52 protein-coding genes and 3 pseudogenes (1 of these 55 cut by a window edge) are annotated in these 56,205 nt (G+C 71.0%); 29 read left to right on the top strand and 26 right to left on the bottom strand.

Features of this window, described 5'->3' with window-relative positions; genetic code table 11:
• The first annotated feature begins 741 nt into the window (after positions 1–741).
• Positions 742–906, top strand: a complete 165-nt coding sequence (locus tag ACZ67T_RS04400) for a hypothetical protein (protein WP_469981498.1) — start codon at positions 742–744, stop codon at positions 904–906.
• Positions 907–937: 31 nt separating this feature from the next.
• Here ACZ67T_RS04400 and ACZ67T_RS04405 read toward each other — a convergent pair whose 3' ends face one another.
• Positions 938–1,276 carry a hypothetical protein gene (locus ACZ67T_RS04405; protein WP_469981499.1) on the bottom strand — a complete coding sequence of 113 codons (339 nt, stop codon included), beginning with the start codon at positions 1,274–1,276 and terminating at the stop codon, positions 938–940.
• A gap of 130 nt (positions 1,277–1,406) precedes the next feature.
• Here ACZ67T_RS04405 and ACZ67T_RS04410 point away from each other — a divergent pair, with 130 nt between their 5' ends.
• Positions 1,407–1,649, top strand: a complete 243-nt coding sequence (locus ACZ67T_RS04410; RefSeq protein WP_469981500.1) for a DUF2277 domain-containing protein — start codon at positions 1,407–1,409, stop codon at positions 1,647–1,649.
• 38 nt (positions 1,650–1,687) lie between these two features.
• On the opposite strand, the gene ACZ67T_RS04415 is transcribed toward ACZ67T_RS04410, so the two are convergent.
• From ACZ67T_RS04415 to ACZ67T_RS04435, 5 genes are all read right to left on the bottom strand, one after another.
• Positions 1,688–2,314 carry a DedA family protein gene (locus ACZ67T_RS04415; protein WP_469981501.1) on the bottom strand — a complete coding sequence of 209 codons (627 nt, stop codon included), beginning with the start codon at positions 2,312–2,314 and terminating at the stop codon, positions 1,688–1,690.
• A 583-nt stretch (positions 2,315–2,897) separates the two neighbouring features.
• On the bottom strand, positions 2,898–3,359 hold the full coding sequence (locus ACZ67T_RS04420) for a DoxX family protein (protein ID WP_469981502.1): 462 nt from the start codon (positions 3,357–3,359) through the stop codon (positions 2,898–2,900).
• Positions 3,360–3,417: 58 nt separating this feature from the next.
• Positions 3,418–5,379, bottom strand: coding sequence for an FAD/NAD(P)-binding protein (locus ACZ67T_RS04425; RefSeq protein ID WP_469982245.1), 1,962 nt, complete (start codon positions 5,377–5,379; stop codon positions 3,418–3,420).
• Between the two features lie 177 nt (positions 5,380–5,556).
• Complete coding sequence (locus ACZ67T_RS04430) at positions 5,557–7,209, bottom strand: alkaline phosphatase D family protein (protein WP_469981503.1); 1,653 nt, start codon at positions 7,207–7,209, stop codon at positions 5,557–5,559.
• Positions 7,210–7,305: 96 nt separating this feature from the next.
• Complete coding sequence (locus tag ACZ67T_RS04435) at positions 7,306–7,953, bottom strand: HNH endonuclease family protein (protein WP_469981504.1); 648 nt, start codon at positions 7,951–7,953, stop codon at positions 7,306–7,308.
• Positions 7,954–8,424: 471 nt separating this feature from the next.
• Between ACZ67T_RS04435 and ACZ67T_RS04440 the strand changes: the two genes are divergently transcribed.
• The 3 genes from ACZ67T_RS04440 (at position 8,425) to ACZ67T_RS04450 (ending at position 12,192) form a co-directional block, all read left to right on the top strand.
• A complete protein-coding gene (locus tag ACZ67T_RS04440; RefSeq protein ID WP_469981505.1) occupies positions 8,425–9,003 on the top strand; it encodes a TMEM165/GDT1 family protein in 579 nt (192 codons plus the stop codon).
• A gap of 140 nt (positions 9,004–9,143) precedes the next feature.
• Positions 9,144–9,809, top strand: coding sequence for an HAD-IA family hydrolase (locus ACZ67T_RS04445; protein WP_469981506.1), 666 nt, complete (start codon positions 9,144–9,146; stop codon positions 9,807–9,809).
• Between the two features lie 253 nt (positions 9,810–10,062).
• Positions 10,063–12,192, top strand: coding sequence for an MDR family MFS transporter (locus tag ACZ67T_RS04450; RefSeq protein WP_469981507.1), 2,130 nt, complete (start codon positions 10,063–10,065; stop codon positions 12,190–12,192).
• 44 nt (positions 12,193–12,236) lie between these two features.
• Here the strand turns inward: ACZ67T_RS04450 and ACZ67T_RS04455 are convergent, their stop codons facing one another.
• From ACZ67T_RS04455 to ACZ67T_RS04465, 3 genes are all read right to left on the bottom strand, one after another.
• Positions 12,237–12,734 carry a GNAT family N-acetyltransferase gene (locus ACZ67T_RS04455; RefSeq protein WP_469981508.1) on the bottom strand — a complete coding sequence of 166 codons (498 nt, stop codon included), beginning with the start codon at positions 12,732–12,734 and terminating at the stop codon, positions 12,237–12,239.
• Positions 12,735–13,043: 309 nt separating this feature from the next.
• Positions 13,044–13,361, bottom strand: coding sequence for an antibiotic biosynthesis monooxygenase family protein (locus ACZ67T_RS04460; RefSeq protein ID WP_469981509.1), 318 nt, complete (start codon positions 13,359–13,361; stop codon positions 13,044–13,046).
• A 37-nt stretch (positions 13,362–13,398) separates the two neighbouring features.
• Positions 13,399–13,812, bottom strand: a complete 414-nt coding sequence (locus tag ACZ67T_RS04465; protein ID WP_469981510.1) for a DnaJ family domain-containing protein — start codon at positions 13,810–13,812, stop codon at positions 13,399–13,401.
• A 107-nt stretch (positions 13,813–13,919) separates the two neighbouring features.
• On the opposite strand from ACZ67T_RS04465, the gene ACZ67T_RS04470 reads away from it, so the two are divergent.
• Entirely contained in the window at positions 13,920–14,315 is a 396-nt protein-coding gene (locus ACZ67T_RS04470; RefSeq protein ID WP_469981511.1) for an FHA domain-containing protein, read from the top strand.
• A 37-nt stretch (positions 14,316–14,352) separates the two neighbouring features.
• Here ACZ67T_RS04470 and ACZ67T_RS04475 read toward each other — a convergent pair whose 3' ends face one another.
• The 3 genes from ACZ67T_RS04475 to proP all read right to left on the bottom strand — a co-directional run bounded on the left by ACZ67T_RS04475 (position 14,353) and on the right by proP (position 17,710).
• Positions 14,353–15,033, bottom strand: a complete 681-nt coding sequence (locus ACZ67T_RS04475; RefSeq protein WP_469981512.1) for an O-methyltransferase — start codon at positions 15,031–15,033, stop codon at positions 14,353–14,355.
• A 41-nt stretch (positions 15,034–15,074) separates the two neighbouring features.
• Entirely contained in the window at positions 15,075–16,208 is a 1,134-nt protein-coding gene (locus ACZ67T_RS04480) for a DUF2330 domain-containing protein (RefSeq protein WP_469981513.1), read from the bottom strand.
• 86 nt (positions 16,209–16,294) lie between these two features.
• Positions 16,295–17,710, bottom strand: coding sequence for a glycine betaine/L-proline transporter ProP (gene proP, locus ACZ67T_RS04485; protein ID WP_469981514.1), 1,416 nt, complete (start codon positions 17,708–17,710; stop codon positions 16,295–16,297).
• Between the two features lie 377 nt (positions 17,711–18,087).
• Here proP and ACZ67T_RS04490 point away from each other — a divergent pair, with 377 nt between their 5' ends.
• Positions 18,088–20,136 carry a bifunctional glycosyltransferase 87/phosphatase PAP2 family protein gene (locus ACZ67T_RS04490; protein ID WP_469981515.1) on the top strand — a complete coding sequence of 683 codons (2,049 nt, stop codon included), beginning with the start codon at positions 18,088–18,090 and terminating at the stop codon, positions 20,134–20,136.
• A gap of 29 nt (positions 20,137–20,165) precedes the next feature.
• On the opposite strand, the pseudogene ACZ67T_RS04495 reads toward ACZ67T_RS04490, so the two are convergent.
• A pseudogene (locus tag ACZ67T_RS04495) lies at positions 20,166–20,492 on the bottom strand (ATP-binding protein); the annotation flags it as partial.
• Positions 20,493–20,578: 86 nt separating this feature from the next.
• Between ACZ67T_RS04495 and ACZ67T_RS04500 the strand changes: the two are divergent.
• The 3 genes and pseudogenes from ACZ67T_RS04500 to ACZ67T_RS04510 all read left to right on the top strand — a co-directional run bounded on the left by ACZ67T_RS04500 (position 20,579) and on the right by ACZ67T_RS04510 (position 21,980).
• Positions 20,579–21,410, top strand: a pseudogene (locus ACZ67T_RS04500) (helix-turn-helix domain-containing protein).
• A 34-nt stretch (positions 21,411–21,444) separates the two neighbouring features.
• Positions 21,445–21,651: a DUF397 domain-containing protein gene (locus ACZ67T_RS04505; protein WP_469981516.1), complete on the top strand. Its 207-nt coding sequence runs from the start codon at positions 21,445–21,447 to the stop codon at positions 21,649–21,651.
• Positions 21,652–21,731: 80 nt separating this feature from the next.
• Positions 21,732–21,980, top strand: a complete 249-nt coding sequence (locus tag ACZ67T_RS04510; RefSeq protein ID WP_469981517.1) for a hypothetical protein — start codon at positions 21,732–21,734, stop codon at positions 21,978–21,980.
• On the opposite strand, the gene ACZ67T_RS04515 is transcribed toward ACZ67T_RS04510, so the two are convergent.
• From ACZ67T_RS04515 to ACZ67T_RS04525, 3 genes are all read right to left on the bottom strand, one after another.
• The gene (locus tag ACZ67T_RS04515) at positions 21,944–23,185 is read right to left on the bottom strand and encodes a PucR-like N-terminal domain-containing protein (RefSeq protein ID WP_469981518.1); all 1,242 of its coding nucleotides are present in this window, start codon (positions 23,183–23,185) and stop codon (positions 21,944–21,946) included. The two genes, ACZ67T_RS04510 and ACZ67T_RS04515, sit on opposite strands and share 37 nt — an antisense overlap.
• A gap of 179 nt (positions 23,186–23,364) precedes the next feature.
• On the bottom strand, positions 23,365–24,909 hold the full coding sequence (locus tag ACZ67T_RS04520; protein ID WP_469981519.1) for a DUF6801 domain-containing protein: 1,545 nt from the start codon (positions 24,907–24,909) through the stop codon (positions 23,365–23,367).
• Positions 24,910–25,000: 91 nt separating this feature from the next.
• The gene (locus ACZ67T_RS04525) at positions 25,001–25,597 is read right to left on the bottom strand and encodes a hypothetical protein (RefSeq protein ID WP_469981520.1); all 597 of its coding nucleotides are present in this window, start codon (positions 25,595–25,597) and stop codon (positions 25,001–25,003) included.
• 455 nt (positions 25,598–26,052) lie between these two features.
• Here ACZ67T_RS04525 and ACZ67T_RS04530 point away from each other — a divergent pair.
• The 15 genes and pseudogenes from ACZ67T_RS04530 (at position 26,053) to ACZ67T_RS04600 (ending at position 40,660) form a co-directional block, all read left to right on the top strand.
• Positions 26,053–26,977 (top strand): annotated as a pseudogene (locus ACZ67T_RS04530) (hypothetical protein).
• 332 nt (positions 26,978–27,309) lie between these two features.
• The gene (locus ACZ67T_RS04535; protein WP_469981521.1) at positions 27,310–28,323 is read left to right on the top strand and encodes an ABC transporter ATP-binding protein; all 1,014 of its coding nucleotides are present in this window, start codon (positions 27,310–27,312) and stop codon (positions 28,321–28,323) included.
• The gene (locus ACZ67T_RS04540) at positions 28,320–29,186 is read left to right on the top strand and encodes an MlaE family ABC transporter permease (protein ID WP_469981522.1); all 867 of its coding nucleotides are present in this window, start codon (positions 28,320–28,322) and stop codon (positions 29,184–29,186) included. The genes ACZ67T_RS04535 and ACZ67T_RS04540 overlap by 4 nt, the downstream gene beginning before the upstream one ends.
• An 8-nt stretch (positions 29,187–29,194) precedes the next feature.
• A complete protein-coding gene (locus ACZ67T_RS04545) occupies positions 29,195–30,001 on the top strand; it encodes an MlaE family ABC transporter permease (RefSeq protein ID WP_326775967.1) in 807 nt (268 codons plus the stop codon).
• A 1-nt stretch (position 30,002) separates the two neighbouring features.
• Entirely contained in the window at positions 30,003–31,244 is a 1,242-nt protein-coding gene (locus tag ACZ67T_RS04550; RefSeq protein WP_469981523.1) for an MCE family protein, read from the top strand.
• 26 nt (positions 31,245–31,270) lie between these two features.
• Positions 31,271–32,302 (top strand): MCE family protein, encoded by a 1,032-nt coding sequence (locus tag ACZ67T_RS04555; RefSeq protein ID WP_469982247.1) that lies wholly within the window; start codon positions 31,271–31,273, stop codon positions 32,300–32,302.
• Between the two features lie 5 nt (positions 32,303–32,307).
• Positions 32,308–33,372, top strand: coding sequence for an MCE family protein (locus ACZ67T_RS04560; RefSeq protein ID WP_469982249.1), 1,065 nt, complete (start codon positions 32,308–32,310; stop codon positions 33,370–33,372).
• The gene (locus ACZ67T_RS04565) at positions 33,372–34,373 is read left to right on the top strand and encodes an MCE family protein (protein ID WP_469981524.1); all 1,002 of its coding nucleotides are present in this window, start codon (positions 33,372–33,374) and stop codon (positions 34,371–34,373) included. Before ACZ67T_RS04560 ends, ACZ67T_RS04565 begins: the two co-directional genes overlap by 1 nt.
• Positions 34,370–35,527 (top strand): MCE family protein, encoded by a 1,158-nt coding sequence (locus ACZ67T_RS04570; protein ID WP_469981525.1) that lies wholly within the window; start codon positions 34,370–34,372, stop codon positions 35,525–35,527. The genes ACZ67T_RS04565 and ACZ67T_RS04570 overlap by 4 nt, the downstream gene beginning before the upstream one ends.
• Complete coding sequence (locus tag ACZ67T_RS04575) at positions 35,524–36,753, top strand: MlaD family protein (protein WP_469981526.1); 1,230 nt, start codon at positions 35,524–35,526, stop codon at positions 36,751–36,753. The genes ACZ67T_RS04570 and ACZ67T_RS04575 overlap by 4 nt, the downstream gene beginning before the upstream one ends.
• Positions 36,750–37,268 carry a hypothetical protein gene (locus ACZ67T_RS04580; protein WP_469981527.1) on the top strand — a complete coding sequence of 173 codons (519 nt, stop codon included), beginning with the start codon at positions 36,750–36,752 and terminating at the stop codon, positions 37,266–37,268. The genes ACZ67T_RS04575 and ACZ67T_RS04580 overlap by 4 nt, the downstream gene beginning before the upstream one ends.
• Entirely contained in the window at positions 37,265–38,014 is a 750-nt protein-coding gene (locus ACZ67T_RS04585) for a hypothetical protein (RefSeq protein ID WP_469981528.1), read from the top strand. The genes ACZ67T_RS04580 and ACZ67T_RS04585 overlap by 4 nt, the downstream gene beginning before the upstream one ends.
• A 33-nt stretch (positions 38,015–38,047) precedes the next feature.
• Positions 38,048–38,575 carry a nuclear transport factor 2 family protein gene (locus ACZ67T_RS04590; protein WP_469981529.1) on the top strand — a complete coding sequence of 176 codons (528 nt, stop codon included), beginning with the start codon at positions 38,048–38,050 and terminating at the stop codon, positions 38,573–38,575.
• Positions 38,576–38,595: 20 nt separating this feature from the next.
• Positions 38,596–39,381, top strand: coding sequence for a hypothetical protein (locus ACZ67T_RS04595; RefSeq protein WP_469981530.1), 786 nt, complete (start codon positions 38,596–38,598; stop codon positions 39,379–39,381).
• A 49-nt stretch (positions 39,382–39,430) separates the two neighbouring features.
• Positions 39,431–40,660 carry a lytic transglycosylase domain-containing protein gene (locus ACZ67T_RS04600; protein WP_469982251.1) on the top strand — a complete coding sequence of 410 codons (1,230 nt, stop codon included), beginning with the start codon at positions 39,431–39,433 and terminating at the stop codon, positions 40,658–40,660.
• A 106-nt stretch (positions 40,661–40,766) separates the two neighbouring features.
• Here ACZ67T_RS04600 and ACZ67T_RS04605 read toward each other — a convergent pair whose 3' ends face one another.
• Positions 40,767–42,011, bottom strand: a complete 1,245-nt coding sequence (locus ACZ67T_RS04605; RefSeq protein WP_469981531.1) for a cytochrome P450 — start codon at positions 42,009–42,011, stop codon at positions 40,767–40,769.
• A gap of 224 nt (positions 42,012–42,235) precedes the next feature.
• Between ACZ67T_RS04605 and ACZ67T_RS04610 the strand changes: the two genes are divergently transcribed.
• Positions 42,236–43,405 (top strand): steroid 3-ketoacyl-CoA thiolase, encoded by a 1,170-nt coding sequence (locus ACZ67T_RS04610; RefSeq protein WP_100591989.1) that lies wholly within the window; start codon positions 42,236–42,238, stop codon positions 43,403–43,405.
• Between the two features lie 129 nt (positions 43,406–43,534).
• Here ACZ67T_RS04610 and ACZ67T_RS04615 read toward each other — a convergent pair whose 3' ends face one another.
• The 8 genes from ACZ67T_RS04615 to ACZ67T_RS04650 form a co-directional block, all read right to left on the bottom strand.
• Positions 43,535–44,419 (bottom strand): ECF transporter S component, encoded by an 885-nt coding sequence (locus ACZ67T_RS04615; RefSeq protein WP_469981532.1) that lies wholly within the window; start codon positions 44,417–44,419, stop codon positions 43,535–43,537.
• Positions 44,416–46,107 (bottom strand): ABC transporter ATP-binding protein, encoded by a 1,692-nt coding sequence (locus ACZ67T_RS04620; protein WP_469981533.1) that lies wholly within the window; start codon positions 46,105–46,107, stop codon positions 44,416–44,418. Before ACZ67T_RS04620 ends, ACZ67T_RS04615 begins: the two co-directional genes overlap by 4 nt.
• Positions 46,104–47,306, bottom strand: coding sequence for an energy-coupling factor transporter transmembrane component T (locus ACZ67T_RS04625; RefSeq protein WP_469981534.1), 1,203 nt, complete (start codon positions 47,304–47,306; stop codon positions 46,104–46,106). Before ACZ67T_RS04625 ends, ACZ67T_RS04620 begins: the two co-directional genes overlap by 4 nt.
• 24 nt (positions 47,307–47,330) lie before the next feature.
• A complete protein-coding gene (locus tag ACZ67T_RS04630) occupies positions 47,331–47,996 on the bottom strand; it encodes an SCO2322 family protein (protein WP_469981535.1) in 666 nt (221 codons plus the stop codon).
• Positions 47,993–49,201, bottom strand: a complete 1,209-nt coding sequence (locus tag ACZ67T_RS04635; RefSeq protein ID WP_469981536.1) for a prenyltransferase/squalene oxidase repeat-containing protein — start codon at positions 49,199–49,201, stop codon at positions 47,993–47,995. The genes ACZ67T_RS04630 and ACZ67T_RS04635 overlap by 4 nt, the downstream gene beginning before the upstream one ends.
• A 342-nt stretch (positions 49,202–49,543) precedes the next feature.
• Positions 49,544–50,749: an SPFH domain-containing protein gene (locus tag ACZ67T_RS04640; protein WP_469981537.1), complete on the bottom strand. Its 1,206-nt coding sequence runs from the start codon at positions 50,747–50,749 to the stop codon at positions 49,544–49,546.
• 12 nt (positions 50,750–50,761) lie between these two features.
• A complete protein-coding gene (locus tag ACZ67T_RS04645) occupies positions 50,762–51,028 on the bottom strand; it encodes a hypothetical protein (RefSeq protein ID WP_469981538.1) in 267 nt (88 codons plus the stop codon).
• Positions 51,029–51,183: 155 nt separating this feature from the next.
• Positions 51,184–52,221 carry an MBL fold metallo-hydrolase gene (locus ACZ67T_RS04650; protein WP_469981539.1) on the bottom strand — a complete coding sequence of 346 codons (1,038 nt, stop codon included), beginning with the start codon at positions 52,219–52,221 and terminating at the stop codon, positions 51,184–51,186.
• Positions 52,222–52,420: 199 nt separating this feature from the next.
• Here ACZ67T_RS04650 and ACZ67T_RS04655 point away from each other — a divergent pair, with 199 nt between their 5' ends.
• Entirely contained in the window at positions 52,421–53,902 is a 1,482-nt protein-coding gene (locus ACZ67T_RS04655; protein ID WP_469981540.1) for an aldehyde dehydrogenase, read from the top strand.
• Complete coding sequence (locus ACZ67T_RS04660; RefSeq protein ID WP_469981541.1) at positions 53,902–54,135, top strand: ferredoxin; 234 nt, start codon at positions 53,902–53,904, stop codon at positions 54,133–54,135. Before ACZ67T_RS04655 ends, ACZ67T_RS04660 begins: the two co-directional genes overlap by 1 nt.
• Positions 54,136–54,430: 295 nt before the next feature.
• Here ACZ67T_RS04660 and ACZ67T_RS04665 read toward each other — a convergent pair whose 3' ends face one another.
• Positions 54,431–55,051, bottom strand: coding sequence for a TetR family transcriptional regulator (locus ACZ67T_RS04665; RefSeq protein ID WP_469981542.1), 621 nt, complete (start codon positions 55,049–55,051; stop codon positions 54,431–54,433).
• A 236-nt stretch (positions 55,052–55,287) separates the two neighbouring features.
• Between ACZ67T_RS04665 and ACZ67T_RS04670 the strand changes: the two genes are divergently transcribed.
• Positions 55,288–56,205, top strand: partial view of a glycosyltransferase family 4 protein gene (locus ACZ67T_RS04670; RefSeq protein WP_469981543.1) — the 5' portion only. It continues 477 nt past the right edge of the window; only the first 918 of its 1,395 coding nucleotides appear in the window; the start codon lies at positions 55,288–55,290; the stop codon falls past the right edge of the window.

Here is a 56,205-nt window from a genome sequence, read left to right on the forward strand (position 1 = left end):
AGGGTTCCGCCGATGGTGCCGGGTAGTGGCTGTCAGGCGGGTGTGAGTTCCGCGGGGTGTTCGGGTGGTGTCTCTGGGTCTGGGCAGAATCCGCGGACTATGTGTGATCCCGGTCCTTGCACGTCGAATGTTCCGCCGATGGTGCCGGGTAGTGGCTGTCAGGCGGGTGTGAGTTCCGCGGGGTGTTCGGGTGGTGTCTCTGGGTCTGGGCAGAATCCGCGGACCATGTGTGATCCCGGCCCTTGCACGTCGAATGTTCCGCCCAACGCACCCAACGGCGAACAGCGCGGGAGGCAAGGCGTGATGGAGCCGCTGACACCGCTGTCCTGACCCGACGACGACTCCCTAGTGGCCGCGGCCGTTGTCAGCAGGGCTCGTTGAGCTTCGCGACGCAGAACTTCATCGGCCGGCCCTCGAGTTCGGTGCCTGAGGTCGGGAGTTGGGCATCGGTCCTGGCCCCCGGCCGCGGCTCGCTAGCGTCCATCGACGGGCACGCGCGTGCGTGTGCGCACGGCCGCGCACAGTCATGTCCCCCCCTTGGAATGGTTTGTGTGCAGATGGGGCATTGTGCGTCACGTGAAGGAGAAGTGAAGGGAGCTTCCGTTATGCGGGCTCGGGGGGGGCGGAATGTCTGTGTGGGGTGGGTGTGTTGTCGTCGCGAGGCGCGCGCGACGTCGTAACTTCCGTCACTCCGCGGGCGTTTCACGCGACCTTCACGTGCATGGACGTAGGCTTCACGTTATGGCCACGACTTCCGAACCCGCGACCGTGCGGTCTGCCGCCGAGGTGAACGAGCAGATACGTGCCCTTTGGCTGCGCGCCGGGGGGCGGTTGAGCGCGGAGGAACGGGTGGAGTACGAGGCTCTCGTGGTCGAGTGGGCCGCCGCCATGCGTGAGGCGGCTTGACCGTCGCCGGGGGCGATCCGCTGGGGTTCGGTCACTCCGGGGCGTCGGCCTCGCGGGCGCGCTTGAGGTTCATGCGGGCGTCCACCTTGTCAGGTCCCGATATGTCCTTCCAGTAGCGATGGCACGTCACGAAGACCGCCAGCTCGCGCTCCCGCTGCCGTAGTTTTTCGACCTCGGCCTGTTCGTCCGGGGTCCAGCCGGGGGATGCGGGGCGCTCGCGCTTGCGCCAGCCGTGGTCGTCGTTGAACCCGTCCAGGGGGTCCACCGACCAGGGAAGCCGCTTCAGGAGGGTCAGGAGCTCCGCCCTGACCTGGTGCAGCTCCTCCTGGCCCGCCAGGAGGTCACTCGGGAAGTCATAGGTCGCTGCCACGCGGCAATGCTACGCCTGTTCGATTTCTTGGGGCGAGCGATGGAGGGCGTGTTCATTCGTACGTGTGTTTCGAACGTGGGTTCTTTGCGAAGGTGTGCGCGAGGGCGGGGGAGCGCGCGAGACTGGACGCATGTGCCGCAGCATCAAGACCCTTCGCCCGCCCGTCCTCCCCGAAGAGGCCACCGAGGAGGAGATCCGGGCCGCAGCCCTGCAGTACGTGCGCAAGGTGTCCGGCTTCCGGGCGCCCGCCGCGCACAACAAGGAGGTGTTCGACCGGGCCGTCGATGTCATCGCCCAGGCGACCGCCGAGCTGCTCGACGGGCTCGAAATCCGAGGCCAGGGACGCCAGTTGGCCCAGGAGCCGGCCGCCTAGGGGAGGCCGGCCAGGTCCCGGTGTGCGCCTCGCGTGGGTCAGCTCGCCCGTTCCACCGCCGGTCGCCGCATCAGGAAAGCAGCCCCCGCCCCCGCCGCGAACAACGCGAGCAGTGACACTCCCGTGGCCAGCCAGCTCGCGCCCAGCCACTGGCCGCCGAAGTAGCCGAGGGCCACGCTGTAGCCCGCCCAGGCCACGCCCGCGAGGGCGGACCACGGCAGGAACTCGCGGACCCGGCGATGAGCCGTGCCCGCCGCGAACGAGACGATCGAGCGGCCCGCCGGGGCGAAGCGGGCGATGACCACGAGGATGCCGCCGCTGGAGCGCGCCAGCGCCCCGCCGAGACGTTCCTGCGCGCTGGTCAGGCGGCGGGAGCGGGCGATCGTGCGGTCGAGACGTTCGCCGCCGCGCCAGGCGATGCGGTACGCGACCAGGTCGCCCAGTACCGACGCCGTGGCCGCCGAGAGGATCAGTGCCAGGATCGACGGCACCTCGGGCGCCACCTGCCCGGCCGTCGTCCCGGTTCCGGCCGCCGCGGCGGTGGCCGCGGTGATGACCAGGACGCCGCTCGGCAGGACGGGCAGGAACACGTCGAGCAGTACCGAGAGGGCCACCACCGCGTAGATCCACGGACCGCCGGTCAGCGACCCCACACTCTCCAGCACCGCGACTCCCCGTGATCCGTGTTGGTCGATTCCCCGGTCAGCGACTGACGCCGCGATGTCGCGGGGGCGGCAGGGGCGGCTGATGACAGCTGTACAGCGTACGCCTCGGTTGTGGCTGGAGGGTCACCAGGGGCTCAGGTGTTCTCCACACCGCGTTCACCCGGGTGCCGCGTCGCACGCGCGGCACGCTCCGGTGCCCCCGTGCGACTACGGAGCGGGAAAACCCGCCGTGAGCGGGAGGGCGCAAGCTGCGCGGACGACGGCGGCAGGAATCGCGGCGGGAGCGGGGGTGACGGCTGCGCTCGCGGCCGGCTGCGGGGGAGGCCGGTGGCGGGGGCGGGAGGCGGTGGGGCGGCCGGCGGTGGGGGATGGGCGCCACGGAATTGCGGGCGCGTGCACGGCGCTCATGCGCACCAGGGGGAAGTGTGGGCGGCGATCCGGCAGCGCCGGGCGGGCGCTGCCGGCGCCGTGGGGATGCGGTGCGGCTGTCGAAGGGCCCGCCGTCCGACCCCGGAGAGCGAGGTCTGGCCCGACGATCCGCCACGCACCGCATCCGCCACGTCGCTGAGAGGACCTCAGTGCGTCAAGCCGCCGCAGGCTCCGGCTCGGACGCCGAAGCGGCCGGCGTCTGGGCCTCGCTTCCGCCGCGTGCCGTGAAGAGCCGGTCGAGGCCGAGCGCCCCGGAGCCGGTGAAGACCAGGAGCAGCATGGCCCAGCAGAACATCGCGGACGGTTCGCCGCCGTTCTGCAGCGGCCACAGGGCCTCGGGCTGGTGGACCTTGAAGTACGCGTAGGCCATCGAGCCGGAGGCTATGAAGGCCGCGGCGCGGGTGCCGAGGCCGAGGGCGACGAGGGCGCCGCCGACGAGCTGGATGACGGCCGCGTACCAGCCGGGCCAGGTGCCGGTGGGAACGGTGCCGCCGCCCATCGCTCCGCCGAGGACGCCGAAGAGCGAGGCGGCGCCGTGGCAGGCGAAGAGCAGGCCCACGATCATGCGGAACAGGCCGAGGGCGTAGGGCTGGGCGCTGTTGAGACGTCCAGTCATAGGGGGACTCCTTGTGTCGGTCGGGGACGAACCGATGGAGGCCACAGGTTAGGGGACCCTAATCAACGCTTGCAAGTTCAACATTTGGCCATGGCCGGCACTCCGTGTCGGGTTCTGTACGGTCCTCGGCGGCCGTCCGCAGCGCCGCTCGCGCGACCGCGTCCGCGTCCGACAGGGTCACCGAATCCACCCCCGGCCGGGCCCCCGCCGCGGTCACCCAGTGCACCCCCTCCGTGGGCACGCCGACCGCGAACCGCCGTGCGTGTGGCCTGTCTTGACGGTCGATCAGGCGATACGGGCGCGGTGTCACGTCCACCCCGCCCGTCACGTAACCGTCGAGTGTGTGCGGCCGGGCGTGGCCCGTCTTCAGGAGCCCGGCGAGCAGTTGGTCGCCGGTGCGCGCCACGTCCGTCTCCGGCAGCCGCGCCTCGACGAGTGTGGTGGCCCTCACGGATGATCCGGGCACATCGGGCGAGTGCGCGACGAAGGCGCCGTCCTCGGTCCGCACGTCGAGGCGCGGCCCTATCACCGTCAGGACGCCGGACTCGATGAGCGCGGTCATCTCCTCGATGCGCCGCCGGGGCGGGCCGATCGAGAGGAAGGCGTTGAGCGGGGTGTACCAGCGGTCGAGGTGATCGCGGCGCGAGCCGCCGCCGATTCCGCCGTGGTCGACGGCCTGGCGCAGTTCGTTGCGCAGGTCGCGCAGCACGTCCAGGGCGGCCTTCACGGGGCCGTCCACATTGCCGAGCGCGGCGTGCGCCGCGTCCTCGCGCAGATGGGCCAGGAGCCAGGTCCGCCACGCGTCGGGCGAGCCGAAGTGCAACTCCGCGTGCGGCCGGGAGATGCGGTCCCAGGACCAGCGGACGCCCTCCGGGATCCCGAACTCGTACAGGACGTCGGCCTCTTCGGAGCTCTGGTGCGGCGCGGCGAGGAAGCCTTCGCGGAAACCGGCGTCCCCCGCGCCCGCGCGGCGCAGCAGTGTCTCGTAATAGACGGTCTCCACCTCCTTCGCGACGAGCGGCCAGATCTCGCCGAGGAAGTCCGGCGCGTCCCCCGAGTCCGCGCGCTTGCGGAAGCGCGCGATGACCTCGGCGGTGAGGACGGCCGGTTCGTGACGCCCGTACGCGCCCTTGGCGTTGTCGCCGCGCGCCTGGTACGGGATGCCGCGGCGCGAACCGGCGTACAGACGCGGCTCGCGGCCCGAGGGCTTGTACCGCAACTCCCCTGCGGACGTACGGCGGTAGCGTCCGCCGCGGCCCTCGGTGAGCAGCGCCATGTGGTCGAAGAAGTTGAGGCCGAGGCCCCTCAGCACGACGGCTTCACCCGGGGCGAGAGCGGAGAGGTCCAGGTCGGCCGGGTTGGCGGGCGGCACGTGGCGCAGGCCGTGGTGGAGGGCGTACTCGGTGAGGCGCGTCTGCGCGGGGCTCGCCGCCGCGGGCAGATGGCCCTGGGCGAGGACGACGGCGGACAGGCCGGTCAGTTCCTGCCCGTTGTCGAGTACGAGGGTCTGGCGGCCGTCGTCCGCGTCGTCGAGGCGCACGGCCCGCGCCCGGTGCACCTCAACGCGTATGGCGTCGGGCGCGCAATCCACGGTGTCGGCGAACACCCATTCCAGGTACTCGCCGTAGAGGGCGCGGGACGGGTAGTCGTCGGGGCCGAGCGGGAGTCCCTGGCGCTGGGCCCACTCATGCAGACTCGGGCCCCGGCGTATCGGACCCGAGCAGTCCACGCTGTCGTCGGTGAACAGCGTGACCTGTGAGGCGACGGTGTTCATCAGGAGTTCGGGCGCCTGTGAGGTCCGCCAGACGCTGCCCGCCCCCGGCGGCGCCGGATCGACGACGTGGACGGTGAGGCGGGCGCCGGGCGGCAGGAGCTCGACGGCGGAGGCGCAGAGTCGTTCGAGGACGCTGGTGCCGCGCGGACCTGCGCCGACTATCGCTGCGGCCGGCGCCGAGCACACTGCGGACAAAGAGGGACTCCCGGGGCATGTGGGGCTGCTGGAAGCGGAACGTCCGCTCATCATGCCGGGTCGCCCTGTCAAGGGAAGAGCGGAGTCCGGGTGTGCGCCGTATCTTCACCGTGCGGCCCCGTGGGCGACAGGCCTGGTCACGCACGGTCATTCACGACATTCACTCAGTACGGTCACCGACTCGGCACGGTCACTGACTCGGTACGGTCGCTCACCGACTCGGTACGGTCATTCACTCATCACGATGTCCGCCGCCTCCCGCAGCCTGGGCTTTCCGCCCGGCACCGGCTGTGCCTCCTGGAGCCGTAGTCGCGCCGCGCGACCCCGCAGCGTCAATGTCATCAGCTGGTTGCCGAACCAGGGCCCGCCCGTCTTGCGCCAGGAGACCGGGGGAGCGGTGAGCCGGCCGTGCCGGGCGAAGCGCCGTCCGAGGGCGCGGCCGAAGCCGCTCCAGCCGAGGCGGAATCCGAGCCGTATCGAGCCGGGGATGGAGTTGTGCAGCGGCGAGCAGGTCAGCTGGAGGACGCGCGCGGCCGGGGCCGGTGCGCCGGCGGGCCAGGCGGGTTCGGCCACGTACGCGTGGTGGACGTCGCCGGAGAGCACGCACACCGTCGCCGGCGCGCCCTCGCCGCCGCCCGCCTCGGCGATCAGCGCCGTCAGCGCGTCGAACGACGCGGGGAACGCGGCCCAGTGCTCCAAGTCGGCCCGCCTGCGCAGCTTTTCGCCGAACCGGGCCCACCGCGCGCCGCGCTCGCCCCGGCACAGCGCGGCGTTCCACCCCTCGGCGTCGTGCACGAGATGCGGCAGCAGCCAGGGCAGCGAGGTTCCGATCAGGAGATGGTCGTGCGCGCCGGGGGACTCCAGTGCCTGCTCCCGCAGCCACGCCGCCTCCGTCGGATCGAGCATCGACCGGTCCGTCTCGGCCAGGACGCGGGCGGCCCGCGTGTCGACCATCAGGAGCCGTACGCGGCCGAAGTCGCGCCGGTAGCTCCATCGCACGGAGGTCGCGTCGGCGTCGGCGCGGGCGGCGAACTCCCTGAGCGCGTCCGTCCCGTCGGGGTCCGCGCGCACCACCGCGTACACGGGGTCGGCGGCCAGTTCGGCGGGCGCCAGATTGCCCAGGTGCTGGTGGACCCAGTACGACATGAGGCCGCTGACGATCCGCTCGTTCCACCAGTCCGTGGCCCGTATCTCCGCCAGCCAGGAGGCGCTGGTGTTCCAGTCGTCCATGACGTCGTGGTCGTCGAAGATCATGCAGGAGGGGACGGTGGACAGCAGCCAGCGCACATCGGGTTCGAGCCAGGACTCGTAATAGAGCCGGGTGTACTCCTCGTAGTCCGCGACCTGGCTGCCCGGGGCGTCGCGCAGGTCGCGGCGGGCGGCGAGATAGCGGCGGGTCGCCGGTGAGGTCTCGTCCGCGTAGATCTGGTCGCCGAGCAGGAGCAGGACGTCGGGGCGCTCGGCGTCGGGCGCGGCGGCGAGTTCGGTGGCCAGCGTGTCCAGGGCGTCCGGGCCGACGGGGTCGTGGCCGTCGGCGGGCGGCGCGGCCCAGCGGCAGGAGCCGAACGCGATACGGACGGGGCGGGCCGCGTCGTCGTACGCGGGCGTGCGGATCGTGCTCGGCGGAAAGGGCGAGTCGGCGAGCGGCCAGACCCGGACGCCGTCGAGCACCACCTCGTAGGCCGTGGCACTTCCCGGCGTGAGGCCGGTCACCGGGATCAGCGCGTAGTGGTGGCCGCAGATCTGGAACGTGCGGGCACGGCCGGACGAGCCGTCCGCGCAGCGCACTTCAGCGGTGCACGGACGGCTCGCCTCGACCCAGACGGTCGCCGACGACTCGTCCACGTATCTCAGCAGCGGTCCAAGTCGCAGCCGTGCCACGTGATCAGCCTCCTCAGTCGCCCCGTACGGTACGGAACGACGGAGGCCGGCGGGGAGGTTCCGGCAGGCCGGGATTCAGATTCGCGGCCCGGGAGTTCAGCAGCCGCTGAGGTACGACGTCAGCGCGCTCTTCTCGGCGGAGTCCACCGAGAGGTTGTAGTAGTGCTTCACCTGCACCCACATGCGGACATAGGTGCACTTGTACGCGGCGCGCGACGGCATCCACGTGGCCGGGTCCTGGTCGCCCTTGGACTGGTTGACGTTGTCCGTGACGGCGATGAGCTGAGGCCGCGTCAGGTCGTTGGCGAAGCCCTGGCGCTGGGCGGTCGTCCAGGCGTTGGCGCCGGACTTCCAGGCCTCGGAGAGCGGGACGACGTGATCGATGTCGACGTCGGACGCCGCGCTCCAGGTCGCGCCGTCGTACTCGGAGTACCAACTGCCGGACGTGGCGGCGCAGCTGGAGTTCTGCGAGACGTTCGTGCCGTCGCGCTTGAGGACGACCTCGCGGGTGTCGCAGGCGCCGGACTGCGTGATCCAGTGCGGGAAGAGGTCGCGGCTGTAGCCGTCGGAGGAACCCTCGGCCTTGACCGTGAGCTCGCTGAGGTACGTGCGGGCGGTGGCTCCGCTGACCGGGGTGGGGGGAGCGGCCTGCGCGGCCGGGCCGTTCAGCAGAGTGAGGGCGGAGACGACGGCGGTGACGGCGCCGAGTGCGGCGGCGCGTCGACGCGCGTAGAACATGCGCATGTGAACTCCCTTGAAGTGGGGGGAAGTTGGCCGAGCGGGCCCGGCCATGCTGGCGCTCCGGGGTTTCCGGGAGATGTGCGCCGAGTGACAGGGTCGCGTCAACGGCGCGTACACATCAAGGGGGCGGACGTGACTTCCGGGGGAGCGGGCGTGACGTGGGGTGCGGGCCGGTGGTACCGGGGCGGTGTGTACGGGCGTGACGCGGGTCATGCCGATTCGCTCAGCAGTTCGCGTAGGATGGGCGGCGCAGAAGGGGAGTAGCTCTTCGCCGGACCGTCGACATACTGCTCAGCTCGTTCTGAGCCGGCGCCCGGAGGCAGGACCCGTACACCCGGTCCGGCCAGCGAGACCTTCGGCAAAGCAGTGATTCATCTGCGTGCACACCTGTGTACGTACCTGAGCGCTGCCGTGCCGAGGTGTCGTGAAGGACTGCGTGACTCTCGGCGGGGCAGCCCGACCGATTGAGGAATTTTGATCAGCATCAGCGTGATGGCGGTCGTCTTCGGCATCGTCTTCCTGGCCGAACTCCCCGACAAGACCGCGCTCGCCGGACTCGTCCTCGGCACCCGCTACCGCGCCTCGTACGTCTTCGCCGGTGTCGCCGCCGCCTTCGCCGTCCATGTCGCGCTCGCCGTCGCGGCGGGCAGCGTTCTGACCCTGCTGCCGCAGCAGCTCGTGCACGCCCTGACCGGTGTGCTGTTCCTCGGTGGCGCGGCCGTCCTCCTGATGAAGAAGGACGAGGAGGAGGAAGAGGTCCGCAAGCCCAAGGACCAGAGCTTCTGGAAGGTCTCCGGCGCGGGCTTCATGCTCATCCTGGTCGCGGAGTTCGGTGACCTGACGCAGATCATGACCGCGAACCTCGCCGCCCGCTACGACGACCCGCTCTCCGTCGGCCTCGGCGCCGTCCTCGCCCTGTGGGCCGTCGGGGGCCTCGGCATCGTCGGCGGCAAGGCGCTGATGAAGCGGGTGCCGCTCGCGCTCATCACGAAGGTCGCCGCGGTCCTGATGCTCGGCATGGGTGTGTGGAGCCTTTACGAAGCGATGGCGTAAGCCGTGGATCCGGCCCTGACCAGGGCCGCTGGCGTAGTCGCCACCCTGTTTTGTACAGTCGAGGAACAAAGTGGCTCCCGCCCACTCACCCTGACCGGTGGGCGGGGTCACCTTGTTCCTACGCCTGGAGGACCCTGCCGATGACGGCCACCACTGTTCTGTCCGCCCGCGCCCTTCTGCTCGACATGGACGGCACGCTGGTCAACTCCGACGCGGTGGTCGAGCGCTGCTGGCACCGCTGGGCGGCCCTCCACGGACTCGACGCCGTCGAGGTCATGAAGGTGGTCCACGGCCGCCAGGGCTACGCGTCCATGGCGCTCCTCCTGCCCGACCGTCCCATGGCCGAGAACCACACCGAGAACGCGCGCATGCTCGCCGAGGAGACCGCCGACGTCGACGGCGTCGTCGCCGTGCCGGGCGCCGCGCAGTTCATGGCCTCCCTGCGTGAGGGCGGTCTCGCGCACGCCCTGGTGACCTCGGCCGACGTGGCCCTGTCCACCCGCCGCATGGCCGCCGCCGGCCTCACCCAGCCCGACCTGCGCATCACCGCCGAGAGCGTCGGCGCCAGCAAGCCCGACCCCGAGGGGTTCCTCAAGGGCGCCGCCGAGCTGGGCATCGACCCGGCCGACTGCGTCGTCTTCGAGGACTCGGAGGCCGGGATCGCGGCCGGCCGCGCCGCCGGGATGCGCGTTGTCGGCGTCGGCCCCCGCGCGGGCGCGCACGGCCCCACGGTGGTCGTGGACGACCTGACGCAGGTACGGGTCGAGGCGGGCGCCGCCGGGGAGATCCTGCTCCACATCGGCTGACCGCCCCCTGGATCGGCGAGTACCGCACCCCTCTTATCTGTCGCGGTTACATCTGTAGCGCCGGGCTCGTGCCGCGCTGTCTGTCGGGCTCGTGCCGCGCTGTCCGCCGGGCTCGTGCCGCGCTGTCTGTCGGGTTCGCGCCGTGCCGTCTGTCCGGCCCGCGCCGCGCGTCCGTCGGGCCCGCGTCGCCGCACCCCTCCTGAGCGCCTCGGCCTCAACAGGCCAAACCGGGACACACATACCATCCTGGTACATGGCAGAGCCCCCGCCGGCCGTGTCCGGCGCGGTGTCTCAGGAGGTGTCCATGACCCAGGACGCTAGCGGGGGCCTTCCCCGCACGGACCTGACGGCAGGCCCCGGCGTCGACCGCACCAGCTCCACGATCGGCGGCGGCCACGCCCCCCGCAGCGTGACGGTCTCGATCGGTGCGCTGCTGCTCGGCATGCTGCTCGCGGCGCTCGACCAGACCATCGTCTCGACGGCGCTGCCGACCATCGTGAGCGACCTCGGCGGCCTTGAACACCTGTCCTGGGTCGTGACCGCGTACCTGCTGGCGTCGACGGCCGCGACGCCCCTGTGGGGCAAGCTCGGCGACCAGTACGGCCGCAAGAAGCTCTTCCAGATCGCCATCGTGATCTTCCTGATCAGCTCGGCGCTGTGCGGTATGGCGCAGAACATGCCGCAGCTGATCGGCTTCCGTGCCCTCCAGGGACTGGGCGGCGGCGGACTGATGGTCCTGTCCATGGCGATCGTCGGCGACATCGTCCCGCCCCGTGACCGGGGCAGGTACCAGGGCCTGTTCGGTGCCGTCTTCGGCGCGACGAGCGTGCTGGGCCCGCTGCTCGGCGGGCTCTTCACCGAACACCTCAGCTGGCGCTGGGTCTTCTACGTCAACCTGCCCATCGGCGTCGTCGCGCTCGTCGTCATCGCGACCACGCTCCACATACCCGTACGCTCCGCCAAGCACACGATCGACTACCTCGGCACCTTCCTGATCGCCGCCGTGGCGACCTGCCTGGTCCTGGTCGCCTCGCTCGGCGGAACGACCTGGGCCTGGGACTCGGCGCAGATCATCGGCCTCGCTGTACTCGGTGTGGTCCTCGCGGTGGTGTTCGTCCAGGTCGAGCGGCGGGCCGCCGAGCCGGTCCTGCCGCTGAAGCTGTTCCGCATCCGCACGTTCACGCTCTCCGCGGTGATCAGCTTCGTCGTCGGCTTCGCCATGTTCGGCGCGATGACGTATCTGCCGACGTTCCTCCAGGTCGTCCAGGGCATCTCGCCGACGCTGTCGGGCGTGCACATGCTGCCGATGGTCATCGGGCTGCTGCTCTCCTCGACGGTGTCCGGCCAGATCGTCAGCCGTACGGGCCGCTGGAAGGTCTTCCCCGTCGTCGGCACCGGCGTCACGACCATCGGTCTGCTCCTCCTGCACCAGCTCGACGAGAACAGCTCGACGGGCGAGATGAGCGCCTACTTCTTCGTCTTCGGTCTGGGCCTCGGCCTCGTCATGCAGGTCCTCGTCCTGATCGTGCAGAACGCCGTCTCGTACGAGGACCTGGGCGTCGCCACCTCCGGCGCGACGTTCTTCCGCTCCATCGGCGCCTCCTTCGGCGTCGCGATCTTCGGCACGATCTTCTCGAGCCGTCTGGGCGACAAACTCACCGACGCCCTCGCAGGCCGCAACCTGCCGCCCGGCGTCGACGTGAACGCGCTCCAGTCGGACCCACGGGGCATCGGCGCCCTGCCGCCCGCCGTACGCGGACCGGTCCTGCACGCCTTCGCGTCGTCCATCACCGACGTCTTCCTCTACGCCGCCCCGGTCGCTCTCGTCGCTTTCGTGCTGGCCTGGTTCCTGCGTGAGGACAAGCTGCGCGGCTCGGTCACCGCGCCGGACGCGACGGAGACCCTGGCCAGCAACCCCGTACAGCGCTCATCGCGCGACGAGGTGGCGCGGGCCCTGTCGGTGCTCGGCACCCGGGAGGGGCGCCGCGAGATCTACGAGAAGATCACCGAACGGGCGGGCTACGACCTGCTGCCCGCCGCGAGCTGGCTCCTGCTGCGCATCAAGCGGTACGGGTGGGCGGAGCCGGCGGCGCTCGCCGAACACAGCGCCGTACCACTGCCCGTGATCATCGCGGCGGCCCGGCAGGTGGAGGAACGGCGCCTCGCCACGCGCCTGGGCGTGGACCTCGTCCTCACCGACGAGGGCCGCGAGGTCGCCGGGCGGCTGTCCGCGTCCCGCGAGGAGTCGCTCGCCGAACTGCTGGGCGACTGGTGGGGCCCGGACCGCCCGACGGACCTGGTGCAATTGGTGGAGGAGCTCAACGCGGAGCTGTGCGGGTCGGACGCGGAGCGGCCGCACGACGGCCTGGCGGCCGGCCCCTGACGCCACCGCTCAGGCGCTTCGGGCCCGGCTCGCCGGCAGGCCCGTCACAGGAGCTTCTTGGTGAACCAGTGCTCGGCGAACTCCTGGTCGTTGTGCGGGGCCGTCTCCTGGTAGCCGTGGCGCGCGTACAGCATGCGGGCCTCCACCAGGTCGCCCCGCGTGTCGAGCACGACCCGCCCGGCGCCGAGACCCCGCGCGGAGCTCTCGACCTCCGTGAGCAGCACCGAGCCGCCGCCCTTCCCGCGCATCTCCGGCCGTACGAAGACGCGCTTCAGCTCGCCGGTCGAGGCGTCGATCATCCGCACGCCCGCGGTCCCGGCGGGCACGCCCCGGTACCGCGCGACCAGCAACACACCGCTCGGCGCCGCGAGATAGGCACCCGTGTCGGCGGCGACCTCGCGCTCCAGCTCGTCGGGGTCGGTCGTGTGCCCCTCGTGCAGCAGGTACCAGCGGTCGCTGACCTCCGTGTAGTACGCGCGCCACAGCTCCGCGGCGACGGCGGAGTCGAACGGCTCAGGGGTGACGGTCCACGGCGAGTTCATGCGCGCATTGTCGGCGAAGGGACGGCGCCGGACGCAAACGGTTTTCGACCTGTGCAGGTACCCGGGACTCGGACACGCTCTGCTGCCGTGACCGACGCACGTGTGACGGACGTATCTGGCACAGACGTATCTGGGACGGCGCGGCAGGCGGAGCAACTGCAGTGATCCGCAAGGACACTGGGCCCGCAGCGTGATCGTGTGCGGAGCGCACATCGATCCTCAGCACCTTCAGCGCCTCCGTCAACGGAACGTGCCCCACACCCGATCAGGGGTGCAGGGCACGTTCCGGCGAGCCGCCCGGTGCGCGGACTACGCGCTCTTGGGCGCCGCCTGCTGCACAACCTCGAAGGACCACACCGAGGACCCGCTGGCGGCGGGCTTCGGGCGGTCGCCGCCGCCCTGGTGGGCCGACTTCATCGGGCCCTCCATCCACGCCTGGAACGACGCCTCGTCGCGCCACCGCGTGTACACCAGATAGTCGTCCGTGCCCTCGACCGGGCGCAGCAGCTCGAACCACTCGAAGCCGTCCGAGTTCTCCACCGCGCCCGCGCGCGAGGCGAAGCGCTTCTCCAGGGTTTCCCGCTGTTCAGCCGGGACGGTCAGGACGTTGATCTTCACAATGCTCATGGCGCCCATCCTCGCGCACCGGCGCGTGAGATCGGCGTCAGGACCCGTGCGCCCCGCGTCGCTCGTGCCAGTCGCGGACGATCTCCTCGACGTCGTACGGCTTCAGGCCGAGCGGCGGGCCCGGCGGGGGCTTGAACATCATGTCGCGGATCTTGTCGTTGATGTCCGTGATGATTTTGCGGACGATCCGTTCGGAGGGAGCCCGCGCCGCCTCGGCGAGCGCGTCCTCGGCCTCCTTGCGCAGGGCGAGTGACGGGGGCAGCACGGAGAAGCCCTCGCGGGCCATCTTCTGCTTGATCCACCAGTTCTCGTCGTACGTCGTGTCGGCCGTGCTCGGCAGCGGCTTGCCGGCTCCGGCAAGGTGGGAGAAGTCTCCTGCGCGCTCCGCGTCGCGGATCTGCTTGTCGACCCATGACTCGAAGCTGACGTTGGGCGGCTTGCGTTCGGTCATGGGCCCATTGTCCCAGAGGGCATCCCGTAGGGGCAGGGGACAACTTAGGATGCGGCGTCGACGGATCCGGTACCGACGGGCCGCGAAAGACCGAAGGAGCTGTGCGGGTGCTGGAGCTGACCATGGCCTCCGTCGCGGGGGCGGACGCGGGTGCGACGGCCGGGATGCTGATGGCCGACGCGCCGAGCGAGCCGGGAGCCGTGCTGCGCGTGGGGCGTGACCGGAACGTGTGCCGGCTCGTGACGCCCGACGACTGGCTGTTCGTCTCGCGCGTACATCTGGAGTTCCGCTGCGGGCAGGACGGCGCCTGGTCCGTGTTCTGGCTGCGCGGCTCGCACCACGAGCCCTCGTCCGAGGTGCGCCTCACGCTGACGGGCGGGGAGCCGCGGCCCCTCGTGTACGGAGGGGCCGCGGCTCTCGCGCCGGGTGCGTCCGGTGAGGTCGTGGTCCTGGACCGCAATGAGCCCCGCAGCATCAACGTGAGCTTCTACCACGAGGTTTGACGACCGGTCAGGTCGACCTGGGCGTCGGGGACGGGCGCTACGGCAGTACGCGGGCCAGCGCGAAGCCGTCGTAGCCCTTGCTGCCCACCGTCTGGATCGCCGTGCCGTCCAGCCTCGGGTGGTCGGCGATCATCTGGAGCGCGGCACGGGTGCCGCGGATGTCGGGGGCCGCACCGGAGTCGTCCGTCACGCGGCCGCCGCGCACCACATTGTCGACGATGATCACGCTGCCGGGGCGGGTCAGGCGCAGCGCCCACTCGACGTAGTGCGGGTTGTTGGCCTTGTCGGCATCGATGAAGACGAGGTCGAAGGGGTCGGAGTGGTCGGCCGCGACGCCGGGCAGCGAGTCGAGGGCGGCGCCGACCCGCACCTCGGCGATCTTGTCGAGGCCGGCGCGGGCGAGGTTGCCGCGGGCCACCTCGGCGTGCCGGGGGTCGTACTCCAGGGTGACGAGGACGCCGTCGGCGGGGAGGGCGCGGGCCAGCCAGATCGTGCTGTACCCGCCGAGCGTGCCGATCTCCAGGACGCGGCGCGCGCCCTGGATCTGGGCGATCAGGTGGAGGAACTTGCCTTGGTTCGGGGCGACCGCGATGGGCGGGAGACCCGCCGCCTCGCTGTCCGCGAGGGCCGCCGTCAGGGCCTCGTCGTGAGGGGCGAGGACTCCGGTCAAGTAGTCGTCGACAGCGGTCCACTGCTCTTCGGATGCGTGCTCAGCCATGGCCCCATGATGGGCGTACCGGGCGGCGGGCCGCACGGGATTCAGCCCAACGGCGGCGGGGCGTGCACCGGCGGCGGGGGCGGCACCGGCCGCCGGGAGCGCCGGCGCAACCACAGGACGGCGGCCGCCGGCAGGAGCAGGGCCACGGGCAGCGCAACGGTGAGCAGCCACACCGGGACGCCTTTGGCGGTGAGGAGTTCGTCGTCCCACACGACGCTGCGGTGCGTGGCGTCGCTCGCGGCGCGCCGCAGTTCGTGGTCGCCGTAAATGCGCGACGGCTGCGGGAAATCCTGGGTGAGCGCGGTCAAGTACCTCTCGTCGCCCGCGAATTCGGGCAGTGCCCCGCCGGACTTCGCCGGGATCCGGCCCGCGTACGTGACCTCCGGGGCGTCGCCGCCGATCGTGGAGCGCGGCTCCATGCGGTGGGCGGCGAGCACGTACAGGCGCAGGTGCTGTTCGGTGCGGGCGAGCTTCGACAGCCGCATCGGGTAGACGAGGCGGTCGCTGGCGAAGGTGAGGTGGAGCGGGTCGAGGGCGCCGCCGAGCACGCTGTCGCCGTCGGCGGGCGCGAGGCGGATCGCCACGTACTCCCAGCCCTGCTCGACGTACGGGCGCAGCGCGTTGTCGAGGCGGTCGGGAAGCTGGAAACCGTTCTCGTCGAGCCAGCCGGCGAGTGCGCCGGGGTCGGTCGCGGTGAGGCGGGCGACGTCGAACGGTCCGAGGTGCTCGCGTCCGACCACCTCGACGGGGCCGCCGGGTGCGCCCTCGCCGGCCGTGGCGCCGTCGCCGCTCCCGCCGTCGAACGGCCAGTCGTCGGCACCGGGCCAGAAGTGGTGCCGGGTCCGCTCGACCGGTGCCGTCACATCGCTCAGCTGCGTGAAGAGCCCGGCGTCGCCGAGTTCGACCGACGCACGGTGCGGTACGGGCATGATCCAGGCGGCGTCGCGCACATGGCCGCTCACCGACAGGCTCATCACGATCTGCTCGCTGTGTCCGTCCCAGCGCACCGCGGACGTCTCGTCGTACACGGTGAGGTCCGTGCCCGCGGGCGGCACCATCGCGCCGCATCCGCACGCGTACGCCGGTGACACGAGCGCGGCGATCTGGAACGCCATGAGGGCCAGGGCTGTCAGCAGCGCCCTGGCCCTCATGGTCAGTGGTTGTGCGGTTCTCATCCCGGCCCCCGATGTCGCGCCCTGTGTCTGCGTGCCGTGTGCGGCGAAGGAGCAGACGGCGCGCGGGGGGAGCGCGGTTGCCGGTGTTACGCGGCTGTAGCGGTCGCGGACCGCGGCAGGTCGCAGGGCTCGACCGCGGGCAGCGAGCCCGGCAGCGGGCGGCGCGCCGACTCGGTCATGAACCACACGGCGACACCGCCGATGACGGCCGCGGCCATCATGTAGTACGCGGGCATCATCATGTTCCCGGTCGCCCCGATGAGGGCGGTGACGACCAGCGGGGTCGTGCCGCCGAAGAGCGAGACGGAGATGTTGAAGCCGATCGACAGCGAGCCGTAGCGCACCCGGGTCGGGAAGAGCGCGGGCAGCGCGGACGGCATCGCCGAGGTGAAGCAGACCAGGAGCAGGCCGAGCGCGCCCATGCCGAGGGCGATGGCCCACAGGGAGCCCTCGCGGATCAGGAGCAGGGCCGGGACGGACAGCGCGAGGAACCCGACGCAGCCCGCGGCGATCACCGGGCGGCGGCCGACACGGTCGGAGAGCGCGCCCGCGAACGGCTGGACGATCATCATCAGCGCCATCACGCCGAGGACCACGAGGAGGCCGTGCGTCTCGTCGTAGTGGAGCTCACTGGTGAGGTAGCTCGGCATGTACGACAGGAGCATGTAGTCGGTGACGTTGAAGACGAGGACCAGGCCGACGCACAGCAGCAGCGCCTTCCACTGGCCGGCGATCATGTCGCGCACCTTGACCTTGGACCGGGCCTTCTCCGACGCGTGCGCGTTCTCCAGCTCGGCCGCGAAAGCCGGGGTCTCTTCCAGTCGCATGCGCAGATAGAGGCCGATGATGCCCATCGGGCCCGCGATCAGGAACGGGATGCGCCAGCCCCAGGACAGCAGGTCGTCCGAGGAGAGCAGCGCCGTCATCAGGGTCACGAGGCCCGCGCCGCCGATGTATCCGGCGAGGGTGCCGAATTCCAGCCAGCTTCCGAAGAAGCCGCGCTTCTTGTCGGGCGCGTACTCGGCGATGAAGGTGGACGCGCCGCCGTACTCACCGCCGGTCGAGAAGCCCTGCACCAGACGGGCCAGGAGCAGCAGGATCGGCGCCCAGACGCCGATCGTCGCGTACGACGGGATCAGGCCGATCGCGAACGTGCCCGCCGCCATCATGATCATGGTGACGGCGAGGACCTTCTGCCGGCCGACGCGGTCGCCGAGCGGTCCGAAGACCATGCCGCCGATGGGGCGCACGAGGAACGCCGCGGCGAAGGCGCCGAAGGTCGCGAGGAGCTGGGCCGTGGGGTTGCCCGAGGGGAAGAAGACCTTGCCGAGGGTGACGGCGATGTAGCTGTAGACACCGAAGTCGAACCACTCCATCGCATTGCCGAGCGCCGCCGCCTTGACCGCGCGCTTGACCAGCGCTGGATCGGTGACGGTGACGTCGGGGGAGGCGCCCTTCGCGGGGGCGGTGGTCCTGGGTGCGACGGTTAGAGCACTCGACAAGGGTCTGCTCGCCTGCTTTCAACGGGGACAGGGACGTGTCCGTGCGGGACGGACGAGGCCGCCCACAGCGGGGCGGCCGGAAATCGACCATAGGGGCTTGCGCGATCATTACGGGTAGTGTTCGAACCATCGCGCAGCGTGGGAAAAGTGGGTCCGGCCAGGCATGACGCCCCGGTCCCGGCGCGGCGCAAACGGACAGATCTGTGAGCTTTGTCGCGGCCCTCGACCGCAACCATGCAGACCCCGCAGGTCCCGCGTCATCGTCTTCCGGTCAAAAACCGGTGGACGCTCAGGTGAAGCGGGGGTTGCCTGCGTCTCACCCCGGGGGAAGTGCGAGCCTCTTGGGACAGTACGCATGGCGGGAGGGCCGACGGCGCGTGGCAAACGTGGAGCATGGACCGGGCAAAGCCTTGGTGGCGGGGGCCGCGACAGCGCGGTTGGGCATGGTCCGGGCGGGCCTCTGGCTGATCGCCGCGGTGCTCGCGGTGCGGCAGGTCGTGGCCGTCCTGAGCACCCCGAGCGGGGAGCGGCTCACGGACCTGGAGACCTGGATCGGTCCTGAAGGCGTCCTCCATGTGAAGGGCTCCCTCTATGACGCCGACCGGTTCACCGGTACCCCGTTCGGGGGACTCGTACTGAAGCCGCTCGCGCGGGGCGCCGAGCAGGCACTCGGGTGGGCCTGGACCTTCGGGACGCTCGGCCTCGTCGTCGTCCTCGGTCTCGTCGCCGCGCGTGCCCTGCCCAGGCCCGTCACCCGGCGCACCTCGCTCCTCGCCGCCCCGGTCGCGGTCAGCCTCCTGATGCTGTCGCTGCCGGTGCGCAACACCCTGCATCTCGGCCAGACCAGCATCATCCCGGTCCTTCTGGTCCTGCTCGGCTGCTTCGCCGCCCGCGGCGAGAAGAGCTCGGGGCTGCTCATCGGCATCGGCGCCGCCCTCCAGCCGACCGTCCTTCTCTTCGCGCCGCTCCTGTGGTTCACCGGCCGGCGGCGCGCCGCCGTGTCCTCGGGCGTCACGTTCGCGGTGAGCACGCTCCTCGCGTGGGCCGCGATGCCGCACGACTCGTGGACGTACTGGGTGCACCACCTGGCGGGAGCGGGCCTCGGTTCGAGCCCCGACGGGCTCGCCAACCAGTCGCTGCACGGCGCACTCCTGCGCTTCGGCCTGGAGGGCCCCCTCGAGATCGGGCTCTTCCTGCTCCTCGGCGCCGCCGTCGCGGTCGTCGGACTGCGGCGCGCGGTGCGCTACGCACAGGACGGGCAGCTCCTCCTCGCCGTCGCCCTCACCGGCTGCGTCGCCGTCGCCGTGTCGCCGACGACCTGGCAGCACCAGCTCCTGTGGGTGCTGCTCGCCGTGGTCGGCCGCGTCGGCAGGAAGGCGTCCGACCGGTACGTGTGGCCGGTCGCGGTCATTCTCGTGACGACGCTCCCCGCGAGGATGCTGCTGCCGGGCACGGCGCTCGCGGATCCGCTGCGCGACAACGTTGTGCTGATCGCCGCGGTCGTCGCGGCGACGCTCGTCCCGTTCCTGTCCCGCACCGCGCCCGAGTACCGCGCGCCCATCCCCACCGAGTACGCGAAGCCCGTCCCCTCGCGCTGGTCACGGGTCCCGCTCATGCCGTTCTGGCGCCGGGTCCTGACCCGCCCGAACCTGCTGCTCGAACTGCTTCTGATCCGCGTCGGCTACTACGCGTACCAGCAGGTAAGGCTCGCCGCCACGGGCGGCACGACCACCGGGGGCCGGGCCACCGCCGAGGCGCACGGCACGCAGGTCCACTCCCTGGAGAAGTTCCTCCACATCGACATCGAGCACTGGGTCAACCACGCGGTGGTGCAGGTTCCGTGGCTCAAGTCGTTCTTCAACTTCTACTACGAGTCGTTCCACTTCATCGTGCCGCTGTGCGTCCTCGGCATCCTCTATGTCCGCAGGCCCGCCCAGTACCGCTGGGCCCGCTCGGCGCTCGGCTTCGCCACGGTGCTCGCCCTGATCGGCTTCTGGTTCTACCCGCTGGCCCCGCCGCGCCTCATGCCCTCGCTCGGCTTCATCGACACCCTGCACGGCGTCCAGGACTTCTCCAAGCCGGACTACGGCACGCTGACCGCGCTCACCAACCAGTACGCGGCCATGCCCTCGCTGCATTTCGGCTGGTCCCTGTGGTGCGGACTCGTGATCGTCGTGTTCGCGCGGAGGTGGTGGATCAAGGCCATCGGTCTCATCCACCCCCTGTGCACGATCTCCGCGATCATCGCCACCGGCAACCACTGGGTGCTCGACGCGGTGGGTGGCGCGACGGTGGTCGGTCTCGGCTTCCTGCTGACGTACATGCTCCAGGGGCCCCGGGCGCGGACGGTGACAGCGGCGGCCACCGGTAAGGTGGACGAGGCGACGCATTCGAACCAGACGGTCTTGCCGACCGCCAAGGGCTGAACACCCCACTTCGCCGCGATCGCCGAGACGATGGCGAGGCCGCGGCCCGACTCGGCGAACGGGTCGGCCGAGTGCGGTGCTTCCGGCGGGAGTGCAGCCCCCTCGTCGCTCACCTCCGCCCGCAGGTGCCCGGTGTCCGGGTCGTGGAGCAGCCGCACCTCGGCTCGCGCGCCGGGCACACGGCGTACGACGTCGGACAGCAGCTCCGTGACGCCGAGCGCCATGTCGTGGCCCAGGTCCGCCGGGACCGCCCAGTCCTCGCACAGAGCGCGGACGATGCGGCGTACGTGGCGGGCGGAGTGGGTGCCGAGGGTGAGTTGCAGCGTGTACGCGTGCTGCTCGGTTTGCTCGTTCATGGGACGAGCGTGACGAGCCCTGACTGCGCTGTGCAATCGAGCGAATACAGCTGGCCCACGCGTGGGCCGAGTTGAGGGGGCTGTGCGTGGTCCACATCAACGTCCTCGATCCGAGCGCGTCGCCGCTCGACTATTACGGCTATGAGCTGCGCCGTCACCGGGAGGCCGCCGGCCTGACCCAGAAGCAGCTCGGGGACATCGTCAATTACACCGGATCCCTGGTGGGCCAGATCGAGACGGCGCGGAAGTTGCCGACGCCGGAGTTCAGCGAGCGGTGCGATGCGGCGCTGGGTACGGACGGGTCGTTGTCGCGGCTCATCGACTTGGTGCTGCGCAGTGAACTCCCGGCATGGTTCCGGCAGATCGCCGAGCTGGAGTCGCGGGCGACGGAGATCGAGGCGTTCCACACGCATCTGATGCACGGCCTGGTTCAGACGGAGGCCTATGCGCGGGCGGTGCTCGGGTACGTGGACCCAACTGACCTGGATCGGCGAGTTGCAGCTCGGTTGGGCAGGCAGCGCATCTTGCAGAAGGAGAGGCCCCCGCTGCTGTGGCTCGTCCTCGACGAAGGGGTGCTGTACCGCGAAGTCGGCGGCGCCGCGGCGATGCGAGTGCAACTGGGGCGACTGTTGGATTTCGAGGCGAACCCCCAGGGTCAATATCCAGGTGCTGCCGTTCACGGCCGGCGCGCACGCTGGAAGCCCTGGCCCGTTCGACATGTTCCGGTTCTCGAAGGACCCCACGATCGTCTACACCGAGGACTACGAGACAGGCCATGCGACCGCCAACCCTGACGCCTTCAGCGAACGTTCCCTCCGTTACGCTCACTTGCAGGCGGCGGCACTGTCGCCTGTGGACTCAGCGAGGCTGATCCGGAGCGTGGTGGAGGAGCGCTATGGCGGGGATCCAGTGGCGTAAGTCCAGCTACAGCTCGGACACGGGCGGCTCCTGAGTGGAGTGCGCGCCGCTCGGAGCGCTCAGCTGGGTCAAGTCCTCGTACAGCGGTGATCAGGGCGGCGAGTGCGTGGAGGTCGCCGAAACCCCCTGCGCCGCCGTAGCCGTCCGTGACTCCAAGAACCCGGCCGGGCCGAGCCTCACGTTCTCGGCGGACGTGTTCCGTGGGTTTGTCGCCGGGTGCATGAACTCGTATGGGAATTAGTCCCGTTCGGCACAGTTCGGGTGGGCCCGTTGTGGGTCGGCGCCGGACGGCCCTAGCGTCCCGGCATACGTAGAGCAGGCGTGCTGGTCGCGGCGTTCGTCATCGCGTTGTCGTGGATCGCGATGTCCGGGGGCGGGGCCGCCGCCGCATCGGGGCAAGTGGGCGCGGGGACCGCGACGTTGACGCCGCCGGGGGCGAGCTGTCACACGGTCACCCGTGAACTCAGGCTCGACGGTGGCGGGACGCTGGCCGCCACGCAGGCGAACTGCCTGGGTGGGATCAATGTCGGTGATCACGTCTCTCTCGTGCTCGACGTCGTCGTGACCTGACCGGCCGCGCCGCCATGGAGGTGCAGGGACCGCAGTGCCACCTCCATGGCGAACCGCCGCTCCGGGTCCTCCAGTTGGGGGCCGAAGTGGGCCTCCAGGTTGCGCAGGCGGTAGCGGACGGTCTGGGCGTGGACGCCCAGGGAGTCGCCGACCTGTTCCGCCGTGCCGCGGGTCGTCAGCCAGGCGTGCAGCGTCTCCACGAGGCGGGCCCGGCGCTTGCCGGAGACGGGGTCGAGCGGGGCGAGTTCGCGGCCCGCGATCTGCGAGGTCAGGGCCGGGTCGGAGAGCAGCCAGAGCGTCACGAGGTGGTCCGCGCAGTCGAGTAAAGACGCGTCGGCAACGATGTCATCGTCGACGAGATGCAGGAGCCGGCGCGCCCAGCGCAGCGAATCCGCGGCTTGCTCGGTCGGTACCGTGAGGCCGATGGCGAGCGGGGTGTCGAAGGCGGCGGACCCCAGCATGGCGCGGCGCTCGGGGGTGAGCGGGCCAGGGATCAGCACGTGCGGCTGCGGGACACCGAGGTCCGCGAGGATGTCGGGATCGAGGCTCGCCTGGATGCGGTCGGGGGCGGGGGCGCGCAGGGCGATCAGGGTGACCTCGGTGGGAAGTGTCCAACTGACTTGCTCGCAGAGCTCGTTGACGGTCGCGTGAGCGAGCGGGGTGCCCGCGAGGATGAGGTGCAGCAACCGTCTTCGCAGGGTTTCTCCAGCGAACCCCGATCTCGCCTGCACCTCCAGATAGCCCTCCCGTGAGAGCGCTCCCAACTCGTCCACGTACGCGAAGAGCGCGTCGGCGAAGGTGAGCAGGAGGGCCGGGGAGAGGTCGTAGCGGCGGCCGATGGTCTTGGTGCGGCGCAGCGCCACGCGGGCACCGAGGCGGTAGGCGCCCTGGAGGGTTTCCAGATCGCGGCCCTCGTAGGCTTCGACTCGGCCGAACTTGCGGAGGAGTTCGTCGCGCAGGTCGGACGGTGCGCCCGGGTCGGCGACGCGGTCGACGAAGGCGGAGAGGGCGAGTTCCACGCCCTGGCGGATGGCGGTGGCGTTCGGGCCGTTCAGGAGGTGTGCGTACTCGGGATAGGCACGGGTCACCTCGACCCTGATCTCCTTGATGAGGCCCGGGAGTTCGGGCCGCATGATGGCGGCGAACTCCCGGGGCAGCGGGCCCAACGGCTCGTTCACGTCCGGTGGTTGTACGTGCTGGGGCATGGCACGGTCCTCGCTGTACGGGCGCCCGGTGGGGGACGGGTGCCGCACGGGCCCATGGGGGTGGCCCATGTGGCCCTCGCGGTGGCCGTCAGGTGCATACCTTTGAGAACTCCTGAAGCTAGAGCAACTTGCGTGTGACGTACACCACTTGGCAGAGGGTTGTCCGGAAGTGAACCTTCTCAGGAGGTCTTGCCTCCGGGCAGGGGCGGGATGACGGGCGGGCACTGGGCCTTCGGAGGGCCGGGGATGCAGGTCGCGGCCTGGTTCATGATGATGGCGTTGCCGGGGCCGCTGATTCCGGCCGTGAGCAGGTGGTCGACGTTCTCGCCGTTCGCCGTGCAGCCGGTGAACGCGGGGATGTCGACCGTTCCTTTGAGGATGCCCCCGGACAGGACGTTGAGGTAGCGGCCGGTCGTCGAGGTGAAGTCTCCGCGCAGCGTCACCCGGTAGCGCTCCGTGTGGCAGTTGGAGCCGACGTCCAGGGGGGTGCCGTTGACCTTCACGTCGTGGACGCGCAAGGACTGGAAGAACGTCGCGACGGCGAAGTTCACCGCGTTGGGGGAGACGCCGATGGTGCCGGTGGAGATGGTGATCGGTTCGTTCTTGAACGAGACCTTGGCAGTGACAGGTGTGAAGCCGAAGGAGAGGAAGGTCGACTCGGCGTCGGGAAGGCCGAGTTCGCCCAGGCTGTCGATGCGCGTGTAGAAGGGCCCGGACGCCCTGAACTGCGTCTGCATGGCCGCGCGGATGTTCATCAGGCCCGGTTCCTTCGCCGGGTCGTTGATGATCATGGAGCTGTTCTGTTTCCGTACGGTGCTCAGGCCCACCGCGTACGCGCATGCCGGAACGCCCGGGAGGGACAGCGGGGGGCGGAGCACCGTTCCGGGCAGAGGCTCCGGAAGCCGGCTGAGGTCGGGGACTCCGGTGGGCGGCGGTGGCGGGCAGGTGTCCGCGCCTGTGGTGCCGCTGTCCTGTGGGGTGACGGTGAGGCCTTCGCGTGGCGTGCCGGTGCCGCCGGAGGTGCTCGGCGAGGGTCCGCCGTCCTGGCCGGTGCCGTCCGGCACGCTGATATGGGCGAGACGGGTTCGTGCCGGATCCTTGTCCGCGGGGGCGCAGGTGAGCGTGAACGAGGCCGCGGTGCTCGGCACACCCTTCGTCAACGGGGTGAGTTTCAGAGTCAGTTCAGCGGCGTAGAGGTCAACGTCGCCCGGTTCGCTCACGGTGATCGTGGGGGCTTCCCCCGTGTGGTCGAGGTGCAGGGTGTTGCCGGGCGACGGGGTCGGGGCATTGGCCACCTGCGCGGACCAGGTGGCGTCGGCGGACATGTCGCCCTGGCGTACTCGGACGCCGAGCGTCGCCGTGCTGGCCAGTCCGTCCGTGCCCGAGGGAAGCAGCGCGGCGAGGTCCGCGAACGGCAAAGTGGTCCCCAGCGTCAGGGAGCCGGTCCGGATCGGCAGGCCGGGCCGGGCGGAGGTGGGCAGTTGGGTGCCGACGCGGGCCGTCGTGTGCACGGTGGTGCCCGAAGAGGTCGCGTCCGGGGTGGCCGAGGCCGCCCCGTCGGCGGGCGGGGCGGGCACCGCACAGTCGTAGGCGATCTCGGCGGTGGGCTGCCCCGCGTCCGCGTGCGATCCCGGCCCGGACAGCAGGCCCGCGGCCAGTACGACGGAGGCGACCGGCGCAAGCCGCAGCGGACGCCCCACACGTGACCTGACTGGCACTCTCATCTGCTGACCTCCACTGGTGGGCGCCGAACGCGGTCGGGCCCGCCGCCGGTGATCGACCGGCGGCGGGCTGCCTGGGGACGAGCTCAGGACGTCACGGGGAGGAGACGACCGGGGTCTGGTCCAGGACGTAGTCGCCGATGAAGTCCGCGGGGTCACCCGCGTTGATCAGGCCGAGGCAGCTGGCGCCGGCCTCCGCCGCCAGGGTGCCGCCGCCAGTGACGTGCAGGGTGTGGGTGCTGTTCGTGTAGTGCCCTGTCACACTGCCGGAGAATGTCGCGGAGCAGCCGATGCCGCTGATGCTGGCCTTGATCCCGCTGATGGTGCCGTCGGCCTCGTCGGTGCCGTTCATGCTGTCGAGGTTGATCGCCCACGGCAGGTTGCTGGGCGTCACGCTGAAGGGGATGCCGCCCACCTGGCAGTTGGTGAAGGAGATGTTGTCGACCGTTCCGATGCCGGCACCGTCGAGCCCGGAGCCGTTCTTGAGGGTGCCCGAGGCGTCCGACGAGTCACACGTGAGCGTGGTGGCCGGCACGGACAGGGTGGGGTTGACCGCGTGGGCCGTGTAGGAGGTGCCGCCGGAGACGGTGAACGTGGCCAGCGCCCCGGCCGAGGCCTGGGTGACGGACAGTCCGAGGGCCGCGCCTGCGGCGGCAACGGCGAGAGCGGTGTTGCGGGCGATTCTGCGCACGATGAATCCCTCCAAGGGATGGGGTGGCGTACGAGATGGAATGCGCCGCCCGGCGGGGACCAGGGCGGGCTACGGCTCAACTCCCTGCGGACGTAGCCGATGTGAAGGAGCGGCTGTCCGTCGCCTAGGAAGGGACGTTACGAGCAAGTAACCGCGGCCCGCAATGGAGTGGTGTGAGATTCCTTGCTGGTGAGAGTATTCGCTGCGTTTCTTGTCGGCCGTTGCTCAATCGGGTCGCCGCTTCTTGTCGCCGGATGAGGACTTCGAGCGGCGGGCGCGAATATGCTCACTCGGTGAGCATTTCGGTCCGGGTACTGCTCAGCGTGCGACAAACGCGCGAGTAGCTGAATTCCCGTCAACGAGCCCATTGCCGCAGAGGGTTTCCGGTCAGTAACGTCCCAACAGCCCGACGTCTTCTCCCCGCGCACTTTCGACCTTCGCGAAGGGAATTCACCATGCGTATCCGCAGACCGGCGGCGGTGCTCGCCGTGACAGCTCTGGCCACGCTCGCCGCCGTGGCGCCGTCGTCGGCTGCCACCGAACTGGGCGGCGCCTGGGCCCCGTTCACCCGGTGCCCCGTCGACAACCCCGCCATGCTCGCCGCCGACGGCCAGACCGACGTGGCGATCTGTATCGCCTCCAGCTCGGCGAGCGGCTCCATCAAGCTGGGCAACTCGCAGGTCCCGACGGGCCGCACCGACCTCCAGGCCGGCGTCGTCACGCACCCCGGCGGCATCTCCACGGTCGTCTCGCCCCCCGGGCGGCGCCCTCGTCGCGGACCCGGCCGAACTGCCCGGCGGGCTACTCGGGTTGATGTGCCCGAGCGACATTCCGCTGGTGAGTGACATCTGCAAGCAGCTGACCGACAACACCCTTAACCGGGTGACCGCCACCGTCGAATCGGTGAACACTCCGACCGACTTCCAGCTGCTCAACGGCGTCCAGCAGGGCAAGCCGATCATCACGCTCCCGGTCCGCATCAAGCTGGACAACCCGTTCCTCGGCGACTCCTGCTACATCGGCTCCGCGTCCGACCCGATCGTGCTGCGCCCGCAGAACGTGACCGCGCCGGCCGTCTCCCAGGGCCGGTTCGACCCGGACGGCACGGTCAACCCGACGGGTGTCCTCGGGCGTATCAACGCGGACGACGCCGACCAGGGCGACGTGACGTACACCGTCCCCGGGGCCAACGGCTGCGGCCTGCTCGGCACCCTCGACTTCGCGGTCAACCTGAAGTCCGGGCTCCCCGCGGCCTCCGGCAAGAACAACGTCGTGCTGAAGAGCGCGTCCACGCACGTCGCGGTGTTCGCCGACCCGAGGAGCGTGGCACCCGACGAGGGAGCACTGCTGTCGCAGTACTGGCATGCGGCCGTGAAGTAACCCCGCCCCTGGCCTTTTTCATAACCCACGAACAAAACAGCCGACCCGATTCGTGGGGAACTGACAAGAACGATAGGGGTGTTCGAGGTCCCGTGGAAACTTCGTGAACCGCTATTGCCGGGTTAGGTTACTCGGCCGTAACGTCAAATCCGTGGCCTCCCCCACAGGTTCTGCTCACTTGGAAACAAGGCTGTGCCGCCACTTTGTCACCCGCTGGCAAATTACTCACCGCGGTGCGGAATTAGCTGTCGTACTGCTTGTCCCGGCGGTATCGGCCGACTTAGCGTGCGCCTCCCGGTGCACATGAGCAACGAGTGCTTGCTGGAGGTGACATGGGAATCGAAGTGAAGGTCGAGGGCCTGACCAAGTCCTTCGGTAAGCAGAACATCTGGCAGGACGTCAGCCTCACTCTGCCCGCCGGCGAGGTCAGCGTGATGCTCGGGCCGTCCGGCACCGGCAAGACCGTCTTCCTCAAGTCCCTGATCGGGCTGCTCAAGCCCGAGCGGGGGCGGGTGATGGTCGACGGTGTCGACATGGTGCGCAGTCCCGAGCGGGATGTGATGGAGGCCCGGAAGCTGTTCGGGCTGATGTTCCAGGACGGCGCCCTGTTCGGGTCGATGAACCTCTTCGACAACATCGCCTTCCCGCTGCGCGAGCACACGAGGAAGAAGGAGCCGGAGATCCGGCGGATCGTCATGGAGCGCATCGACGCCGTCGGGTTGGTGGGCTCGGAGGGGAAGCTGCCGGGGGAGATCAGCGGCGGTATGCGGAAGCGGGCCGGGCTGGCGCGAGCCCTCGTGCTCGATCCGCAGATCATCCTCTGCGACGAACCCGACTCCGGGCTCGACCCCGTACGGACCGCCTTTATCTCGCAGTTGCTCATCGACCTGAACACGACGACCGACGCGACCATGCTCATCGTCACCCACAACCTCGACATCGCCGCGACCGTGCCCGACAACATGGGGATGCTCTTCCGGCGCAACCTCGTGACGTTCGGGCCGCGCGAGGTGCTCCTCACCAGTGAGGAACCGGTCGTCGCGCAGTTCCTCACCGCCAGCAAGGCCGGGCCGATCGGGATGTCGGAGGAGAAGGACGCGGCGACGCTGGCCGCCGAGGCCGAGCGGAACGGGGGTGTGGCCACCGTTTCGCCGCGCGAGATCGTGCCGCAACTTGAGCCGTCACCCGGACTCGGGGCGCGAGGTGCTGTCGCGCGGCGCCGGGAGCGGGTGCTCGGGCTGCTCGACTCCTTGCCGGAGTCGGCGCGGGACGCGATCCGGGCCGCGTACGGCCGCGAGGCGCTGGAGCCGACTGCCGTGTTGCCCCGGGCCGGGGGTGCTGTATGAGCACGGAGACTCGTCTGCCGGAGAAGGGTGAGTCCCGGGTGCGGCATCGTCGTGGTCGGGCGCGCAGTTCCCCGCGCCCCTACGGGGCGCAGGCCAATCCGCTGCTCGGGCCGCTCAGGCAGACCGGCAAGCTGTTCGTCCTCGGGGCCGAAGTGGCGCGGGCCGTGTTCCGGCGGCCGTTCCAGTTCCGGGAGTTCGTCGAGCAGTTCTGGTTCATCGCCAGCGTCACCATCCTGCCCGCCGCCCTCGTCTCCATCCCGTTCGGTGCGGTCATCGCCCTCCAAGTCGGCTCGCTCACCCAGCAGTTGGGTGCTCAGTCCTTCACCGGCGGGGCCAGCGTGCTCGCCGTCATCCAGCAGGCCAGCCCTCTCATCGTGGCGCTGCTCATCGCGGGGGCGGGCGGCTCCGCCATCTGCGCCGACCTCGGGTCGCGCAAGATCCGCGAGGAACTGGATGCCATGACCGTCATGGGCGTCTCACCCGTGCAGCGGCTCGTGGTGCCCCGGGTGCTGGCCACCATGTCCGTCGCGCTGCTGCTCAACGGCATGGTGTCCGTCGTCGGCACGCTGGGCGGTTACTTCTTCAACGTGGTCATGCAGCACGGGACCCCGGGCGCGTATCTGCAGAGCTTCAGCGCGCTCGCCCAGCTCCCCGACCTCTACATCAGCGAGCTGAAAGCCCTCATCTTCGGGTTCATCGCCGGGATCGTGGCCGCCTACCGCGGGCTCAACCCGCGCGGCGGGCCGAAGGGCGTCGGGGACGCCGTCAACCAGTCCGTCGTCATCACCTTCATCCTGCTCTTCTTCGTGAACATGGTGATGACGGGGATCTACCTCCAGGTCGTTCCGCCGAAGGGAGGCTGAGCCGCCCCATGGCCTCCCCACTGGCATGGCTCGATCGCTCCGGCGATCAACTCATCTTCTACATACGGGCGTTGGCGTGGGCCCCGCGCACTCTGCGCCGCTACACGAAGGAGGTGCAGCGTCTTCTCGCCGAGGTCGCGTTCGGGTCCGGCGGGCTCGGCGTCATCGGCGGCACCATCGGCGTGATGATCGCGATGACCGCCGCCACGGGCACCGTCGTCGGACTCCAGGGTTACGCCGCCCTGGACCAGATCGGCACCGCCGCGTTCACCGGGTTCGTGTCCGCGTACTTCAACACCCGCGAAATCGCCCCGCTCGTGGCGGGTCTCGCGCTGTCGGCGACCGTCGGCGCCGGGTTCACCGCGCAGCTCGGCGCCATGCGGATCAACGAGGAGGTCGACGCGCTCGAAGGGATGGGTGTGCGGTCCCTGCCGTATCTCGTCACCACCCGCATCATCGCCGGCGTCGTCGCCATCGTGCCGCTCTACGCCGTCGGGCTGCTCTCCTCCTACTTCGCCTCGCGCCTGGTCACGGTCGTCTTCAACGGCCAGTCGCAGGGCACGTACGACCACTACTTCAATCTCTTCCTCTCGCCGACGGACGTCCTGCTGTCCGTCCTGAAAGTGCTGATCTTCAGCGTCATGGTCATCGTCGCCCACTGCTACTACGGCTTCCGCGCCAGTGGCGGGCCCGCCGGTGTCGGCGTCGCCGTGGGACGGTCCGTGCGCAACGCCATCGTCCTGATCTCCGTCACCGACTTCTTCCTGTCGCTCGCCCTGTGGGGCGCGACCACGACGGTGAAGGTGGCGGGCTGACATGAGGACCCTGCGCCGCAGACTCGCGGGTGTCGTCTTCCTGATCGTGCCGGCGCTGCTCATCTGGCTCGCCGTCGCCGTCTACAACAAGGACTTCACCAACTCAGACCCGGTCGTCGTCGAGACCGGGAACGTGGGCAACGAGATGCATCTCGGCGCCGAGGTCAAGTTGCGGGGCGTCGTGCTCGGCGAGGTCCGCGGGATCGACGCCACCGCCGACGGCGCCCGCCTCACCCTCGCGCTCGAACCCGGCGCCCTGGACCACATCCCCGACGACGTCCGCGCCCAGATGCTGCCGACCACGCTGTTCGGCGAGCGCTACGTCGCCCTCGTACCGCCCTCAAGCCCCAGCACCCGGACGCTGCCGGCCGGGGCCGTCATCCCGCAGGACCGGTCCGCCAACGCCATCGAGCTGCAGCAGGTGCTCGACGACGTCCTGCCGATGCTCACCGCCGTACAGCCGCAGAAGCTGTCCGCGACCCTTTCCGCCGTCTCCCAGGCGCTGCAGGGGCGAGGCGACCGCATCGGCGACACGCTCACCCAACTCGACGCGCACCTGCGGAAGTTCAATCCGAACCTGCCTACCTTGAACGAAGATCTGAAGCAGCTCGTGAAGGTCTCCCACGTGTACGCCGATGCCGCGCCCGGCATCATCGACGCGCTCACCGACTTCACCACCACCAGCGGCACGATCGCCGAGAAGGAGAGCGAACTCGCCGGCACCTACGGGGCCACGACCCGGACCGCCGAGGACCTCGACGCCTTCCTGCGTGCCAACCAGCACAACATCATCCGGCTCTCCGCCACCTCCCGTCCCACACTCCAGCTGCTCGCCGAGTACGCGCCGTCCTTCCCGTGCACGCTGCGGACCCTCGCCGACTTCGTGCCGCGCATGGACAAGGTCCTCGGCAAGGGCACGGACCGGCACGGCATCCATGTGGACCTCACCACCGTTCCCTCGCGCGGCGGGTACGCCGCCGGGCGGGACACCCCCGCGTACACCTCCGGCGGCGGTCCGCACTGCTACCCGGTGCCGTATCTCGGCGCCGGGACCGCCAGGGCGCCCGTCACCGCCACCGCCTCCGCCGAGCAGGACCTCGGGCCCGCCAACTCGCCGCAGGAGAACGACCTGGTGAACGAGCTCATCGCACCGGGCGCCAAGACCTCGCCCGACGACCTGCCCGACTGGTCGAGTCTGCTCGCCGGGCCCGTGTACCGGGGGGCGGAGGTGAAGCTCAAGTGAACGCAGCCGCAGAGGAGTTCGCGCACATGAAGCGGCGGTCCCTCGCCGGGCCGCTGGTCAAGTCGCTCGTCTTCGTCGTTGTCACCGCCCTTGCCACCACCGTGCTCGGCTTCTCCATCGCCAACACGGGCGTCGGCACCGACACCGTCACCTACAAGGCCCTGTTCACCGATGTCACCGGCCTCATCGACGGGGACGGCGTACGGATCTCCGGGGTGAAGGTCGGGGAGGTGACGGACGTGCGCGTCGTCGACCGGCGCACCGCCCAGGTCACCTTCACCGTCGAGAAGGGCCGGCCCCTGCCGCGTACCACGACCGCCGCCGTGAAGTACCTCAACATGGTCGGCCAGCGCTACGTCGCCCTGGGCCGCGGCACCGGCGCCACGTCCGGCGACCTCGGCCCCGGCGGCACGATCCCGCTCACCCGCACCACTCCCGCCCTCGACCTCACGCTCCTGTTCAACGGGTTCAAGCCGCTGTTCGAGGGCCTGTCCCCGAAGGACGTGAACGAGCTCGCCGGGTCCATCGTGAAGGTACTCCAGGGCGAGGGCGGCACCGTCGACAGTCTCATCGAGCACGTCGGCTCGCTGTCGTCGACCGTCGCCGCCAAGGACAAGGTGATCGGAGAGGTCGTCGGGAACCTCACCGACGTCCTGACCACGATCAACGACCGCGAGGACCAATTCGACGACCTCGTCACCACGCTCCAGGAGCTCGTCTCCGGCTTCAACGACGACCGCAAACCGCTCGGCCACGCCATCGAGGCGATGGGCGACCTGACGACCGTCACCGCCGGGTTCCTGCAGGACGCGCGGGCGCCGCTGAAGGGCGACATCCACCAGCTGGGACGCCTCTCCACCTCGCTCGGGGACGGTATTCCGCAGATCGAGAACTTCCTCGACAAGACCCCCGCCAAGCTGACCGCCCTGTCACGCCTGTCGTCGTACGGCTCCTGGTTCAACCTGTACCTCTGCGAGGCAAGGGTCGGCGGCCTGACCATGTCCGACGGATCGAAGCCGCCCACCGGCATCGCCGTCACCGCTGCGAGGTGCCAGTGATGCGGATGCCAGTGAAGGTCAGAAGGCTCTCGGTGAAACCGATCCAGGAGCGCAACCCCGTCGCCGTGGCCGTCGTCGGCCTCCTGGTGCTCGCCCTCCTCGTGCTCGCCGCGTTCAACGCGAGCAGCCTGCCCGTCATCGGCGGCGGCACCGTCTACTCCGCCGACTTCAGCGAGGCCGCCGGCCTCGGCGACGGCGACGAGGTGCGTATCGCGGGGGTCAAGGTCGGCGAGGTCACAGGCGTCGCCCTCGACGGGAACAAGGTGAAGGTCACCTTCGACATCCAGGACAGGGCCACCTGGATCGGCGACCGCACCACCGCCGCCATCGCCATCAAGACCCTGCTCGGCGAGAAGTACGTCGCCCTCGACCCGGTCGGCTCGGCCCGCCAGGACCCGGGCTCCCGCATCCCGCTCTCCCGCACCACATCCCCGTACGACGTCACGCAGGCATTCCAGGACCTCAGCGGCACCATCGACGAGATCGACACGAAGCAGCTCGCCGCGAGCTTCGAGACGATCTCCGACACGTTCAAGGACTCGCCGCCCGATGTGCGGGCGGCGGTCAAGGGCCTGTCCGCACTGTCCAGGACCGTGTCGTCCAGGGATACGCAGCTCGCCAAACTCCTCGCGGGCAGCAAGAAGTTGACGAAAACACTCAAGACGAAGAAGTCCAGCTTCGAGACGCTCATCGACGACGGCGGCTCCCTGCTCGGCGAGCTGCGCAAACGGCGGGCCGCCATCAAGGCGCTGCTCAGCGGCAGCTCGGCGCTCGGCAAGGAACTCGGCGGACTCGTCACCGACAACGAGAAACAGCTCGGACCGACCCTGAAGGCCCTCGGCCGGGTGACGGACGTCCTGGCGAAGAACCAGGGCAAGCTCGACAAGACCCTCGCCCTCGTCGGCCCCTACTACCGGCTCGTCGGCAACACCCTCGGCGACGGCCGCTGGTTCGACAGCTATCTGTGTGGCGTCGTGCCGCGCAACTACCTGCCTGAGGACTCCCTGCCGGCGACCTCCTGCATGCCGCCGAAGAACGGAAAGTACGACGTCAAGGGTGGTGGCCAGTAATGAGTACGCGCCGCAGACTGCTCGTCGGGACACTCGCGCTCGCCGTGCTCCTGGCCGCCGGGATCGTCGGCGTACGGGCCACGGGGCCGGGCGGCACCCGGATCACCGCCTACTTCGAGCGGGCCGTCGGCATCTACGCCGGCTCCGACCTGCGGATCCTGGGCGTACACGTCGGACGGGTCGCCTCCGTGGATCCCGAGGGTACCCAGGTGCGGGTCACACTCGACATCGACGACGGAGTGAAGGTGCCGGCCGGGGCACGGGCCGTGGCGGTCGCGCCCAGCGTCGTCGCCGACCGGTACGTGCAGCTCACGCCCGCCTACACCACGGGCCCCGCGCTGCGTGACGGCGCGAAGCTGCCCGCGTCCCGCAACCGCACCCCCGTCGAGATCGACCAGCTCTACGACAGCGTCACCGAGCTGAGCAAGGCGCTCGGCCCCGGCGGCGCGAACGCCCAGGGCGCCCTTTCCGGACTGCTCGACACCGGCGCCAAGAACCTCAAGGGCAACGGGGCGGCGATGGGTGACAGCATCGAACAGTTCGGCAAGGCCGCCAAGACGCTCAACGGCAGCAGCGACGACCTGTTCACGACGCTCAGCCAACTCCAGACGTTCACCACGATGCTGAAGGAGAAGGACGGCGGCGTGCGCACCGCACAGGAGAACCTCGACGACGTCACGAACTACTTCGCCGACAACAAGGACGACCTCGCCGCCGCGCTCAGGGAACTCGGCAAGGCACTCGGCCAGGTGAAGGCGTTCATCAAGGACAACCGGGGCGAGCTGAAGAAGAACGTCGAGCGGCTCGTGCCGATCACCCAGACGCTCGTCGACCAGCGCGCGTCGCTCGCCGAGGCCCTCGACGTCGCGCCACTGGCCGCAGGGAACGTGGTGAACGCGTACAACCCGCGCACCCGCACCCTCGACGGGCGCGCGAACCTGAACGAGCTGAGCATGGGCGGGCCCCTGCTGCCGCTGCCCGTCGTAGGCGGTGACCGGTGACCGCAGTCCGTCGCCGGAAGGCGGCCACCGGCGCCGGGATCGGCTGCGTCCTGTCGGTCGTGGTCGCCTTCTGCCTGACCCTCGGCGTGATATCCGTCCCCACCCCGTCCTTCGGCGGGATCGAGGACCTGCCGCTGCCCGGCGGTGCCGACCTCGGCCCCCATCCCTACACGATCACCGCCGACATGAAGGACGTGCTCAGCCTCGTCCCGCAGTCCGCGGTCAAGGTGAACGACGTCGCCGTGGGGCGCGTCACCGACATCCGCCTGGCGAGCGGCGGCAGCTGGGCCGCGCGCGTCACCCTGCGCATCAACGGCGACGTCGAGCTGCCCGCCGGCACCAGCGCCCGCCTGGAACAGTCCAGCCTGCTCGGCGAGAAGTACGTGCAGCTCGTCGCGCCGAGGAACGGCACCGGGTCCCTGCACGGCGGCGACCGCATCCCCCTGTCACGCACCGGCCGCAACACCGAGGTCGAGGAGGTCTTCGGCGCCCTGTCGCTGCTCCTCAACGGTGGCGGTGTCAGCCAGCTCAAGACCATCACCACCGAGCTCAACTCGGCGCTCGGCGGCCGGGAACCGGAAGTCCGCTCGACGCTGCGCCGCGTCAACACCCTCGTCACGAACCTCGACGACCACCGCGGCGACATCACCGCGGCGCTCGACGGCGTCAACCAGCTGTCGGCGACACTCGCGCACCGTAAGGAGGACGTCGGGACCGTGCTGACGAGGCTCTCACCCGGGCTCAAGACCCTGGAGAAACAACGGGGTTCACTGGTGACCATGCTGCGCTCCCTCGACCGGCTCAAGGGAGTCGCCGTCGACACCATCGACGCGGGCCAGGCCGACATGGTCGCCGACCTCAAGGCCATCGCACCCACCCTCAAGGCGCTGGCCGACGCCGGCAAGGACCTGCCGGACTCCCTTCAGGTCCTGCTCACCTATCCGTTCACGGACGAGGTGCTGCGCGGCGTCAAGGGCGACTACCTCAACGCGTATCTGGACGTGACGGCCGTGCCGGGCACCCAGCTGATCCCACCGTTGACCGAGGCCGACCCGTCCCCGTCTTTGTCCCCGTCGAAGACGGCGCAGTCCTCCTCCGCGCGGAAGTCGCCGCTGCCGCTGCCCTCCGTGACGCCGGGGGGCGGTGCCCGGTGATCACCCTCGCGGTCCGCCTCAAGAACCTCGCGTTCCTCGTCGTCGCCGTCCTGGTCCTCGGCTACCTGGGCATCCGATACGCCGATCTGGGCCGCTACGTCGGAGCCGCCGACTATTACACAGTGAAGGTCCAACTCCCGCGCACAGGAGGACTGTTCACGCATTCTGACGTCACCTACCGGGGTGTGTCGGTGGGCCGGGTCGGACCGATCGGGCTCACCTCCGACGGGGTGCAGGCCGAACTGCGCATCAAGAAGTCCGCGCCCCGCATCCCCGACGACGCCAGGGCGGTCGTAGCGAGCCTGTCCGCCGTCGGCGAGCAGTACATCGACCTGCGCCCCGGCCGTACGGACGGCCCCTATCTCGCGGACGGGGCCCGCATCGCCCCGGTCGCGACGAGCGTGCCGCGTCCGGTGACGGACGTCCTGTCGAGCGTGGACGATCTGACGACATCCGTGCCGCTCGACTCGCTGCGCACCGTCGTCGACGAGTTCGGCAAGGCCTTCGAAGGACGCGGCGACGACCTCCAGATCCTCATGGACAACGGCTCCGACTTCGTCCAGGCCGCCGACCGCGCCCTGCCGCAGACCACGAAACTCATGGCCGACGGCGAGGTCGTGCTGCGCACCCAGGCCGAAGAGGGCCGGGCTATAAGGGACTTCGCGTCCGGCGCGAAGGACCTCGCGGCCACGCTCAAGGGCTCCGACGCCGACCTGCGCCGCCTCATCATGGCCGCGCCGGAGGCCGCCACCCAGCTCAGCGCACTCCTACGCGACCTGGACCCGGACATCGGCGTCGTCCTGGCCAACCTCCTCACCACCTCGGAGGTCGCCGTCACCCGGCAGCACGGCACTGAGGAACTCCTCGTGAAGCTGCCCGCGGCCGTCGCGGCGGGAGCATCGGCCGTCGACGGAAAGAAGGTCAACCTCGGCATGGCGGTCACTTTCTTCAAACCCCTGCCCTGCACGGCCGGTTACTCCGGTACGCGCTACCGCCTCGGCACGGATCTGAGTACGGCGCCGGCGCTCAACAAGGGCGCGCGCTGCACGTCACCCCCATCGAGCGGGATCGGCGTACGCGGCTCGGCGAACGCGCCGGACGGCGGAGGCGTCCCGACGCCGGCCCGGCCCGGGGCCCTGTCCCTGCCCTCGGTGGACGGCGCCGCGGACCGGACGTCACCGGGCATGGCGGATCTGCTCGCCCTCCCGCCCGGGAGCAGCGCGTGAGGGCGTGGGGGCGCGGCCCGCGACGAGTCCTCGCGGGGGCGGGGCTCGCCACGGCACTCGCGCTGTGCGGGACGGGCGCCTGGTCGTACGCACAGGCACGGGGTGACGACGATCTCGCATACGCCCGCTCGCGCGACGCGGCCCTGGCCGACGGGCGCGCGGCCGTCGTGACGCTCACGACCCTGGACGCGTCGACCAAGACGCGCGCCCGCTCGGGCATCACCACCTGGAAGACGGTCACTACGGGTCCGCTCCGTACACAGCTCGGCCGTTTGTCACCGGCCGCCGGGGCGTCCTCGCGGGGCGTGGTCACGGACGCGGCGATCACGGCGCTCGACGACCGCGCGGGCACCGCGAAGCTCATCGCCACGGTCCGGGTGGAGACCACGCCGAAGAACGCCGAGTCCCCGTCGGTGGAACGCAAACGCCTGGAGGCACTCCTCGCGCGCTCCTCACACGGCACCTGGCAGGTGAAGGCGCTGAACGCGGTACCGGTGACGGAGGTGTCCGGATGATGTGGGAGGGGATCGGACGCGTGGTGCGGGTAGAGACGGAGGGAGATGAACTGCCGGACGCCGAGCCGGAGTTCTCGGCTGAGAGTGGGCCTGCGTCGACGGACCGTGATCCTGCCCCGGCGCCCGACGCCGCTGCGGGAACCAATGTCGACGCCGACGGGGAGACCAGTACCGACGCCGCTGCGGGAACCAATGTCGACGCCGACGCGGAGACCAGTACCGACGCCCGGCAGCCCGCCGTCCGGCCCCGCCGTCGGCTCCTCCTCGGCACCACCGTCGCCTCTGTCCTGCTCGCCCTCGTCGGCGGCGTATTCCTTTACCAGGCTGACGAGTTGAGAAGCACGCCCGCCGCGGCCAACCGCGCGCTCACCGACGTCGAGGCGACCACCCGGGTCGGCGGGGACGTCGGCAGTGCGCTCGCCAAGGTCTTCTCGTACGCGCCCGGCGGCACCGATGCCACCGAACGCTCCGCGCGTGAAGTGCTCTCTGGCCGCGCCGCGCACCAGTACGAGCAGCTCTTCGCCCAGGTCAAGGACAACGTCCGCACCCAACGTGTCACCCTCACCACGCAGGCCGTGCGGATCGGCACCGTCAGCCTGCGCGGGGACACCGCGCATCTGCTCGTCTTCCTCGACCAGACTGCCCGGCGCGGCGGGGGCAAGCCCTCGACGTCCGCGGCCCAGCTCTCCGTGACGGCCCGGCTGCGGGGCGACATATGGCTGATCGTCGACATCAAGGCCCGTTGAGCCGCCTCCCCCGGCCCGAAGAAGGGACCGCGCATGACCCGGTTCACCCAGCCCCTGCTCGCCTCGGCGCTCGCCCTCGCCCTCGTCGCGGGCGGTGTCGCCGCATGGGCCGGCTGGTCCTGGTACGAGGCGGCGCACGACGACTCCGCCGCGTACGCCGCCTCCCGCGACGACGTCCTGGAGGCGGGTGAGCAGGCCGTGCAGAACCTCAACACGCTGGACCATCGCCGTCTCGGCAGCGGACTCGACCTGTGGGAGTCCTCGACCACCGGTGATCTGCACAGCCAACTGGTGAAGGGTCGCGACGCGTTCGCCGCACAGGTGAAGAGCGCGAAGACCGTCAGCACGGCCAAGGTGCTGTCCGGGGCGGTGACCGAGCTCGACCAACGGGCGGGCCGAGCCCGCGTGATGGTCGCTCTGCGTGTCACCGTCCGGGCCTCCGGCCAGAAGGCGACCGACAAGGACAGCCGCATGCTCGGCGAACTCATCCGGACCGGCGGCCACTGGAAGCTCAGCGCCCTCGGCCAGGCACAGGTCGGCGACACCGCGACGACGGACTGACCAGGGGAGAGGCCCAACAGATGTCGACCACGCGCCACCACCTCAACCGCCAGCGCCGCCTGGCGGCGAAACCGTCCCGGCCGGAACGGGGCCGGTCCGCCTCCCCGGCGTCGACGCCCGTGCGGACCGGGGTCGATGCGATCACCACGGCCACCGTCGCCCCGAAGGCAGCCCCGGCTCCGAAGAACGTGATCCCGCTCGCCAGGCCCCGCCCCCGCCCGAAAGTCACGGCGGCGGACTCCCCGCGCCGCCCCCGCCCCCAGCGCACCACCACCCACCCACCCCGTCGGCCCGCCCCCCTGCTCCTCGTCCTGTGCGCTCTCACCCTCCTCCTCGGTGCCTTCGCCGGCTGGGCGTACGCCGAGGCGCGCGGGCTGCGCGACGACGAGGCGAACCGCAACACCGCGCTCACCGACCCGGCCCGCACCAGCGAGGTCAAGGGGCAGGCGGCCGAGGCGGTGAACGCCCTGTTCTCGTACGACCACGCCAACCCGGGGGCCGAGGAGAAATCCGTCGCCACCCTCCTCACCGGCAAGGCCGTCGAACAGCACCGCAAGTTGCTTGCCCCCGTGCTCGCGCAGGCGGAGAAGCAGAAGACGGTCGTGACCACCACCGTCACGGACAGCGCCGTCGAGCGCATCGACGGCAACCGTGCCCGCGTCCTCGTCTTCGCCGACCAGAGCAGTACGAGCACCGCAGCGAAGGCGAAGGACGCCGCGAGCTACGCGGGCGCGATGCTCGCAGTCGACCTCGTGCTCCATGACGGCCGCTGGCTGGTCTCCGGCATCGACACCTTCGGCCGGTGACGGCACGTTCCGCCACTACGTGAGACAAGGAGTCCGACCCGTGAACCCCGTGAACCCCGTGAAGCGCGGACCGCACCTCCTCACCCGCCTGCGCCCCCGCGACGCCCGCACCCGCCGCGGACTGCGCGGCACCGCCGTCGCCGCGGCCGCGGTGGCCCTGCTCACGGCGTCCCAGGCGCCCGGGATCGTCGAGGAGCTGGGCGGCGGGAAGGGCGGCGACAGCGCGGAGCGCCCCGCGTCGGCCGAGGCTCCGCTGCCCTACGTGAACTCGCAGGGCGACGACTCTTACCACACCGAACTGCCGCCCCTGAACAGCCCGGACGCGCCCGCGCGCGTCTACCCGCCCGCCCAGATCCGCGCCCAGTCCGGCATCCCGGCCACCGTCCTGGCCGCCTATCGCAGGGCCGAGTCGGCGATCGCCCGTACCGACGCGGGCTGCCGGCTGCCCTGGGAGCTGCTCGCCGCCATCGGCAAGGTCGAGTCGGGCCAGGCCCGCGGCGGCGCCGTCGACGCGCACGGCACGACCCTGGGCCGTATCACCGGACCCGCTCTCAACGGCCAGGGGTTCGCCCTGATCCGGGACTCGGACGGCGGGGCGTGGGACGGTGACACGGTCTACGACCGGGCGGTCGGCCCGATGCAGTTCCTGCCGGGGACGTGGCGGCGCTGGGGTGCCGACGGCAATGGAGACGGGGACAAGAATCCCAACAACATCTTCGACGCCGCCCTGGCGGCGGGCCACTACCTGTGCGCCGGAAACCGTGACGTCAGCCGTACGGCCGGCCTCGAACGGGCCGTCCTCAGCTACAACTACTCACGCGACTATCTCCAACTGGTCCTGTACTGGATGGAGTTCTACCGCGAGGGCGTGCACACCGTGCCCGACGGCAAGGGTGTGATCCCGAGGAGCCCCGGCGCGGGCGGCGACACCCCGGCGACCACCCCGGTCGGCGGCGGCAAGGGCCCGGGCAGGGGCGGGGGCGGCGGGATCGTCATCGGGCCCGATCCGACCCCCTCCGGGCCCTCGGACGGCGGCAGCCCCGACCCCAGCCCCGGCCCGGGCCCGAGCGGTGACCCGTCGGATCCGCCCACGCAGTCACCGGACCCGAGCGACCCCCCGTCGTCGCAGGACCCCGGCACCCCGTCGGACCCCGGCAGCACCCCGCCGACGGACTGCCCCACGGACACGGCGTCCCCGTCGCCCGACCCGGGCGAGTCCCCCTCGCCGTCCCCGTCGCCCAGTCCCTCGCCGTCGGAGTGCCCGGAACCGGGCGCGTAGCACGGCGCGGTGCTTGGGCCTCAGGGAGGCGGGGAGACAGGGAGGCAGGGGCGTGGCGTAGGGGGATGGCCCCTGCCTCCCTGGGCCGGCGTGCGGCCGCCCGCGGTCAGCCGGTGCTGACCTGAAGTTCCTTGACGCCGTTGAGCCAGGCCGAGCGGAGCCTGCGCGGGTCGCCGGCCAGGCGCAGGTCCGGCATGGCGTCGGCCACGGCGTTGAAGATGAGGTTGATCTCGAGCGTGGCCAGCGACTTGCCGAGGCAGAAGTGCGGGCCTCCGCCGCCGAATCCGAGGTGCGGGTTCGGGTCGCGGGTGATGTCGAACTCGTCGGGGCGGTCGAAGACCTCGGGGTCGTGGTTGGCCGACGAGTAGAACATGCCGACCCGGTCGCCCTTCTTGATCTGCACGCCGCCGAGCTCCGTGTCCTGGGTCGCGGTGCGCTGGAAGGAGACCACGGGGGTCGCCCAGCGGACGATCTCCTCCGCCGTCGTCTCCGGGCGCTCCCGCTTGAACAGCTCCCACTGGTCGGGGTGCGTGAGGAAGGCGTGCATGCCGTGGGTGATGGCGTTGCGCGTCGTCTCGTTGCCGGCCACCGCGAGCAGGATCACGAAGAAACCGAACTCGTCCGAGGAGAGGTTCCCCTCGTTCTCCGCCGCCACCAGCTGGCTCACGATGTCCTTGGCCGGGCACTCCTTGCGGGCGGCGGCCAGGTTCATGGCGTAGCTGACGATCTCCATGGCCGCCTCGGCGCCGACCTCCTCGGTGATCGCGTACTCAGGGTCGTCGTACGCCGCCATCTTGTTGGACCAGTCGAAGATCTTGGTGCGGTCGTCCTGGGGGACGCCGATCAGCTCGGCGATGGCCTGGAGCGGGAGTTCGACGGCCACGTTCGTGACGAAGTCGAAGGAGCCGTCGGGCGCGGCGTTCGCGAGCGCCGCCTCGACGATGGAGCCGGCACGGTTGCGCAGGGCGTCCTCCAGTGAGCGGATGGCGCGGGGCGTGAAGCCGCGCTGGACGATCTGCCTCACCCGGGTGTGCTCCGGCGGGTCCATGTTGAGCATGATCAGCTTCTGGACGTCGATCTGGTCGCGGCTGATCGACTCGTTGAAGCGGATGACGGCGGTGTTGAGATTCGAGGAGAAGAGCTCCGGGCGCGTGGAGACGTACTTGACGTCCGCGTGCCGGGTCACGGCCCAGTAGCCCGAGTCCTTGAAGCCGGAGATGCCGGTCGGCTGGGCGATCCACCGCACCGGTTCCGTCTGCCGGAGCTGGGCGAACTCGGGGAAGGGGACGCGGTCCTGGAGAAGGTCGGGGTCGGTGAGGTCGAACCCTTCGGGCAGCGCTGGGCACGGCATGGGCAACTCCCGGTGACGGTCTGACGGGGCGTCAGCTTGTCGGCACCGTAGTAACGGGTTCTACAACTGGCAAGACCCGTGGTACGCCCGATTGCGCGCGCGGTACGTGCACGACCCTTGCGTACCGGGAGTAGCACCATCGAGACTGCACGGAGAACTGGTACGCGTTCTAGTTCTTACGTCTTCTGGTTCGGTCCGGGAATGTGTGGAGAGGACGACAGCTCATGGCCGCGGAACCCGTCATCGTAGAAGCCGTACGTACCCCGATCGGCAAGCGCGGAGGCGCGCTCGCCAATCTTCATCCCGCGTATCTCCTCGGCGAGACGTACCGGGAACTGCTCGGCAGGACCGGCATCCACGCCGACTGCGTCGAGCAGATCGTGGGCGGCACGGTGACCCACGCGGGCGAACAGTCCATGAATCCGGCGCGCACGGCCTGGCTCACCATGGGCCTGCCCTACGAGACGGCGGCCACCACCGTCGACTGTCAGTGCGGCTCCTCGCAGCAGGCCTCGCACATGACCGCCAACATGATCGCCGCCGGTGTCATCGACATCGGCATCAGCTGCGGGGTCGAGGCGATGTCGCGGGTGCCGCTCGGCTCCGGCTCCAAGCACGGTCCGGGCAAGCCGTTCCCCGAGGAGTGGAACGTCGACCTGCCCAACCAGTTCGAGGCCGCCGAGCGCATCGCGCGCCACCGCGGACTGACCCGCGAGAACGTCGACTCGCTGGGGCTCATCTCCCAGGAACGCGCCGCGACCGCGTGGGCCGAGGAGCGCTTCAAACGCGAGACGTTCGCCGTGCAGGTGCCCACGAACGAGGACGAGCAGGCCGCCGGGCAGGGCATGTGGCGGCTCGTGGACCGGGACGAGGGCCTGCGCGACACCACCATGGAGGGCCTTGGCGGGCTCAAACCGGTCATGCCGACCGCCGTGCACACCGCGGGCAACTCCTCGCAGATATCCGACGGCGCCTCGGCGATCATGTGGGCGTCCAAGCGGATGGCGCGCGCCCTGAAGCTCAAGCCGCGCGCCCGGATCGTCGCCCAGGCACTGGTCGGTGCCGACCCCCACTTCCACCTGGACGGGCCGATCGACGCCACCCGCGCCGTGCTCGGCAAGTCGGGCATGTCGCTCAAGGACATCGACCTTGTCGAGATCAACGAGGCGTTCGCGTCCGTCGTGCTCAGCTGGGCGCAGGTCTTCGAGCAGGACCTGGCGAAGGTCAACGTGAACGGTGGGGCCATCGCCCTCGGTCACCCCGTCGGCGCGACCGGCGCCCGGCTCATCACCACGGCCCTGCACGAGCTGGAGCGCCAGGACAAGGAGTTCGCGCTGATCACGATGTGCGCGGGCGGCGGGCTGGCGACGGGCACGATCATCCAGAGGCTGTAGCGGGGCCCGTTCCCGGGCGGCCCGGAACGCACGACGAAGGCGGCACCCTCCCGCGGGGGGAAGGTGCCGCCTTCTCGGGTCAGCCGGGGCCGGCCAAGGCCGGTTCGGTGACGCAGCGCGCGTGTAGGCCTACGGCTCGGTGCTCTCGAAGGTGACCGGGGCCTCGAACGCGGCCAGGCGCGTGGCCCGCCGCAGCGCCCTCAGGAGCGCCGGGCCGACCGTGACGGTGAGGACGACGGTCAGGGCCGCCCGGCCCAGGTCCCAGCCCAGCGACGTGGCCAGGCAGTAGGCGAGGAAGCGGACCAGGTTCTCGTGCAGCGGGGCGCCCGCCTGGAACGCGACGCTCGACGACAGCGAGTCCAGGAACGGCCAGCCGGCCAGGTTCATGACGGTGCCGTACGCGAACGCGGCGAGGAACCCGTACGCCGCCAGCATCAGCACCTCGGCGCGGCCGCGCAGCCTCCCCCAAGCTCTCGGCTTCGCTCGAGCAGGGGGGACCCCCATCGCGCCGGGCAGCAGCCCCGCGCCCATCGTGAACCAGCCCATCGACAGCATCTGGAACGGCATCCACGGACCGACCCCGCCGGTGAGCAGCGCGGACGCGAACATGGTCACGGACCCGAGTACGAACCCGAAGCCCGGCCCGAGCACCCGCCCGCTCAGCACCATCAGGAAGAACATCGGCTCGATGCCGGCGGTCCCCGCCCCGATCGGCCGCAGCGCCGCGCCCGTCGCGGCAAGGACCCCGAGCATCGCCACCGCCTTGGGCCCGACCCCGCCCTCGGACACGGCGGCCGCCACCACGCCCACCAGCAGGACGAGCAGCCCCGCGAACAGCCAGGGCGCGTCCTGCGCATGCGCGCTGACCTGCGACGAAGGGCCCGCGAGCAGCGGCCATCCGAAGGCGGCCACCCCCACGGCACTCACGAGGAGCAGGGCCACCACCGAGCGGGGGCCGAGGCGCACGGCGCGGACGCGGCGGTCGGGGCGCCCGGTCCCGGGTGCGGTCCTCATGCCCGTTCCTCCGGCCCGCCCGCTGACTCCAGGGCCTCGCGGACCTGGGCCACCGTGAGCCACTTGCCCGGGGCCAGCACCTTGGCGACCTGGGGGGAGAAGGCGGGGGAGGCCACGACCACCTCGGGTGTGGGTCCGTTCGCCACGATCTCGCCGTCGGCGAGGACGGCGACGCGGTGGGACAGCTCGGCGGCCAGTTCCACGTCGTGCGTGGCCAGGACGACGGAGTGCCCCTCGGCCGCGAGGCCGCGCAGGACCGTGATCAGGCGGGCCTTCGCCGCGTAGTCGAGGCCGCGCGTCGGCTCGTCGAGCAGGAGCAGCGGGGGGCGGGCCGTCAGCACGATCGCCAGGGCGAGGGTGAGGCGCTGGCCCTCCGAGAGGTCACGGGGGTGGGTGTCGTCCGCGATGCCGGGCAACAGCCGCGAGACCAGAGCACGGCAGGTGCCCGGATCCGCGCCCGCGTCATGGTCGGCGGCGGCGCACTCGGCGGCCACCGTGTCCGCGTACAGGAGGTCCCGCGGTTCCTGCGGGACCAGACCGACGCGGCGGATCAGCTCGCGCGGGCCCGTGCGGTGCGGGACCGCGCCGCCCACCAGGGCCGTGCCGGACGACGGGCGGACCAGGCCGACCAGGGTGGACAGGAGAGTGGACTTGCCGGCGCCGTTGCGGCCCATCAGGGCGACGATCTCGCCGGGCCCGACCGTGAGGTCGACGTGGCGCAGCGCCTCGACGCGCCCCCGCCGCACCGCGAGCCCCGCGACCTCGGCGACGGCGGCCACCCCGGGCTGCTTGCGGGTGCGGCGCAGCGGGGACCGGCGGGAGCCGGGGGAGGCAGTGGCCGGCGGCTGCTCATGAGGCTCGCGCGGCTCGTGCCCCGCCAGGCGCTCCCGCAGCTCCCCGGACCCGCGCCGCGCGTCCCGCACCGTCAGCGGCAGCGGTGACCAGCCCGCGAGGCGGCCCAGGTCCACGACCGGCGGGAACACCGGCGACACGGCCATGATCTCGGCGGGGGCGCCCATCAGCAGGGGTTCGCCGGGCCCGGCGAGGAGCGCGACCTGGTCCGCGTACTGCACGACCCGCTCAAGCCGGTGCTCGGCCATCAGGACCGTCGTGCCGAGGTCGTGCACGAGGCGCTGGAGCACCGCGAGGACCTCCTCCGCGGCCGCCGGGTCGAGCGCGGACGTCGGCTCGTCGAGGACCAGGACCCGCGGGTGCGGGGTGAGGACGGAGCCGATGGCGACGCGCTGCTGCTGCCCGCCGGACAGCGTCGCGATGGGACGGTCGCGCAGATCGGCGAGGCCGAGCAGGTCGAGGGTCTCCTCGACGCGGCGCCGCATCACGTCGGGCGCGAGCCCGAGCGACTCCATGCCGTACGCGAGCTCGTCCTCGACCGTGTCGGTGACGAAGTGGGAGAGCGGGTCCTGCCCCACCGTGCCCACCACGTCGGCGAGTTCGCGCGGCTTGTGCGTACGGGTGTCGCGCCCCGCCACCGTGACGCGCCCGCTCAGCGTGCCCCCCGTGAAGTGCGGCACGAGGCCGCTCACCGCGCCGAGCAGCGTCGACTTGCCGACGCCCGAAGGGCCCACGAGCAGCACCAGCTCGCCCTCGGGCACGTCGAGCCGAATGTCACGGACCGTGGGTGTCGCGGCCCTGTCGTACGTCACCGAGACGTCCTCGAACCGGATCATGAAGCCTCCTTCGAGGGCGTTTCGGCGAGCGGCGGCGCGGGCGCCACGAACGCGGGGAGCAGTCCGAGCAGCACCCCGGCCGCGGGCCACAGCGGCAGCGTCGGCGCGGCCAGCGGCACGACGCCGGGTGCCAGGGCCGAGGGGTCGTAGGAACCGGCCCGGATCATCACGGCGGCGACGGCCGCCCCCGACGCGGCGACGAGCCACGCCCGCACGCCCCACACGTCGGGCCGGTACCGGGTGCGGACCGAGCGGCGCCCGCCGAGCCAGAGCCCGCCGAGCGCGGCCGCCACCCCGGCGAGCAGCACGGGCAGCCCGTACCGCCCGCCGTCCGCGGTCAGCAGCCCGTACGTACCCGCGCACACCCCGACCAAGCCGCCCAGCGTCAGCACCGCGGTGGCCCGGCGCACGGCGGCCGAGACCTCGGCCGTGCGCCCGTACCCGCGCGCGTCCATCGCGGCGGCCAGCGCCACCGACCGCTCGAGTGCGCCCTCAAGGACGGGGAGACCGACCTGCGCCAGGCCCCGCAGCCCCTTGTCGGGCCGGCCGCGCAGTCGGCGCGCGGCGCGCAGCCGCCGCACATCGGCGATCAGGTTCGGCGCGAACGTCATCGCGACGACGACGGCGACCCCGGCCTCGTACAGTGCGCCCGGCAGGGACTTGAGGAGCCGGGCCGGGCTCGCGAGGGCGTTCGCCGCGCCCACGCAGATCAGCAGCGCGGCCAGCTTCAGGCCGTCGTACAGCGCGAACACCAGACCCTCGACCGTGACCCGGCCCCCGATCCGCACCCCTTGCGCCCACTCGGGCAGCGGCACCTCGGGCAGGGTGACGAGCAGGTGCGTGCCCGGGATCGGCGACCCCAGGAACACCGCGAACACCAGCCGGATCCCGATCACCGTGAGCCCCAGCTTCACGAACGCCCCGTAGGAACGCGCCCACGGCGCCGACGTGCGCCGCGCGGCCACCACATACCCGGCCACCCCGATGAGCAGCGCGAGCAGCAGCGGATTCGTCGTCCGGGACGCCGCCGTGCCGAGCCCGAGGGCCCAGAGCCACCAGGCGCCAGGGTGCAGCGCGTTCGAGCGGTGGGCCTGGGGCGCGGCGAGCGGACGACGGCGCGCGGACGGCCCCGTCCCCGGGTCGCGCGCGAGGCGCGTACGCGGGGCGGGGTGCGGTGAACCTGCGCCGGTGCCGCTCATCGGATCGTCGTGTCCGTGCCTGCCTCAGCCGCGCCGGCGGCGGGCCTGCCAGGCCGCGGCCGCGCCGAGCACGACGACGGCGGCGCCACCCGCGATCAGGCCGACGGAGGGGCCGCCGCCGTCGGACGCCGCGTCCTTGGATCTGCCCGGCTCGGTCCCCTCGGAAGTCCCCTTGGAGGAAGACACCTGCTCGCCGCAGCCCGTCTTCGGGAAGCCGGCGATGGAGCACAGCAGCGCCTGGTTGTTGTAGCGCAGCGGCTTGGCGACGGCGGCGAGGGCGTCCGCGCTGGTCGCGTCGTCCGCGACGCGCGCACACGCCGTACGCGGCTTCGGCGGCGTCTCACCGGACGGCGCGTCCTGCGCCGTGCCGAAGTCGACGACGAGCGCCACGCGCTTGTCCCCGCCCTTCGCCGGAGTGTCCGCGCAGATGGCGTCGAAGGAAACAGCCCCGCGCGGCTTCGCCGAGTCCTGCGAGTCCTCGCTCACGGAGAACCGGAACCCCTGCACATCGCCGTCCGACGGGCGGGCCGTCGACGGGCCCTGCGACGCGTACACCCAGGCGGAGCCGTCGCGGTCCCAGAACGACCAGTAGCGATAGCCGGTCGCCTGCGCCTGGCCCGCCCCCGCGACGAGCGCACACAGCACGCCGCATATGAGAACGGCCAGGCTTCGGCGGCGGTAGGTGGTCACAGCTGCTGCTTCTTGCGGCCGCTGAACAGGAAGCCGATGCCGATACCGGCGACGGCCGCGACGGCGACGACGTACCAGACGCTGATGCCGCCGCCGTCGTCCTTCTTCTCGTCCTTCTTCTCCTCGGCCGCGGCCTTCGTGGAGGCGGGCGCGGGACCCGTCGCGTTCAGGGCCTTCACGAGGTCCGTGCCGCCGAAGTCACGGGGGTCGGCGCCGGCCGCGTGCGAGGCGAGGACGAGCTGGGCGTAGGCGGCGGGACCGCTCTGCGCGGCCCACTGCGTGGCGTTCTTCTCCAGCCAGCTCAGCGTGGGCGCGGCCTGGTCGCCGTGGCCCGCGGCCGAGAGCGCGGTGACCGCGTCCGCCGTGTTGCCGTAGTCCGGCTGGTCCTTGGCGCCCGGCATCGACGACATGAGGTGGTGGTCCTTGGCCAGCGCCTCGGTCAGGTAGGCGGAGCCGTTCTGCGCGGCCTGCGCCGCGTCGGGGGTGCCCGATCCCTCGCAGGACGGGGCCCCGGCCTGCTTCGCGCCGTCCGCGGCGAGGCCCTTGCCGAGCCCGCCGAGCACACCGGCCGCCGTCGCGTCCGCGTTGGCCGCGAGCTTCCCCTTCTTGTCCGGCTGGTACGCGAACGCGCCCCCGCCGTCCTTGCCGCACGGGATGGACAGCTTGACGAGCGCGGCCTGCGCCGACGTCACCTTCTCGCCCGCCGCGGCGAGCGCGCCGATCACCACGGACGTGGAGTTCGCGTCACTCGCGCCGCCCGGGTTGTAGCCCCAGCCGCCGTCGTCGCCCCGCACGGACTCCAGCCACTTCACGGCCTTGCCGACCTCGGCGTCGTGCCCGCCGAGCGCGGCGAGCGCCTGCACCGCGGCGCCCGTGCTGTTGGAGTCGACAGGCGTCTTGGCGTCGCACGCCTTGCCCGTGTCGGCGCGGAACGCGGCGAAGCCGCCGTTCGCGCACTGCTGCCCGGTCAGCCAGTCCACGGCCTTCGCGGCGGGCTTCACACCGGCCGTGTGCTGGGCGAGCAGCGAGAGCGACTGCCGCCAGACACCGTCGTACGTCGGGTCGGCCTTCCCGTAGAGCCCGGAGGGGATCGCCACCGAGGGGGACGCGGAGGGCGCGGAGTCGTCCGCGAGGGCGGCCGGGGCGGTGGCCATGCCGATGACGGCGGTGGCCGCCACGAGCGCGGCGCTGCGGCGAATGTTCATGGTGGGGCGGGTGCCTCTCCCTGCGGGGAGCCGGGCGGCACGGCACACGCGGGCACCGGGCGGCTCCGGCTCCGTATGCCTCGACGGTGCCGGCCACCGGCGGTGCCGGTGACGCGAGCCGGTCACGCGCCGCACGGGGCAGTCCGGCTCACCACCTGGGTGGTTCACGGTTGCGGGGTCAGCGCCGGATTCGCACCGGCTTCCCCCCGTGCGGGCATGATGACGACCCGCCCACTGTACCGGCCCGTAGGTGCCCCCCCCCGGGGCGCCCGAAGGGCCGGGACGGACCGAAGTCCGCCCCGGCCCTTCGGGACGGGCGGGCCCAGCCGATGACGACCGTGCCTAGCGGATGTCGACCGGCCCGTCGTCGCCGCCGTCACGGCCGTCGCGGCCGTCCCCCGGGCTCGACGCCGCTCCCAGGTACCGCTGGATCTCCATCTCGCCGCCGCTCTTCTTGGCGTCGCCGTCCGGCGTGCCCAGGTTGCGGCGGACCGAGTCGAGGATGGTCAGCCCCTGGCCGACGAGTCCGGCCGCGATCTCACCGAGGCCGTCCGCGCCGTTGAGCACGTTCACGTTGGCGCCCTTGAGACCGCCGGCCGCCTCCTTCACGATCTGCGGCAGCTGGTCGATCAGCATCCGGTCGAGCGCGACCCGGTCGTACGACGCCGCCGCCGCGGCCTGGATCTTCATCCGCTCGGCCTCGGCGATGGCCATGACGCGGATGCGCTCCGCGTCCGCCTCCGCGGGCTTCACGACCTCGGCCACCAGCTGCTGCTGGCGCAGTTCGGCGGCCCGCTCGGCCAGCTCGGTGCGCGCCGCGAGGACCTCCTGCTCGGCGTGCGCCTGGGCCAGCGGCCCGGCCTGGGCGGCCGCCGCCTGCGCGCGGTCCACCTCGGCCTTGTACTCGGCCTGGACGACGGCGGTCTGCCGGGCGTACTCGGCCTGGTTGCGCTGGGCCTCCTGCTGCGCCTGGGTCGAGGCCTGGGTGGCCTGCGCCTGCGCGATCTGGGCCTGCCGCTGGATGGCCGCCTTGTGCGGGGCGGACATCGCGTCGATGTAGCCGGTGTTGCCGTCGTCGATGGACTGGATCTGGAGCGAGTCCACGATCAGCCCGATCTTGGCCATCTCGGCCTTCGAGGTGTCGAGCACCTCGGCGGCGAGCTTCTGCCGCTCCGTGACGATCTCCTCGACCGTCATCGAGCCGATGATGGAGCGCAGGTGACCGGCGAAGATCCGGCCGGTCAGGACCGACATCTGGTCCTGGTCGGACAGGAACCGCTGGCCGGCGTTGACGATGGACTCCGTGTCGTTGCCGACCTTGAACGCGATGACGGCGCGCACGGTCAGGGCGATGCCCTGCCGGGTCACGCACTTCTCGACGACCTCGGCCTCGGACATGGCCAAGGACAGAAAGCGGGTCTTGCGGAAGATGGGCAGGACGAATTTTCCGTGACCCGTCACGACCCGGAACGGCGCTCCCCCAAGTCCCCGCCTGCCACCCGAGATCAGCATCGCCTCATCGGGAGCGGGAACGCGATATCCGAACATCCTTCAGTCTCCTTAGCGGGCGTCACCCGTGTCGCCGGAGCCGTCGGTCCGCTCGTCGTCGAGCGACGGATCGCTCCAGGCCATGACGACGACCTGGCGGGTGCCGCGGGACTCGATCACCAGGACCGTCGCCCCGCGCTCCATGGGTTCGTCGGACCACGCGAGGAACGTCTCGCTGCCGCCCCGCACCCGCACCAGTACCTCGCCCGGGCCGTCGGCTCCGCGTGTGGCGATGACCAGCTTCCCCGTACAGCCGACCACGGCCTCGTCCGGCGCCATCGGTGGCCGCCCCCTTGTCGGTCCAGTTCTGAGATGCCAGACATTACGCCTGTTGCCACCCGCGGACCATGCGCCGGAAGGCCCGCCGGGCCGGCTGTTTCGCACACCCGGTAAAGATCGCGCAACGCTGGTAAAGAACAGGTCAAGTGCGTAGGTCAGACCGGCGCATACGCCACCGGGTCGCTCCCGGCGACCGCCTCCGCGCGGCCGAGTTTCACCAGTCGGCGCAGATGGGCCTCGGCCTCCGAGACCGCGATGGTGCGCGACCCGTAAGGGATCTGTTCCCACGGCCGGTTCCACTCCATCCGCTCGGCGAGCTGCCAGGGGGTGAGCGGGGTGGCGAGCAGGGTGAGCAGGCCGGTGAGGCGCTCCTCGTGGTGGTCGAGCAACTCCCGTACGCGGGCGGGGGCGTCGGTGAACGTGTGCTGGTGGGCGGGGAGCACCTCGGCGGGGGCCAGGCGCCCGACGCGTTCCAGCGAGTCCAGGTAGTCGCCGAGCGGGTCGGTGACCGTGGCGTCGTCGGGGTCCTCGTAGAGGCCGATGTGCGGGGTGATGCCGGGGAGCAGATGGTCGCCGGAGAAGAGGCGGCCGTTGCCCGCGAGCCCGGCGGGGTGGTCCTCCTCCAGGTGCAGGCACACGTGGCCCGGGGTGTGGCCGGGTGTCCAGATCGCGCGCAGGCGGCGGCCCGGCAGGTCGAGCAGATCGCCCGGGGTGATGGTGCGGTCGGGGAGCGCGGGGGCGAGGCCCGGGAGGCTGCGCGCCCGGCCCGAGTCGCGGGCGGCGATCAGTGGCGCCATGTGCTCCTCGGGGGCGCCGGCCGCGGCGAGCTTCGCGGCCATGAACCCGTACCAGCGCTCCGGCGGGTTCTCGCGGGTGCGGCGTACCACGGAGACATCCGCCTCGTGCATGGCGATCCAGGCGCCGGACACCTCGCGCACCTTGGCCGACAGGCCGTGGTGGTCGGGGTGGTGATGGGTGATCAGGACCCCCGTCACCTCGCCGACGCCCGTTCCGCAGGCGGCGAGGCCCTCGGTGAGGGCGTCCCACGACTCGGGATCGTCCCAGCCGGTGTCGATGAGGACGGGCCCGCGGTCGGTGTCGAGAAGGTGGACCAGGGTGAAGCCGAGCGGGTTGTCGGGGATCGGCACCCGAAGGGACCAGACGCCTCCGCCGTGGTCGGTCACCTGCGTCATCGGGCCCCACCTCTCGTACGACGACCTCGAACTCCCGCCACTGTAATAGAACTTGTTCCAATGGTCGCCCGGGTCGACTTGTTGCGCGACGGTCGCCTCACCGACCCGTGGACCCGTGGACTCCTGGAACTGGAACTGGTATCAGTTTCCAAAGGTTCTGATGCAGTGTCAGAAAACGTCCCGCGAGAGGCGGTCGGTCATGACCGGGCATGGGGAACGGCTTGAGCACGAGTTCGTGGAGCACGGACAGCTCTATATCGGCGGGGAGTTGACGCAGCCGTCCGGAACGGACGTCATCGAGGTGATCTCCCCGCACAGCGGCGAGGTCTTCGGGCGCGTGCCGCACGCGGCACCCGCCGATGTCGACCGCGCGGTCGCCGCCGCCCGCCGGGCGTTCGACGAAGGACCCTGGCCGCGGCTCCCGCTCGACGAGCGGATCGCGGTCGTCACCCGCATCAAGGACGCGATCGCCGTACGGCACGAGGAGATCGCCCGCCTCATCTCCCGCGAGAACGGCTCCCCGTACTCATGGAGCGTCCTCGCGCAGGCCCTCGGCGCGATGATGGTGTGGGACTCCGCGATCACCGTCGCGAAGAACTTCACCCACGAGGAGACGCGCGACGGCGCGCTCGGGAAGATCCTCGTGCGGCGCGAGCCGGTCGGCGTCGTGGCGGCCGTGGTCCCGTGGAACGTCCCGCAGTTCGTGGCCGCCGCCAAGCTGGCGCCCGCGCTGCTCGCCGGCTGCACCGTCGTCCTCAAGCCGTCGCCGGAGTCGCCGCTCGACGCGTATCTGCTCGGCGAGATCGCGAAGGAGGCGGGCCTTCCGGAGGGGGTCCTGTCCATCCTTCCCGCGGACCGCGAGGTCAGCGAGTACCTCGTCGGGCACCCGGGCGTCGACAAGGTCTCCTTCACCGGATCGGTGGCCGCGGGCAGGCGCGTCATGGAGGTCGCCTCGCGCAACCTCACCCACGTCACCCTCGAACTCGGCGGCAAGTCCGCGGCCGTCGTCCTGCCGGACGCCGACCTCGCGACGACCGTCCCCGGTCTCGTCCAGTCCGCCTGGATGAACAACGGCCAGGCCTGTGTCGCCCAGACCCGCATCCTCCTGCCCCGCTCGCGCTACGACGAGTTCGCCGGAGCGCTCACGGAGGCGGCGGCGGCGCTCGTCGTGGGCGACCCGCTCGACCCGGCGACCCAGGTCGGCCCGCTGGTCGCCGAGCGCCAGCAGCGCCGCTCGCTCGACTACATCCGCATCGGCCAGGAGGAGGGCGCCAAGATCCTCACCGGCGGCGGCCGTCCCGCCGGGCTCGACCGGGGCTGGTACGTGGAGCCGACCCTGTTCGGCGGCGTCGACAACTCGATGCGCATCGCCCGCGAGGAGATCTTCGGCCCGGTCATCTGCCTGCTCCCGTACGGCGACGAGGCCGAGGCGCTGAAGATCGCCAACGACTCCGACTACGGGCTCAGCGGCAGCGTGTGGACGGCCGACGTCGCGCACGGCATCGACGTCGCGCGGCAGGTGCGCACCGGCACGTACAGCGTGAACACCTTCAGCCTCGACATGCTCGGCCCGTTCGGCGGCTACAAGAACTCCGGTCTCGGCCGGGAGTTCGGGCCCGAGGGGTACAGCGCCTACCTGGAGCACAAGATGATCCATCTGCCAGCCGGCTGGGAGGCGTGATGGGGGACCGCTGGCAGGTAGAGGTCGACCGGGGCGTGTGCATCGGCTCGGCCCAGTGCGTCCACCACGCCCCGGACGCCTTCCGTCTCGACTCCGGTCGGCAGTCCCGGCCCCTCGAGACGGAGGCCGACGCCAACGAGAAGATCCTGGCGGCGGCGGAGGGATGCCCCGTGGAAGCCGTCATGATCACGTTGCTGGGCAGCGGGGAGCCGGTCTTTCCGCCGGAAGACTGAAGAAAAGTCCCCTTTGATGGGTTGCGTCACGACACAGGCGGTCTATCCTGGTAATTGGCCTATGAGGCGAGTGAGGGAGTCCGACCGGAGTAGCCGACTGTGGCGAGATGCAAACGGCATCCGCCGTGGCCGACGTCGACGGTAGGGCTGAGAGGCCGGAAGGCAGTAGCAGAGCCGGAAGGCGACCCCTAATACCTGATCCGGACCATGCCGGCGCAGGGAACCCGTCTCGTAGGTCTTTTCCGTGCCCCGGTGCCGCTCGCCGCTCCGGGGCACGGGTGCTCCGCGGTGCCGCCTACTTCCGGGCGTCCGGCGTGGTGAGGTCGATCAGCCGGCACACCATCTCGATGTCTATCTTCACCTGCGCGATCGAGGCACGCCCGGACAGCCAGGTGATGAGCGCGGAGTGCCAGGTGTGCTCGATGACGCGGACCGCGGAGAGCTGCTGCGGCGTCGGGTCGTCGAGCTCCATGGCGTCCAGGATGATCGCCGTCGTCTGGCGGGAGACCTGGTCGACCTCGGGGCTCACGCTGCGGTCGGCGAAGGTCAGGGCGCGCACCATCGCGTCGGCGAGGTGCGGTTCGCGCTGGAGCGCGCGGAAGGCCCGCATCAGGGTCTCCGCGACCCGCTCCGAGGGCAGGTCGGACGAGGGCGGGCGCTTGCGGACCGTCGCGTGCATGTGCTGGAGCTGGTCCTGCATCGTGGCCACGAGGAGATGCACCTTGGACGGGAAGTACCGGTACAGCGTGCCGAGCGCGACCTGTGAGGACTCGGCGACCTCACGCATCTGCACCGCGTCGAACCCGCCGCGGCTGGCCAGCTGGGCGCTCGCGTGCAGGATGCGGCGGCGGCGCGCCTCCTGGCGCTCGGTGAGGGGCGGCGACGCCGGATGTGCTGTCTTCGCTTCCGCTGTCATGTGTCCCGTTCCGTGGCTGTCAAGCCGTAATCCGGTGTTTTCGAGAGGCTCATCATGGCAGGGGAGCGGGGGCTCCGTCGTGGCGCGAATCACCTGATCCGAGCGTTACAGCGAGGCTACCTGCCGGTAGATTCTGTGCTCCTTGAAGGATCAAAGAGCCGGCAACTCTGAAACTTGTTCTAGATTAGCGCCCACGCGTAGTCTCGCGTGAACGTGCCGCGAGAAGGGGGCCACGAGTGACCGCTGAGGCCATGGAGGCGGGGCCCCGGGCCGGGTCCTCCGCCGACGGTGACCGTCCGTTGCGCATCGCTCTCCTTACGTACAAGGGGAACCCGTTCTGCGGCGGGCAGGGCGTCTACGTACGCCATCTGTCCCGCGAACTCGCCCGGCTCGGGCACCAGGTCGAGGTCATCGGCTCCCAGCCGTACCCCGTGCTGGACGAGGGCGAGGACCTGTCGGGGCTCCGCCTCACCGAGCTGCCCAGCCTCGACCTGTACCGCAGTCCCGACCCGTTCCGCACCCCCAAGCGCGACGAGTACCGCGACTGGGTGGACGCGCTCGAGGTCGGCACCATGTGGACCGGCGGCTTCCCCGAACCCCTCACGTTCTCGCTGCGCGCCAGGCGCCATCTGCGGGCGCGGCGCGGCGAGTTCGACATCGTGCACGACAACCAGACGCTGGGCTACGGCCTGTTGGGCGGGCCCGCCGCGCTCGGCGCGCCCCTCGTCACCACGATCCACCACCCCATCACCGTCGACCGGCAGCTGGAGATCGACGCCGCGCCCGACTGGAAGCGGCGCGCCTCCGTACGGCGCTGGTACGCGTTCACGCGGATGCAGAAGCGCGTCGCCCGCCGCCTGCCGTCCGTGCTCACCGTCTCCGGGACCTCGCGCCAGGAGATCGTCGACCACCTCGGCGTGCGCCGGGACCGGATCCGTGTCGTGCACATCGGCGCCGACACCGACCTGTTCTCGCCGGACCCCTCGGTCGCCGAGGTGCCGGGCCGCATCGTGACGACGTCCAGCGCCGACGTCCCCCTCAAGGGACTCGTCTTCCTCGTCGAGGCGCTCGCCAAGGTCCGCACCGAGAACCCGGCCGCCCACCTCGTCGTCGTCGGCAAGCGCGCCGAGGACGGGCCCGTCGCCGCGGCCATC

It is taken from the genome of Streptomyces sp. NPDC107517 (assembly GCF_055582645.1).

Coding starts and splice junctions, on each gene's coding strand:
- ACZ67T_RS04400 (WP_469981498.1), top strand. CDS start 742: ATGGCCACGACTTCCGAACCCGCGACCGTGCGGTCTGCCGCCGAGGTG.
- ACZ67T_RS04410 (WP_469981500.1), top strand. CDS start 1,407: ATGTGCCGCAGCATCAAGACCCTTCGCCCGCCCGTCCTCCCCGAAGAG.
- ACZ67T_RS04420 (WP_469981502.1), bottom strand. CDS start 3,359: ATGACTGGACGTCTCAACAGCGCCCAGCCCTACGCCCTCGGCCTGTTC.
- ACZ67T_RS04425 (WP_469982245.1), bottom strand. CDS start 5,379: ATGAGCGGACGTTCCGCTTCCAGCAGCCCCACATGCCCCGGGAGTCCC.
- ACZ67T_RS04435 (WP_469981504.1), bottom strand. CDS start 7,953: ATGCGCATGTTCTACGCGCGTCGACGCGCCGCCGCACTCGGCGCCGTC.
- ACZ67T_RS04445 (WP_469981506.1), top strand. CDS start 9,144: ATGACGGCCACCACTGTTCTGTCCGCCCGCGCCCTTCTGCTCGACATG.
- ACZ67T_RS04450 (WP_469981507.1), top strand. CDS start 10,063: ATGGCAGAGCCCCCGCCGGCCGTGTCCGGCGCGGTGTCTCAGGAGGTG.
- ACZ67T_RS04455 (WP_469981508.1), bottom strand. CDS start 12,734: ATGAACTCGCCGTGGACCGTCACCCCTGAGCCGTTCGACTCCGCCGTC.
- ACZ67T_RS04460 (WP_469981509.1), bottom strand. CDS start 13,361: ATGAGCATTGTGAAGATCAACGTCCTGACCGTCCCGGCTGAACAGCGG.
- ACZ67T_RS04465 (WP_469981510.1), bottom strand. CDS start 13,812: ATGACCGAACGCAAGCCGCCCAACGTCAGCTTCGAGTCATGGGTCGAC.
- ACZ67T_RS04475 (WP_469981512.1), bottom strand. CDS start 15,033: ATGGCTGAGCACGCATCCGAAGAGCAGTGGACCGCTGTCGACGACTAC.
- ACZ67T_RS04480 (WP_469981513.1), bottom strand. CDS start 16,208: ATGAGAACCGCACAACCACTGACCATGAGGGCCAGGGCGCTGCTGACA.
- ACZ67T_RS04515 (WP_469981518.1), bottom strand. CDS start 23,185: ATGCCCCAGCACGTACAACCACCGGACGTGAACGAGCCGTTGGGCCCG.
- ACZ67T_RS04520 (WP_469981519.1), bottom strand. CDS start 24,909: ATGAGAGTGCCAGTCAGGTCACGTGTGGGGCGTCCGCTGCGGCTTGCG.
- ACZ67T_RS04535 (WP_469981521.1), top strand. CDS start 27,310: ATGGGAATCGAAGTGAAGGTCGAGGGCCTGACCAAGTCCTTCGGTAAG.
- ACZ67T_RS04540 (WP_469981522.1), top strand. CDS start 28,320: ATGAGCACGGAGACTCGTCTGCCGGAGAAGGGTGAGTCCCGGGTGCGG.
- ACZ67T_RS04545 (WP_326775967.1), top strand. CDS start 29,195: ATGGCCTCCCCACTGGCATGGCTCGATCGCTCCGGCGATCAACTCATC.
- ACZ67T_RS04550 (WP_469981523.1), top strand. CDS start 30,003: ATGAGGACCCTGCGCCGCAGACTCGCGGGTGTCGTCTTCCTGATCGTG.
- ACZ67T_RS04555 (WP_469982247.1), top strand. CDS start 31,271: ATGAAGCGGCGGTCCCTCGCCGGGCCGCTGGTCAAGTCGCTCGTCTTC.
- ACZ67T_RS04560 (WP_469982249.1), top strand. CDS start 32,308: ATGCCAGTGAAGGTCAGAAGGCTCTCGGTGAAACCGATCCAGGAGCGC.
- ACZ67T_RS04565 (WP_469981524.1), top strand. CDS start 33,372: ATGAGTACGCGCCGCAGACTGCTCGTCGGGACACTCGCGCTCGCCGTG.
- ACZ67T_RS04585 (WP_469981528.1), top strand. CDS start 37,265: ATGATGTGGGAGGGGATCGGACGCGTGGTGCGGGTAGAGACGGAGGGA.
- ACZ67T_RS04590 (WP_469981529.1), top strand. CDS start 38,048: ATGACCCGGTTCACCCAGCCCCTGCTCGCCTCGGCGCTCGCCCTCGCC.
- ACZ67T_RS04595 (WP_469981530.1), top strand. CDS start 38,596: ATGTCGACCACGCGCCACCACCTCAACCGCCAGCGCCGCCTGGCGGCG.
- ACZ67T_RS04605 (WP_469981531.1), bottom strand. CDS start 42,011: ATGCCGTGCCCAGCGCTGCCCGAAGGGTTCGACCTCACCGACCCCGAC.
- ACZ67T_RS04610 (WP_100591989.1), top strand. CDS start 42,236: ATGGCCGCGGAACCCGTCATCGTAGAAGCCGTACGTACCCCGATCGGC.
- ACZ67T_RS04615 (WP_469981532.1), bottom strand. CDS start 44,419: ATGAGGACCGCACCCGGGACCGGGCGCCCCGACCGCCGCGTCCGCGCC.
- ACZ67T_RS04620 (WP_469981533.1), bottom strand. CDS start 46,107: ATGATCCGGTTCGAGGACGTCTCGGTGACGTACGACAGGGCCGCGACA.
- ACZ67T_RS04625 (WP_469981534.1), bottom strand. CDS start 47,306: ATGAGCGGCACCGGCGCAGGTTCACCGCACCCCGCCCCGCGTACGCGC.
- ACZ67T_RS04635 (WP_469981536.1), bottom strand. CDS start 49,201: ATGAACATTCGCCGCAGCGCCGCGCTCGTGGCGGCCACCGCCGTCATC.
- ACZ67T_RS04640 (WP_469981537.1), bottom strand. CDS start 50,749: ATGTTCGGATATCGCGTTCCCGCTCCCGATGAGGCGATGCTGATCTCG.
- ACZ67T_RS04645 (WP_469981538.1), bottom strand. CDS start 51,028: ATGGCGCCGGACGAGGCCGTGGTCGGCTGTACGGGGAAGCTGGTCATC.
- ACZ67T_RS04650 (WP_469981539.1), bottom strand. CDS start 52,221: ATGACGCAGGTGACCGACCACGGCGGAGGCGTCTGGTCCCTTCGGGTG.
- ACZ67T_RS04655 (WP_469981540.1), top strand. CDS start 52,421: ATGACCGGGCATGGGGAACGGCTTGAGCACGAGTTCGTGGAGCACGGA.
- ACZ67T_RS04660 (WP_469981541.1), top strand. CDS start 53,902: ATGGGGGACCGCTGGCAGGTAGAGGTCGACCGGGGCGTGTGCATCGGC.
- ACZ67T_RS04665 (WP_469981542.1), bottom strand. CDS start 55,051: ATGACAGCGGAAGCGAAGACAGCACATCCGGCGTCGCCGCCCCTCACC.